Source organism: Streptomyces sp. NPDC014870 (assembly GCF_043081505.1).
Classification (GTDB): Bacteria; Actinomycetota; Actinomycetes; order Streptomycetales; family Streptomycetaceae; genus Streptomyces.
This window is the reverse complement of the sequence record NZ_JBIBWQ010000010.1, coordinates 225,218-279,662: the sequence shown is the minus strand read 5'-3', so window position 1 is coordinate 279,662 and position 54,445 is coordinate 225,218. Positions and strand designations below refer to the sequence as shown.

Genomic DNA, 54,445 nt, shown 5'->3' with positions numbered 1-54,445 from the left:
AAGCCGTTGTTGGCGGTGGTGCCGGTGCAGCGGCTGTCGGACGGGCAGGCCAGGTCGGTGGCCTGGACGCCGAGCTTCGTACGGATGTCGGCCGGGGTGTCGCCCGGGTTCGCGCTCGCGAGGAGCGCCGCGACGCCCGCGACGTGCGGGGCGGCCATGGAGGTGCCGCTCAGCGAGGAGTACTTGCCGCCGGGGACGGTGCTGTAGACCGACTCACCGGGCGCGGAGACCTCGATGACGTTCCGTCCGAAGTTGGAGAAGGACGCCTTCGACGAGCCGTTGGTGCCGTTCGCCGCGACCGTGACGACACCCGGCAGCTCGGCCGGGATGTCCAGGCAGTCGTTGGTGATGGTCCGGGTCACCGGGGTGGAGTCGTTGGGCGAGGAGCTGTCCGTGGTCTTGTTCGCCAGGTCCACGTTGGAGTTGCCGGCCGCCGCGACCTGCAGCGAGCCCTTGCCCTCGGCGTACTTCTGGGCCCGGCCCACACCCTCCAGGATGGCCGCCTGGTCCAGGTTGTTCGGGCAGTTGAACTGCCACGGGTCCGTGTAGTAGCTGTTGTTGGTGACCTTGAAGCCGTGGTCACCGGACCAGACGAGCCCGCAGATGGTGTTCTCGGGGAAGAAGAGCGTGGAGCCCGGTTCGGCGATGCGGACCGAGGAGATCTTCACGGTCGGCGCGACGCCGATGGCGCCCTTGCCGTTCTTCGCGGCGGCGACCGTGCCGGCCACGTGGGTGCCGTGCTGGTCCACGTCGCGCCAGGCTCCGGACCGGGTGTCCGCCTTGCCGTAGGCGCAGGAGACCGAGTCGGCGGCGTTGAAGTTCGGCGCCAGGTCCTGGTGCTGGTCGTCCACGCCGGTGTCGAGGATGCCGACCTTGACGGTGGGCGAGCCGGTGGAGACGGCCCAGGCCTGGTCGGCCTTGATCTGCGTCATGTCCGAGCGGACCGGCTCGGTGGCCGGGGGCGCCGACTGCGCCGGGTTGCTCGGCAGCGCCGGGTTGTAGGCGTCGGCCGGGACGTCGGAGGTGCGGGTGGCGCCGACCTGCTGGACACCGGAGACGGTACGCATCGTCGCGGCGAAGGTGCCCGAGGTGGAGTGCGCCACGACGACGCCGATGGCGTCGAAGTACGAGAAGACCGAGCCGCCGTTGTTGGCGACCGCCGTGCGGACGGCGGTGGTGTCACCGGGGGCGGTGATGACCAGGTAGGCCCGGGTGCCGGCGGCCCAGGCCGCCGGGGCGGCCGGACCTGCGGCCTGACGGGTCGCCGCGGCTGCTGCCGACGCGGCGGAGGCTGCGGTGGTCAGGGGCGCAGCCGAGGCGGACCTGGGCTCCGGGACACCCGCCGGAGCGGCCGGGGCGGCTCCGACGGGCGCGGCGAGCGCGACGACCGCCCCGAGGGCGGTGGCCGCGGTGGCCGGGAGTCTCAGCCTGCTGGATATGTGGGAAAACAATGCGTCCTCCGATGGCCCGGTGACGCTGGTGGCGCCGGCCGGGCCCTGTGATGTGTGGGGTGGACGCAAGATCCCAGAGGCCGGGAGCGGAAGGAAGTCTTCTGTCCGACAAGCCTGTTGGCGTTACACAGTGTTGACCTGACGACACATCAGGTGAGGTGGATTTCAGCGCCGTTGGGCGGTTCGTTAGGGTGGGCGCCGTGCGGGTGCTGCTGGTCGAGGACGACGAGGATCTGCGTTTCGGGGTGGCCGCCGCGCTGCGCGCCGCCGGGTTCGCGGTCGACGAGGCCGCGGACCTTCCGCGGGCGGACGAGGCGCTCTTCGTCACGCCCTACGACTGCGCGGTCTTCGACCGGATGCTGCCCTCGGGGGACGCGGCGGAGTACGTCGCGGAGCTGCGTCGCCGGGGCGGTGCCGTGCCCGTGCTCTTCCTCACCGCCCGTGACACCGTCGCCGACCGGGTCGGGGGCTTCGCCAGCGGCGGCGACGACTATCTGGTCAAGCCGTTCGCCGCGCCCGAACTCGTCGCCCGGGTGGGCAGTCTGTGCCGCCGGGCGGCCGTCGTCCGCCCACCGGTCCACCACGTCGGGGACCTGGAGATCGACACCGCGCGCCGCCAGGTCCGGCGCGGCGGGGTCCTGCTGACCCTGACCGGGCGGGAGTTCGCGGTCCTGGAGGTCCTGGCGGCCCGGACGGACCAGGCCGTCTCCCGGGGCGAGCTGATCGAGAGCTGCTGGGACGAGATGGCGGAGCCCCGCTCGAACGTCCTGGAGGTGCTCGTCTCCCAGCTGCGCCGCAAACTCGGCGAGCCGCCCCTCATCCACACCGTACGGGGCGTCGGCTACCGGCTCGCGCCGGGCGAGGAACGGGAGTGAGCCGACGCTCGGCCGGGGGCCGGGCGCTCACGCCCACGGCACGGGTACGGCGACTGCGCAGGCGGATCACCGCCCTCTTCGCGCTCACCAGCGCCGCCGGGCTCGTCACCATGGCCGTCCTGGCCGTGCGCAGCGACGACGCGCGGTGGCGGGAGCAGCTCGACCAGGCGATGAACCTGGACACCACGCAGGCGATCGGCCTGCTCGCGTACGACGGGGACGACCGGCTGGACACCACCGACCTCGTCGGGACGATGGACACCGGCTGCCCGCAGCTGACCGTGCTGTCCGTGCCGAGGGACGGCTCGACCGGGCCGGTGGTCGACCACGCGGGGAAGGACCCGTGTCTTGTCGGGCGCCCCGCCGACGTCCGGGCGGTGGCCGAGGCGGCGCTGCGCCACGAGGACGTCGTCGCCGTCGACGGGCGGTCGGTGGACGGGCGGCCGGTCCGGCTGTTCGCGGAGCCCTTCTTCGCCCCCGACGCCGAGGGCCCCACGGGCCGGGACGGCGCCGTCGTCACGCTGTACGAGAGCACGGAGGCCATGGCCGAGCACCGCCGTACGACCTGGCTGCTGTCGGCCGGGTGCGCGGTCCTGGTGGTGCTGTCGGCCGCGGTCGGGCACATGTTGTCCGGGCGGGCGATCCGCCCGGCACTGACAGTGCTGGGGCAGCAGGAGGCGTTCCTCGCCGACGCGGCCCACGATCTGCGGACCCCGGTGGCCTCGCTGCGGATGCTCGCGGAGACCGCCCTGCGCGGCGACACGGACAGCACGGAGGCGCTGCGCCGCACGATGCGGCTCGCCGACGGCATGGGCGGACTCGTCGACGGGCTGCTCACCCGGGCCCGGCTGATGACCGGCGTACAGACCCTGGCGCGGGAGCCGCTGCGGCTCGACCAGCTGGTGGAGGCGGTGGTGGCGGACGCTCCGTCGGAGGGGCACCGGGTGACGGTACGGGCAGAGGAGACGGTCGTCGTCGCCGACCCCGACCTGGTGCGCCGGGCGGTGGCGAACCTGCTGGGCAACGCCCTCACCCACGGCCACGCGCCGGGCGCGCCCGCGGAGGTGCGGATCGAGATCGCACGGGAAGGGCGCGAGGGGGTCGTGACGGTGACGGACGCCGGTCCTGGCCTGCCGCCGGGCGTGGCGGACGCCCTCTTCGAGCGGTTCCGCAGCGGCTCGGGGTCGACCGGTCTCGGTCTCTCCATCGCGTCCTGGGTCGCCCACGCCCACGGCGGCAGCCTGACGGCCGCGAGCGGCGGTCCCGGCGGACCGGCCGGGCGCGGCGGTCCCGGCGGCGCCCGGTTCGTCCTGCGGCTGCCGGCGGCGGCGTCCTGAGGGCACGCACGGAGAGCCGCGGGTTGCCGACCGCGGGCCAGGGGGTTGTAGCCGCGGGTCGCCGACCGCGGGCCGGGGGCAACGGGCCGCCTCACGAAATCCTCAGCATCGTCAGGCGACGCTGTGCGCACGAATACCCGGTCTGCCAGGAGCTCGTCCGTGAAGCGCGTCCACCGTTCCCGTTCTGCCCTCGCCCTCTCCCTCGCCGTCCTCGCGGCCACCGCCCTCTCGGGCTGCACGGCCACGGCACCGGGCGACCGCGGGCGTCCCGTCGCCGGGGCCGTCGACCCGGCCACCCGGCCGGAGCTGCGGGCGTTCTACACCCAGAAGCTGACGTGGACCGACTGCGGCGAACTCCGCTGCGCGCGCCTCACGGTGCCGATGGACTACGCCGATCCGGCCGACGGCCGCACCTTCGTGCTGCCGGTCGCCAAGGCCGTCACCGCCGACCCGGCGCGTCGCATCGGGTCGCTCGTCTACAACCCCGGTGGTCCCGGTGGCTCCGGTGTGGACAGCCTCACGGACGGCGGCGCGGACTCCTTCGGCGCCGAGGTCCGGGCGCGCTTCGACATCGTCTCCTTCGACCCGCGGGGTGTGGGCGCCAGCGCCCCAGCCCTGACCTGCGACGACGGCAAGGGGGAGGGCGAGGCGGCGGCCGAGGCGGCCGACGAGAACCCCCTGAGCCCGCGCACCGAAGCCGACCGGAAGGGCGTCCTGGCCATGGTCGAGGCCGAGGCCGGCGCGTGCGTCGCGGGGAGCGGGGACATCCTGCGGCACGTCGGGACGCGGGACGCGGCCCGCGACGTGGACGTACTGCGCGCGGCGCTCGGCGAGACCCGGCTCACGTACGTCGGCTGGTCGTACGGGACGAGCCTGGGCACCGAGTACGCCGAGCAGTTCCCGCGCCGGGTCCGCGCCCTGGTCCTCGACGGAGCGATCGATCCGTCGCTCGACTGGCGCGCCCGCGCGCAGAGCCAGGCCGCCGGTTTCCGCCGGGCGGTCGACGACTACGCCACGCACTGCGCGGACATCGCCGGGGCCGGTGTCTGCCCCGGCGCGACGCCGGAGGAGATACGGCAGGTGATCCACGGGCTCTTCGCCCGGACGGCCCGGGCACCGCTCCCGGTCGACGGCTCCGCGTCCGGGGTCGACGAGCGGATGCTGCTGGACGCCCTGTCGATGGCGATGTACACGCCCGAGGACCAGTGGAAGGGGCTGTCCGAGGCGCTGACCGCCGCCGACTCCGGCGACGGCACGAAGCTCGCCGCGCTCGCGCACGACGAGGAGACCGGTGAGGACGAGGACGGCGGCAGCGGGAGCGGCGGCGCCGGGACCGCGCCGGCCGACGAGCCGAACCCCACGCCCGCCCACAACGAGGGCGCCGCGCTCCTGGCCGTGAACTGCGCCGACACCCCGCATCCCCGGGGCGCCGAGCCGTACTGGGACGCCCTCGCGCCCGCGCAGCACGCCGCGGGCCCCTACGGCACCGCCGCCGTGCTGGACGCCATGGTCTGCAAGGGCCTCCCGGCCGGCCCCGGGCAGCCGCACCTGGTCCGTGCGGAGGGTGTGCCGCCGGTCCTCGTGGTGGGCACCACCGGCGACCCGGCGACGCCGTACGAGGAGGCGGAGAGCCTCGCGGCGCAGTTCCCGGGTGGCATGCTGCTGACGTACGAGGGGGTGGGCCACACCGCCTACGGCCGGGGCGGATCCTGTGTGGGCGACGCCGTCGACGCGTACCTCGTCGGCCTGAAGCCGGTCCGCGCCGGTGCGCGCTGTCAGTAGAGCCTAGGGGACATGACCTGCGGTTCGGCGCCCGGCACTTCCAGGACGCAGCGGGGGATGCCGGGGCCCGCGGTGGCCCGGACCGAGGCCGGCGTCGGCGGGTCGGTCGGCAGTTCGACGTGCACGGTCACCGGGCGGTCGCCGCTCGTCGTGGCGTAGCCGGTGGGCTTGCCGTCGACGAGGACCTCGACCTCGGCCTTGTGGCCGGTCTGGACCGTGACGCTGACCGAGTGCCCCGCGTGGTCGATGTGGAAGTGGTGGCGTCGTCTCATGGGGTCGCCTCCGACCGGGCCGCCGTCGCGCCCCTCGCTCCAGGGTAGCCATCGGGCCCCCGCGCGGCCTCATGGGCCGCATCACCCGAACAGCCGCCCTCCGGGCGTGCAACCCGCCCTCGGTCGGGTGCACTGGAAGGGCAAGAGCGTCCGCCGAGCATGGAGACGACCATGTACGAAATGCACGTCGGCATAGCACCCCGGGACGGGGTCTTCGTCTGGCACGTGGCCGCCATCGGAACGGCGACCGCCCTCTGCGGGCAGTCGCTGCACGAGGAGCCGCTGGAGGAGCGCGAGAGGACCGACCGTCACTGCACCCCCTGTATGAGTTCTTTTCAGGAGCTGATGAACGACCGGCGGTGACTGCCGGAATTTCCCGAGTCCCGATCCACCACCACCCCTCACACGCCCAGTCGGTCGTAGAACGCCGACAGCCTCGGCCGCCGCTCCGCGCGTTCGCGCGAGTGGCGGTCGAGTTCTTCCATGAGGCGGCGCCCCCGGTGGTCGAGGTCGAGTTCGTCGAGGATCCGGTCGATCTCGGCGAGCAGCGCTCCGTACAGCTGCCACTGGCGGGGGTCACGCTGGACGTGCAGGAGCAGCAGCTCGGCCGCGTGGTCGCGGACGGCGCGGGCGGCGCGCAGTTCGCCGGCGAGCCGTTCCTCAGCGGCGTCGGCGTCCGCGCTGACGTGGGTGGAGACGAGGAAGGCGAAGCTCACGAGGGTGTCGGCGATCCGGGCCAGGAGGTCTTCGAGGGCCAGCGCGAGGTCCTCGGGGAAGAGCACGTCCCCCTTGCGCTCCTTGGCGAGGTCCGTGAGCGTCCTGGCCAGGACGCGCAGGACGACGGCGCAGATCTCCAGGGTGTCCAGCCCGGTGCGGAGCACGATGCGGTGCAGGACGCCTTCCTTCTCCTTGACCCGGGGGTTGAAGCGGAGGCTGTCCTCGGCCTGGCGCAGCGCCGCGTCGACGTCGGCCACGTCGTTGTCGAGGCGGCGGGCCTCGTGCAGCCGGGCGGCGGCGCGGGCGACGGGCGTGGGCGTGGTGAGTTCCTCGCCGAGTCCGAGGAGGAGTCTGCGCATCCGCCGCGCGAGGTCCTCGATGGACTCGCCCGCCGTGCCGACCCAGACCGGCGGGACGAGGACGGTGTTGAACAGCAGGCCCACGACGGCGCCGATGAGGGTCTCCAGGACCCGGTCCCAGGCGGTGTTGGTGACCTGGGTGACGCCGAGGACGAGCATCGCGCTGATCGCGACCTCGGGGACGAACTCGTCGACGCGCACGAAGCGGCCCACCACCAGCGACGCCAGGATGATCAGTCCGAGGCTCCACCAGGTGAGGCCGACCAGGGCGCTGAACGCGATCGCGATGATGACGCCGACGACCACCGCGTTGACCCGTCGGATGCCGGTGGTGAGCGTGGAGTACAGGGTGACCTGGACGACGAGCAGCGCGGTGAGCGGGGCGGTCAGTGGGGCGGGTTCGCTGCTCAGCTGGAGGGCGACGACATAGGCGATGGTGGCCGCGGCGGTCGACCGGACGGTCTGGACGACCGCCGGTTCCCGGCGCCGCGCCCACAGCTCGGACCCGGCTCGTCGTAGCGCCGCGCGCACGTCCCTCACCTTGTCAGGTTTTCGCAGCGGTCGCCTCTTCGCACGCCGGACACGGACGGTGAGGGGAGGACGTGTGCCGGAACCGGCTCGGGACGGGCGTGCCGGAATGGCGATCTCGCCGGGGTTACGGTGGGATGAGAGCGATCACGCGTCCACGACGGATGGATGAAGGTTGTGTCGACCTCGAGCCATGCGGTGTCCGGCGCCCCTTGTTGGGTCTCTCTCATGGCCCGCGACCTCCGCGCCGCCGAGACCTTCTACGGGGGTGTCTTCGGCTGGGAGTTCCGGCCCACCCGACTGGGTGAGGAGTTCTCCGTGGCGCTGCGTGACGGCGCCCCGGTCGCCGGGATCGGCGCTCTGGCCCCGCGCCTGGCGGTGGCCGTCGCCTGGACGCCGTACTTCGCCGTCGACGACGCCGATGTGACGGCGGCGCGCATCCGGGAGCGCAGCGCGACGGTGGCGGTGGGGCCGCTGCGCTTCGGGACGGGTCGGGCGGCGCTCGCCTCGGACCGCGAGGGGGCCGTCTTCGGCATCTGGGAGGGTGAGCTCATCCCGGACTGGAGCGTCGGCAAGGGCGGCGCTCCGGCCTGGCTGGAGCTGCGGACGAGGAACGCGTTCGACGCGGCGATCTTCTATGCCGAGGTCCTCGACTGGGCCGGTGAGCGGCCCGGGTGCTGTCAGGTGAGCTACGAGGACGACCATGTCGTCCTGAGCCACGGGGGCACCACGGTCGCGCGGCTCTACGGCGGCGCGGTGGAGGCGGCCCCCGACCCGCAGGTGAGGCCCCGCTGGCACGTGCACTTCCGGGTCCCCGACGTGGACGTGGCGGTCGAGGACGCCGTCGGTCTCGGCGGGACGGTCATGTCGCCGGTCCGGCCCTCGGGCAACGGCCGCTGCGTCACGCTGCGCGATCCCGACGGCGCTCTCTTCACGGTGGCCGACAGCGTGGAGTGACGCCGGGGGCGTCACTCCCCCGCGTGGGCGGCGCGCCGGATCGTCGCGTCGACGAGGGCGAGGGCCTGCTCGGCGGTCCGCCCGGGGGCGCGGTTCCAGGGGCCGATGAGTCCGGACCAGCCCTGGGCGCGCAGTTCGGTGACGATCCAGGCGGCGGAGCGGTTCATGGTGTCGGCGCTGCCGTGCCCGAGGCGGTGCGCGGTGAGCAGGGCGCCACAGAGGCAGCGTGCGCCGCGGGCGTCGCGGAGCCGGTACGGCTTGTTCTGCCAGCCCCACTCGACCAGGACGCGGCGGGCGTGCGCGAGGTGGACGGAGGGGCGCACGTCGGGCTGTCCGAGGCGGCGCCACGCGTGCAGCCGGTCGGGCAGGATCGCGCCGAGCCGCCCGGGGAGCGGCCGCTCGGCCGGCGGGGTCGCGGGGATCGAGTCGAGCGCGGCGGCGACGAGCTGGTCGACGGGGACGGAGAGCAGCCGGCGCCACTCCTCCGGCGCCGGCTTCTTCACGCCAGGTTCGGGCGCCGGCGGCAGATCCCAGTGGCGGACGATTTCCTGCCACGCGGCGGTGTCGTGGAGCGCGGCGGCGGCGCGGTCGAGGTCGTCGGGGGCGAGGGTCGACGGCGTCATGGGGGCTCCGGGATCGGCGTATCTCAGACGGGGCACGGCTCATCAATATGTCGGCTTTGCCCCGAACATTCTTGAGCGATCCAGCCAAAAGTTACCCATAGGTATGCCGTGACTTCCCATGCGGGCGGCAGTAGAACTCGTTCCCATTCCACCGACAGTGAGGACTCCTCATGGCTGTTACACGCCGTGGATTCATCACGGGAACAGGTTCTATTCTCTCCGCTCTGACACTCCCCGCCCACGCCTACGCCTCGGCCACCCAGTCCCGGATCCCCGCCCTGGTGATCGGTACCGGTTACGGCGGCTCCGTCGCCGCGCTGCGGCTGGCCCAGGCGGGCGTCGACGTGCGCATGGTCGAGATGGGCATGGCCTGGGACACCCCCGGAGCCGACGGAAAGATCTTCGCCAACACCACCACCCCGGACTACCGGTCCTTCTGGCTGCGCACCCGCACGAAGCAGCCACTCAGCCAGTTCCTGGGCTTCCCGCTCGACAAGGACGTCCCGCGCCACACCGGGATCCTGGACGCCGAGGAGTTCGCCGGCATCACCGTCTACCAGGGCCGGGGGGTCGGCGGCGGCTCCCTGGTCAACGGCGGCATGGCGGTCACCCCGCGCCGGGAGAACTTCGCCGCGATCCTCCCGACCGTCGACGCCGCCGAGATGTACGACGTCTACTACCCGCGCGCCAACGCCGGGCTCGGCGTCAACCAGGTCGACGTGTCCTGGTGGGAGAGCGCGGCCTGCTACCAGTACGCCCGGGTCGGTCGTAAGCACGCCGAGCGCTCGGGGTTCCCGTTCGTCTTCGTGCCCAACGTCTACGACTGGGAGTACATGAAGCAGGAGGCGGCGGGCGCGGTCCCCAGGTCGGCGCTCGCGGGCGAGGTCCTGTACGGCAACAACCACGGCAAGAAGTCGCTCCAGAAGACCTATCTGGCGCAGGCCCGGGCCACCGGGCGGGTCACCATCTCACCGCTGCACCGGGTCACGTCCGTGACTCCCGCGTCCGGTGGCGGCTACACCGTCGACATCGAGCGTCTGGACACCGGCGGGAACGCCACGTCCACCGAGACCGTCGTCGCGGACCGCGTCTTCTTCGCGTGCGGCAGCGTCGGCACCAGCAAGCTGCTGACCAAGCTGCGGGCCACCGGTGCGCTGCCGGGCCTCAACGGCGAGATCGGCAAGGGCTGGGGCGACAACGGCAACGTCATGTGCGGCCGGGCCAACCACATGTGGGACGCGACCGGCAAGCTCCAGTCGTCCATGCCCACCGCCGGCATCGACAACTGGGCGGCGGGCGGCGCGTTCGCCGAGGTGGCGCCGCTGCCCACCGGCATCGAGACGTACGCCTCGTTCTACCTGTCCATCACGAAGAACCCGAACCGCGCCGAGTTCTCCTGGAACCCCGCGGCGGGCCGGGTCGAGCTGAACTGGCAGACGGCCTGGAAACAGCCGTCGATCAACGCCGCCAAGACCATCTTCGACAAGATCAACGCGAAGGAGGGGACGATCTACCGCACCGACCTGTTCGGCGCGTACAAGATCTGGGGCGACCATCTCACGTACCACCCGCTCGGCGGCGCGGTGCTCGGCCGGGCCACCGACAACTACGGTCGCCTGCACGGACATCCGGGCCTCTATGTGATCGACGGCGCGCTGATCCCGGGCAACACCAGCGTCAACCCGTTCGTCACGATCACCGCGCTCGCCGAACGCAACATCGAGAAGATCATCGCCACCGACCTCTGAGTCGGTCTCGGCGCAAGGGGGTCACGCGCTCAGGACGTCGGCAGCACGCAGGCCGCGTCGAGTCCGAGGACCCGGTTGAGCCGCCCGAACGACAACCAGGAACCGATGCTCATCGTCAGCTCCACGATCTCGGGCTGGCTGTACTGCGCGGTCATACGAGTCCAGAAGTCCTCGTCCTCGTCGAGACCGTGGTGATCCAGGGCGTACCGCTCGGCGTACTCCGCGGCCAGCCGCGTCCGGTCGTCGAAGGCATCGGTGGTACGCCACTGGGTGACGGCGTCCGCGAACGACTCCTCGACCTTCTCCCCGTCCCGGTCGGTCCGCCAGTCGAGGCAGAACAGACAGCCGTTGATCTGCGCGACGCGCAGCCGGGCGGCCTCGAACTCGCGCAGGCCCAGGGTCGTGTGGGCGTAGACGGAGAGCGAGAAGTGCGCGGCGGCCGTGCCGATCTCGGGGACGATCTCGCCCCATACGTACTCGATCGGGTGTTTGCCCTCGGGGACGTCGATCCTCATGGTCGCTTCCTTCCCAGTCTGCCCACTGCGGGGCGCAGCGGGACGTCGAGCGCGTCGTAGAGGCCGGGCTCGGCGTCCACGAGCCAGTCGATCGCGTTCACCAGCCGGCCGACGGCCGTGGCGTTCCCGCCCGCGGAACGGTTCGCGTCCTCGTCGGTGGCCTCGACCGTGACCTCGATGCGCGGGCGGCCCTCGATGACCACCCGGTGGGCGCCCACGCCGTCGGGCGGGGTGGGCCAGTCGGGGGCGCAGGAGGGGTGGATCCGGGTGACGTGCTCGATGACGATGCGGGGTTCGCCGCCGACGATGCCCTGCACCTCGAACCGTACGGCGCCCTGGGTGCCGGCCTCGAAGACGCCCATCGTGCGAGTGGTCACGGTGGTGTCGAGGGCGCGCCGCGCCATGGTCTCGCGGATCTCGTCGAGTTCGACGCCGAGGGCCCGGGCCATCAGCCGGACCTGGCCGCCCCACACCATGGTGGGTATGGACTCGGCGAGCATCAGCGGTTCGTACTCCATGGGATGCCCCATGCCGATGAGATGGCGGACCGACTCCTCCTGCTCGTACGTCGAGTAGTCGAAGATCTCCTGGCAGCGGACGACGTCGACGGTGGAGCCGAGGCCACTGATCAGCAGCGGCAGCACGTCGTTGCCCCAGCCCGGGTCGACACCCGAGACGAAGAGCGAGCCGCCGCCCTCGGCGACGGCGGCGAGCACCGGGTCGCGGAACTCGGGCGGGGCGCCGCGCTGGTCGTAGAGGGGGTAGAGCGCGGGGGTGACGACGACGGCGCCGCCGCCGACGGCCCGGACGACGTCGGCGAGGGCCTCGTCGGGCCGGATGTCCCCGGAGGCGGCGTACACCACCGCGCGGGGGCGGGCGGCGAGCACGGCGTCGATGTCGCCGGTCGCCGCCACCCCGAGGGAGTGGTCGAGTCCGGCGAGGGCGCCCGCGTCACGGCCGACCTTGGCGGGGTCGTGGACGAGGACGGCGGCGAGGGCGAGCCCCGGGTGGGCGTCGACGGCCCTGATGGCCGCGCGGCCGACATTTCCGGTACCCCAGACAACGGTCGGAATCATGCGGGGAGGGTAACCTGACGCACCGTCAGTTCCTAGAGCCGGGAACGACTTCGGCGGCCGGATTCGACGGCTGCAACCCGGACGCAACCTCCGGCCGTGTTCCCTGGACGCTTCGAGAGCGTCGCGAAGGGAGCGGGAGATGGATCAGCCCGGCGCACGTGTGGAGTTGACGCCCGTGGCGGCCGAGCTGCTGCGCGGCCTGCGGGAGGCGCACGGCCCTCTGATGTTCCACCAGTCGGGCGGCTGCTGCGACGGCAGCGCCCCGATGTGCTACCCCGCGGGCGAGTTCCGCACCGGGGCGTCCGACGTACTGCTCGCCTCCCTGGAGGTCGAGGGCGTCGCGGAGCCGATCGCCTTCTGGATGTCGAAGGCGCAGTTCGAGGTGTGGAGCCACACCCGGCTCATCGTCGATGTCGTCCCGGGGCGCGGCAGCGGCTTCTCCCTGGAGGCCCCGGAAGGCGTCCGTTTCCTCATCCGATCCCGACTGGTCGGCTGCTGATCCCGTCACGGCCATGCGCGTCCGCCGAACTTCTCCGCACACCCAGCGGATTGACAGCGTGTCAGGGGAGCGATCGTTTGGGTTGCGCGTCCCCGCGTGCCGGCGATCGTCCTGCCGGCATGGTGCGCCCTCCTCGCGGCGGCCACCCCGGGCACGGCCGACGCCGTCCGGACCGAGGTCGCCCGGGGCGTCGCGTACCGCACGGTCGATGTGACCGGCGTCGGCGGTCCGGCCCGGGTCCATCTGGTCTCGGTGGATCTGCGGGGCATCACCGAGACCCAGCACCCGGGTGTCGAGGCGACCGGCGCGTCGGTCGGCCCCGACGTCGCCGGCCGGCGCGCACTGAAGTCGGCCGTTCCCACCGGTCAGCGGTTCGGGCCCGTGCTGCCGCCGGGCATCGACACCCGTGGAGGTGACGGTGCGCGACGGCCGTGTCGTCGACGTGGCCGACACGCCCGGGCGGGGGCCGATCGCGCCGGGCTCCGAGGTCCTGGTGGGCCGGGAGGACGGCCCACGGCGACTGCGGGCCCTGGAGGTGGGCGACCGGGTCGGCGTACGCCACCGGGACCAGGTGGGCGCCGCCGACGGCTTCAGCCTCGACGGCGGCGGCTCCTCGACACTCGTCACCCGCGAGCCGGACGCTCCGTCCGTCACCGTGCGCAACCACCCCGCAGGGGCACCGAGCGTCCCGTACCGAACGGCATCGGCGTCTTCGCGCGTCGCTGACGCCCCACCGCCCGCCCATGGGCACGGGCCGGACCCGCTCCGTCACGGCCAGTCACCGCGCGGAGCGCGCGGGCGCTGGCTAGCGTGGGGTGCGACAACCTCATCGACACCGTTTCGCACCACCCATCGATCGGAAGAGAGAGATCCGTCATGGCCGCACGACCTGAAGGCACCCCGGTCTGGACCGACGCGATGTTCACCGACGTCGAAGGCGCCAAGACCTTCTACGGCGACGTGCTGGGCTGGACCTTCGGTGAAGCCTCCTCGGAATTCGGCAACTACACGCAGGCGTACCGCGACGGCAAGGCGGTGGCGGCCGTCGTCCCGCCCATGCCCGGCCAGGACGGCTCCCCGCAGTCGGCCTGGTGTCTGTACTTCGCCTCGCCCGATGCCGCCGCCACGGCCGAGAGGATCAAGAGCAGTGGCGGCAACGTCCTGATGGAGCCGATGGCCGTGGGCGACTTCGGCTCCATGTGCCTGGCCCAGGACCCGGCCGGGGTCACGTTCGGCGTCTGGCAGCCCGGTACGCACAAGGGGTTCGAGCTGGAGGGGGAGCCCGGCTCCTACACCTGGGCCGAGGTCTTCACCCGGGAGCCCGACAAGTCCGACGCCTTCTTCACCGCGGTGTTCGGCTACAACGCCCAGAAGATGGTCGACGAGACCATGGACTTCAAGGTCTTCGACCTGGGCGGCGAGATGCCGGTCCTGGGGCGGATGAAGATGTCGCCGGACGACTTCCCGGCCGAGATCCCCTCGTACATCCAGGTCTATTTCGTCGTCGACAACTGCGACCAGGCGGTCGACAAGGCCCTCAGCCTCGGCGGGCAGAAGGTCTTCGGGCCGATGGACAGCCCCTTCGGTCGGTTCGCGGCGATCGTGGACCCGCAGGGCGCGGCGTTCGCGGTGATCGACACGAAGACCACCGTGGGCGAGATGCCCGAGATGAAGTGAGGGTTACGCGCGAGGGTGCCCGGGGCTGCGCGGCCCCGGGCACCGTCATCTCACCGCTCCGTCAGCCGCTGTCGCGGACGGCGACGATCCCGTTGAAGACGCCGACGTACGCGGTGCCGTCGGGCCCGAGGGTGATCGGGGCCCAGTTGTTGTCGTAGGCGGGGCCGGTACCGGTGAGCCGGCTCCAGGCGCGCTGTCCGGTGCGGAAGTCGACGGCCGTGAGGTACCAGGCGTCCACGCCGAGCGGGTTGGGCTGCTTCTCGTAGAAGTAGAGCAGTCCGTTGGCGGTGGAGAGCTTGGGGACGGTGGAGGGCGAGCGGACGTCGCTCTCCCAGACGGTGTCGCAGCCGCTGCCGTCGGGCCGTACGTCGATCCGGGTGGCGCCGCCGACCACGCTGCGGCCGAAGGTGAGTGTCGTGGGGTTCTCGTAGCCGTAGTTGTTCTCGACGACGAGGCTGTTGCCCCAGCTGATCAGGGAGTTGTCGGTGGTGGAGGCGCCGGAGCGGAAGACCGGCACCTTGCAGACCAGGCGTTCGGCGTCGGGGACGTCCACGCCTCGCCGGTAGACGAGGACGTTCATCCGGTCGTCGGCGTTGTCGGTGATCGCGACGTAGGCGTCACCGGTGCCGAAGAGGTCGGGGGTCGTGCCCGAACCCTGGTTCACGGAACCGGGTTTGGTGCCGGTCCCCCGGTCGTAGGTCTGCCGCCACTGGACGCGCGGGGTGCCGTCGGGGTCGGCGCGGAAGCTGTAGAGCGCGTGGTCGGAGACGATGGAGACGCCGTCCCGCGCGACGGAGAAGGAGTTCTGGATCTCCTCGCCTTCCAGCCGGACCGAGCGGAGCGTGCCGGTGGCGGGGTCGATCGTGCCGACCCGGCCGAGCCGCGTCACCCACCACACCCTGCCGTCGTAGTCCGGCATGACGGAGGTGATGGGGTCGCAGACACCGCTCGGGAAGAGGTTGGTCCAGCTCACGCAGTCGTGCGGGACGAGCGGGGTGAGGTCCCAGTCGTTCTCGACGACGAACTCCCATCCCCCGTCCTGCTTCTGACGGTGTGCGATGCGCAGGACGTGCTGGCGGGAGTCGGCGAGGACGACCCGGTCCTGATGGTCGAGGTAGAAGTAGGCGCCGCCGGAGGTGTCCTTGAAGATCTTCTCGAAGTCGAGCCGGGTGATGGCCTCGACGGTCGACGAGCGCTGCGGCAGCTTGTACTCGGCGAGGGTCTCCAGGGTGCGCGGGTCGAGCAGTTTGAGCAGGAACCCCGAGAACGTTCCGCAGACGGTGACGAGCCGGCCGCCCGCGTCGAAGGTGGCGGTGGCGCACTCGCCGCCGACGGCGGCCATCTTCTCGCTGGAGACCTTGGGGTCGCGCCCGAGCGGCCCGGAGAAGGGGTGGGTGCCGCTGCCGGCGCCGTCGGCGTGCATCCCGCTGCGCCCGTTCGGCGCGAGGTGGGGATGCTGGTCGGGCGCGTCGCCCGGCACGGGCCGGGCGGGCGCGGGAGCTCCCTCGTAGGCGTCGACGAGCCGGTGTCCTGGGGCTCGCGGTATGTCGTCGGCGAGGGCGGCGGGGGTCGCGAACGCGAGGGCGAGTGTGCTCGCCACGGCGATCAGGGCGAGCACACGGGCTCGCCCGGCGGGGGTGGTCAATACGGCTCCTCGGGTGCGTACGTCGGTCGCGCCGGCGGCCGACGTTAGGCCCGAGTGCGTGAGATGTACATGGAACTGCCGTTGGTTTCATGGGCAGTTGACGCACACGAAACGTTACGGCTTGAGGCTGCTGACCACGTTGGCGGTGGCGGCCACCCCGTTCTGGATGGTCGGCGCCATGCTCGTGCCCGCGAGGAAGAAGCCGAGCAGGGCGCAGACCAGCGCGTGGGAGAACTTGAGGCCACCGCTGCGGAGGAAGATCACCGCAAGCACGAGCAAGAGAAGTACGACAGAAACGGACACGGCCATCGCCCACACCCTCCTTGCGCCGCGCCGGAATCGCGGCGTTCGGCGGCCAGTGTGGCCCAGCGGGAGCGCCGTCCGGCCGAACGGCGTGTCGGCCGAACGGGTGGGATTCCGTGTCAGCGGTTCAGGAAGGCGCGGAGCCCGGCGAGGTCGTCGGTGTTGATGTGGTCGACCCGGGCGGCGCGCAGTTCGCTCCAGACGGCGTCGCGGGCGGGTCCGGGCGCGTCGGGGGTGGCCCAGAAACGGACCCGCTGGCCGCGTGCGTGGGCGGTCCTGACGATCGAGCGGAGCCGGTCGCGTTCCTCGGCCGGGAAGGCCCCTGTGCCGGTCCAGCCGAAGGAGTGGGTCCAGTTGGAGCTGATGAGCGGGATGAAGGAGGCGGGCGCGGGGGCCGCGGCGGCGAGGTCGTCGAGCCGGCCGTCGTAGAAGGCGTGGCGGAAGGCCTGCGCCTCCATCGGGGCACGGGCGGCGCGGTCCCCGGAGACGACCGGGGTCACGGCCCCGAGCCGGACGTGACCGGCGGCGTAGGTCGACAGCATGCGTCGGTAGGGCCGGAGTTGGCGGTGCAGCTCCTGGTACGCGGCGACGCCGTCGGTCTTGATGTCGATGAGCAGCTGCACCGGATGGCGGTAACCCGGGTGCACGGCACCGTGGTTGGCGCGCACGCGGGCGAACAGCGGGTCGAGGTAGAGCGAGCGGAGGGTCCGGCTCGGGTCGAGCTCGGCGGGCTCGTGCGCGACGAGCAACTCCCCGTCGACGAGGAAGATGTCGGCCTCGACGCTGGTGAACCCGTGGGCGAGGGCGTCGCGCAGGGGGCGCGGGTGCAGGTAGTCGTTGTGCGCGTGCGCCTGCGGCAGGGGCCTGACGCGCTGGGCGGCGACGGCGGTACCGGGCAGCGCGAGGCCGGCGGCCCCGGCGGCTCCGGCAGCGAGGGCGGCGACGGCGGTACGCCGGGACAGGGGCGCCATGGGGAGCCTCCAAGGGGTACGGGTGGGCACGGACCCGACCGAGTATGGCCGCTACAGAGCACCAACTTGCCTGATCCGTAGAGGAGTTGGTCGACCGGACGCCGTCCGTCCGCCGATGGTTCGCCTTACCCTCGAAAGGTGGTTTCCTACGATGAGTTGACGCCACCGGAACGCGCTCTCTGGGACGCCTTCCCGGACGGCCGCCGCCTGGACCTGCGTACGGGAACACCCGAGGCCGACGACGTGCGCGGTGGCGGGCGGTGGGGCGCGGAACGCACGGTGCGGGCCGTGGTGATCGCCGCGCTGCTCCTGGGCGCGAACACCACGCCGTCGGGCGTGGTCGCGTCACTGCGGCTCGCGGGGGCGCGCATCACCGGCCCCCTCAACCTGTCCGGCGCGCAGATCGGCCACTCCCTCTGGCTGGAGGAGTGCTGGTTCGAGGAGAGCGTGGACCTGTTCGCCGCGTCCACCCAGACGCTCTCGGTCATCGGCAGCCGGTTGCCCGGCCTGAACGCCGGGTCGTCCCGCGTCGAGGGGCGCCTCGATCTGCGCCGGTGCGTCATGGACCGTGGTCCCGTCTCGCAGTTCCACGGCAAGGTGACCGTCGTCCTGCTCATCCACGCCCATGTGGCCGGCGAAGTGCTCCTCAGCGGGGCCGAGATCACCGCGCCCGGCGGGTGGGCGGTGTCCGCGGGCGGGATGGTGTCCGAAGGCGGGGTGTTCTTCCGGGACGGATTCGTCGCCCACGGCGGCGTCCGGATGAGGGGGGCGCAACTGCCGGGCGGTCTTTTCATGCGGGGCGCGCGCCTGGAGAGCCCGGGTCCCGACGGGGTGGCCCTCGCCGTGGACAACGTGGTGGCCTCCTCGCTCAACTTCTCCGGAGGGTTCACCGCGAACGGGACCGTGCGGCTGCGCGGCGCCCAGATCTCGGACAGCCTGTCGTTCGAGGGGGCCGTCCTCAACGGGGCGCCCGACGGCGACGGCCCGGCGCTGCTCGGCATGCTGCTGCAGGCGGTCGACTTCGACTTCACGCTCGCCCGGCCGCCGGCCGGCGCCGTGGACCTGCGCGGAGCGCGGGTGTCCTACCTCCACGACAGCCGGCAGAGCTGGCCGGACGTCGTGGAGCTGGACGGATTCGTCTACGGCACGATCAAGGTGGACGAGGCGGGAGAACGGCGGGAGGCCGCGGTGCGGCGCGAGCCCGTGGCCGATCGGGTGGAGTGGATCCGGCGCAGCTCGGGCTACAGCCCACAGCCGTACGAGCAGTTGGCGAGCTGGTACCGGAGCATCGGCCATGACGACGACGCCCGTCGGGTGCTCCTGGCCAAGCAGCGCCACCGGCGCCGCACGCTGCCCCCGGCCAACCGCGCCTGGGGACTTCTGCTCGACCTGACGGTCGGCTACGGCTACCGCCCCTGGCTGGCCGGCCTCTGGCTGGTCGTCCTGACCCTCCTCGGCACGCTGGCCTTCGACGCGCACACACCGTCGCCGATGAAGCCGGGCGAGGGCGGTCCGTTCCAGCCGCTCGTCTACACCCTCGATCTCCTGATCCCCATCGGCGGTCTCGGCCAGCGCACCGCGTGGTACTGGACGCAGGACAGCCTCCAGTGGCTGGCCTATCTGCTGATCGGCTGCGGCTGGGTCCTGACGACGACCTTCATCGCGGGCATGACCCGGACGCTCCAGAAGAACTGACGGTGGCGCGACGGGTCACGCCGGTCGGCCGAGGTCGATGTCCAGGCGCTCCGCGACGGCGGAGAGCGCCGCTCCGAGCGGCAGCGCGACCCGGGCGGCGGCCAGCGTGTCGCCGCGCGTCGGATCCCGGTTGACGATCACCACGGGCGTACCGGCGCCCGCGGCCTGCCGGACGAACCGGAGGCCCGACATCACCGTCAGCGACGACCCGAGGACCAGTACCGACGCGGCCCCGCGCACCAGCTCCCGGCAGTGCTCCACCCGCGTCACCGGGACGGTCTCGCCGAAGAAGACGACGTCCGGCTTGAGCACCCCGCCGCACACCACGCACGGCACCACGTGGAACCCCGCGACCTGCTCGTCGGTGAGGTCGGCGTCGCCGTCCGGGTTGATCGCGGCGGGAACCGGGTCGAATCCCGGGTTGGCCTCTTCGAGGCGCCGGGCCAGCTCACGGCGCGCGCTGACATCGCCGCAGTCGAGGCAGACCACCCGGTCGAGACTGCCGTGCAGCTCCACGACGCCGTCGCTGCCGGCGGCCTGATGCAGCCCGTCGACGTTCTGGGTGATCACCCCGGCCAGTGCTCCCTCGCGCGCGAAGGCGGCCACCGCCCGGTGTCCGTCGTTCGGCCGCGCCCGCGCGAACGTGCGCCGGCCGAGGTGGCTGCGGGCCCAGTACCGCCGTCGCGCCCGCGCGCCCGCGGTGAAGTCCTGGTAGGTCATCGGCGTGTGCCGGCTCAGGCTCCCGCCCTCTCCCCGGTAGTCCGGAATCCCCGACTCGGTCGAGATCCCGGCTCCGGTGAGCACCAGCACACGCCCCGCCCGCACCAGGTCGACGACGGGCTCCAGGTCCGTCGTCCCCGGCGGCAGGTCCTCGTTCGGTGTCCAGCTCAGGGTGGGCCGCATGCGCATAGGGCAAGCGTACGAAAGGACGGGCCGATCGCGGGCACGGCCGGTCCGCCCCGGGGGCCTAGGGCTTCTCTGCCGCCACGCAGTCCGACCACTCGACCGTGCGGTCGCACCAGCGGGTCAGCAGGACGCGGTCGTGGGCGACGGCGAGGAGGCCCGCGCCGGTCTCCGTGCGGTAGGTCTCCACCGCCGCGACCAGCGCCGCCGTCGTCGAGGCGTCGAGCATGGCGGTCATCTCGTCGCAGATGAGCCAGCGCGGGCGGAGCACCAACGCCCGTGCCAGACAGGCGCGTTGCAGCTGTCCGTCGCTGACCTCGTGCGGGCGACGGGCCAGCAGGTCCTCGGTGAGGCCGACCGTCGGGGCGAGCTCGGCGAGGCGGGCCCCGACCTCCGCGCGGCGGCCGGTGGCGCGCAGGGGTTCGGCGATGAGGTCGCGCAGCGGCAGCCGTGGGTCGGCGGACATCCGGGGCTGTTGGAACACCACGCCCACCGCCGTGCGCAGCGACCGCGGTGCCCGGTGGCGCCAGCCCCGTACGGACTCGCCGTCGACGCGGACGCGACCCGCCTCCGGGCGGTGGAGCAGCGCGGCGACCCGGGCGAGCGTGGACTTGCCGCAGCCGCTCGGGCCGAGGAGGCCCACCGACTCGCCGGGGGCGACCGTCAGCGAGGCGCCCCGGACGACCGGGGTGCGGCGGTCGTAGCCGGCGGTGATGGAGTCGAGTTCAAGCACGGGGCACTCCGGGTGCGTCGGTCGGCCGGGCCTCCGGGTGGTGACAGGCCACGCCCGCGAGCAAGGGCGGCTGGGTGGCACACGCCTCCGTCGCCCGGGGGCAGCGGGGCGCGAAGGCGCAGCCGGGCGGCAGGGCCGTCAGCTCCGGGGGCATGCCGGGGATCGGGGTGAACGCGCGGTCGGGCAGGGCGTTGAGGAGGCCACGTGCGTAGGGGTGGCTCGGGCCGGGCTCGCCGAAGAAGCGGTGCGCGGGGGTCGACTCGACGATCCGGCCCGCGTACATCACGGCGACCCGGTCGGCGATCCGCTCCGCGGCCGCCAGGTCGTGGGTGATGAGCAACAGCGCCCGGCCCTCGTCGGCGTGGCGGCGCAGCTCGTCGACGGTCCGGTCGACCAGGTCGCGGTCGAGGCCGGTGGTCGGCTCGTCGGCGAGCAGGAGCGGGGCGTCGCCGATCAGGGCGAGCGCGGTGGCCGCGCGCTGGGCGAGGCCGCCGGAGAGTTCGTGCGGGTACCGGTCGAGGTGGCCGACCGGGAACGCGGCCCGTTCCGCCGCCTTCTCGGCGGCCGCGCGCCGGTCCCGCCGCGCGGTGCCGGTCAGCTCGCGGACGGTCTCCTCCAGCTGGGCGCGGACGGTCCGCACGGGCGTGAGGTGGGCGGCGGGGCTCTGCGGTACGAGACCGACGCGCCGTCCTCGAACCGTACGGGCCAGGGTCTTCTCGTCGGCGGCGAGCAGGTCGACGCCGTCGAGCAGCGCGCTGCCGGAGGTCTCGGCGTTGCCCGGCAGGAGGCCGAGGAGCGCGGAGGCGAGGACGGACTTGCCGCAGCCGCTCTCGCCGACGAGGGCCAGGCACTCCCCCGCAGCCAGGTCGAAGTCGGCGTCGGTGACGGCGGCGACCTGGCGTCCGCCGCGCATCCGGAAGCGGACGGAGAGCCCGCGCACGCTGAGGACGGCGCCATCGGCCCTCTCGGCGGTCACCGCCTCCAGGGCGCGTACGACCCGCGAGTCCGGGGCGGTCACAGCATCAGCTCCGATCGGCGGCGGGGGTTGAGCCGGTCCCGCCACGCGCCGGCGAGCCCGGCGATGGCCAGGGTCGGCACGATGAGGAGCAGTCCGGGGAAGAGCGTCGGCCACCAGTCGCCGGCGAGGAGCGAGGAGCGGGCGGACTGCACCAGGTTGCCGAGGCTGGCCTGGTGGCTGGGCAGGCCGAGGCCGAGGAAGGAGAGCGCGGACTCGTGCCACATGGCGTGCGGCACCATCAGGACCGCGGCGAGTCCGGCCTGCGGCAGGACGGCGGGCAGCAGATGGGCCACGGTCACCCGCCACCGCGAGGCACCGCCGGAGATCGCCGCGTCCACGAAGGGGCGGGAGCGCAGCGAGAGGACCTCGGAGCGGACGATCCGGGCCGTCGACAGCCAGTGGGTCAGGGCGACGGAGACGACGACCGGCCAGACGCCCGGGCGGAACATGGCGACGATGAAGATGCCGAGCAGCAGGTGCGGTACGGAGGCGAAGGCGTCGACGAGCCGCATGACGACCCGGTCGGTCCAGCCGCCCAGGGAGGCGGCGGCCGCGCCGACGGCGGTGCCGATGACGGTCGCGACGAGCGCGGCGGCCAGGCCGACCAGCAGCGAGATCCGCAGCCCGTAGACGCACCGCAGGAGCAGGTCGCGGCCGACGTCGTCGGTGCCGAAGGGGTGCTCCCAGGACGGCGGCAGCAGCTTCAGGGAGAGGTCGACGGCCTGTTCGTCGAGTTGCACGATCGGCGGGACGAGGAGGACGGCCAGGAGGACGGCGCCGGTGATCACGGCCGAGGACCACAGGCGCAGGCGCCGGGTGCGGGGGTCAGCCATCGAAGCCCACCCTCGGGTCGGCGAGCCCGTACAGCAGGTCGGAGAGGAGGTTCCCGAGGAGGACGGCGGCGGTCGCGAGCACGGTGAGCGCGGCGAGCAGCGGGAAGTCCACGGAGGTGGCGGCCTGGACGGTCGCGGCGGCGATGCCGGGCCAGCTGAAGACGGTCTCCACGAGCAGCGCCCCGGTGATGAGTTCGGGGACGCGGGAGCCGACGAGGGTGAGCATCGGGAGCATGCCCGAACGCAGGGCGTGGCCGAGCAGCACGGTCCGGTCGCGCAGTCCACGCGCGCGTGCCCCGCGCACGGGGTCCTCTTCGAGGGCGTCGCCGACGCCCTGGCGGACGTACAGGAAGAACCAGGGCAGCTGGGAGACGCCGAGGACGAGGGCGGGCAGCACGAGGTGGGTGGCGACCTGGTCGAAGGTGACCGTGTCGCTGGCGGTGTCGGTGAGTCCGCCGGCCGGAAGGGCGCCGAGCTGGAGGGCGAAGAACCAGATGGCGAGCAGTCCGAGCCAGAAGGCGGGGGCGGCTTCCAGGGTGTACGCGGCGGAGCTGACGGTCCGGTCGAGCAGGCCGCCCCTGCGCCGCCCGGCGAGGACGCCGAGGCCGGTGCCCAGCGCGATGGCGACGAGGAAGGCGGTGGTGGCGAGCAGCGCCGACCAGCCGATCCGTTCGGCGATGACGTCGGCGACGGGCTGGCGCATGACGCTGGAGTCGCCGAGGTCGCCGTGGAGCGCCGAGGTGAGCCACTCCCACCAGCGGGTGGTGAGCGGCTGGTCGACGCCGAGGTTGGCGCGGAGCTGGTCGAGGTTCTCCTGTGAGGAGGTGAGCCCGGCGGTGCCCGCGTAGGCCTTCACGGGGTCGAAGGGGGAGGCTTCGGCGACGGCGAAGACCGCGAAGGTGACGCCGAGGAGGACGGGGACGGCGAACAGGGCCCGCCGTCCCGTCATCCGGGCCATGGCCCCCCAGGGGAGGCGTCGGCTCACTTCGCGGCGCCCTTGGGCTTCCAGGTCTCGACGTTCCACCAGGGGCCGGACGCGAGGCCGTGGTCGTGCGGCTCGGTCTGGGTGGACAGGCCGGCCCAGTTGTCGTTCACCACGTAGAGGTGGTCGATGTGGGTGAGGAAGGTGTAGCCGGGGTTCTTGACCAGTTCGCGCTGGACGGTGTCGTACGCGGCGCGGCGCTTGACCGGGTCGTTCGTCGTCCGGCCGTCGACCAGGGCCTTGTCGACGGTCTTGTTGTCGTACCAGGCCATGTTGTTGAAGCCGTCGCCGCCGAGGCTGGAGGTGAGCAGCAGGTACTGGTCGAAGTCGGGGTCGCCGGGCGAGCCGCCGCCTGCGAGGACCGCGTCGGTCTTCATCCGGGGCTCGATGACCTCCCAGGTGCCGGCCTGGGTCTTGATGTCGATGCCGGCCTTCTTGGCGTCGGAGGCGTAGGCGAGGGCGTGGTCCTGGCGGAGCTTGTCGCCGGAGAGGTACCAGAGCGGGAACTCGGCCCGTACGCCGTCCTTGACGCGGACCCCGTCGGCGCCGGGCTTCCAGCCGGCCTCGTCGAGGATCTTCTTGGCGGCGTCGAGGTCGTGGCGGCGCTCGGTGCCCTTGGCGAACCACTCACTGTCGGTGGGGACGGGCCCGTAGGCGGGCTTGCCGGCGCCTTCGAGGATCTTGTCGACCATGGCCTGCCGGTCGACGGCGACATCGAGGGCGCGGCGGACGGCGACGTCGCCGCTGACCTTGTGGTGCGTGGGGAGCGTGACGGTGCGGTAGTCGTACGTCTTGGCGGCGTACGTCTTCTTCGCCTTGTCGCTCTTGAATCCGGCGGCCAGGTTCGGCGGCAGGATGGCGCCGTCGAGGTCGCCGGAGCGCAGCCGGGTGGCGCGGACGTCGTCGTCCTTGACGATCGCCATGGTGAACTTCTTCACCTCGGGCGCGCCGTCCCAGTAGGTGGGGTTGGCCTCGAAGCTGAGCTTCTCGCCCTTGGACCAACCGGTCAGGACGTACGGTCCGGTGCCGATCGGCTTCGTGGTGAAGGCCCCGGTGTTGACGTCCTGCTTGCCCGCGACGTGCTCGGGGGCGATGCCGAGGACGGTGCGCTCGGCGAAGGGCGCGTAGGGGTACTTGAGGCGGAAGACGACGGTGTCGTCACCGACCGACTCGACGCTCTTGAGGGCGTCGAGCTCGGTGCGGGAGGGGTTGTTCGTCTTGGGGTCGAGGATCGTCCGGTACGTGAAGACGACGTCCTTCGCCGTGAACCGGGCGCCGTCGCTGAAGGCCACGTCCTTGCGGAGGGTGTACGTGTACGTGAGGCCGCCGTCGCTGATGTGCGGCAGCTCGACCGCGAGAGCCGGCTTCAGCTTCATGTCCTCGTCGAAGGCGAGGAGCCCGTCGAAGATCTTGGAGTTGCCGTCCTTGCCGTAACCGAGGAGCGGGCTGAGCGTCTCGGGCTCGTAGGCGATGCCGACGACCGCGGAGTACTTCGCGCCGCCGGAGCCCGCGGCGGAGCCGCCCGGGTTCGAACAGGCCACCGCGGTGAGGGCCAGGGCCCCGGCCAGGGCGACGGCGGCCGTGCCGCGTATGGATCGGGCGGTCATCGTGCCCACACCCCTCTTAAAGATCAACTGTTGTTGCGAACAACTCGCAATTAAACAGCATGTAAAGGGGTGCGGGCGCGGTGGGACCCTTACTTTGGCCTCATGGGACCCGGGCCGCCGTCAGACCGGCGCCGGGAGGTCGACCAGGGCCGCGATGGTGTCCTGGTGCCGCCCCGCCGAACCGAGGGCGATCTGGTCGGACTTGGCCCGCTTCAGCGCGAGGTGGGCGGGGTGCTCCCAGGTCATGCCGATGCCGCCGTGGAGTTGCACACACTCCTCGGCCGCGTGGACGGCGACCTTCGAGCAGTACGCCTGGGCGACGGCGACGGTCAGTGGCGCCTCGGGGCTGCCGGTGGCGAGCGCGTCGGCGGCGGCGCGGGCCGCGGCGCGGGCGTTCACGACCTCCAGCCAGAGCTGCGCCATCCGGTGCTTCAGCGCCTGGAAGGAGCCGACCGGACGGTTGAACTGGAAGCGGGTACGGGTGTGCCGGACGGTCTCCTCCAGGCACCACTCGGCGAGCCCGAGCTGCTCGGAGGCGAGCAGGCCGGCGCCGGCGAGCAGACCGCGCTCGACGGCCGCCGTCGACATCGCCGCGTCGGCGAGGCGGGTGCCCGTGCCCGGGCCCGTGGTCACCGTCGCGAGCGGACGGGTCAGGTCCAGCGGGTTCTGCGGGGCGATGCCGGCCTCGTCGGCCGGGACCGCGTACAGACCGTCCGCGCGCGGGACGAGCAGGACGTCGGCGGCGGCCGCGTCGGCGACGCCGGTCACCGGGCCGGACGCCGGGGCCCAGGCGCCCGGTGCCGAGGACAGCGGCAGCGCGAGCACCGCGACCGTGCGCCCCGCGGCGAGAGCGGCCAGCAGCTCGGCGACCGAGGCGCTGCCGGTGTCCAGGGCGAGCAGCGTCTCGGTCGCGACCACGGCGCTGGTCAGGTACGGCGCCGGGATGACCGCGCGCCCCAGCTCCTCCAGGACCACGGCCGCCTCGCGGTGGCTCGCGCCCTGGCCGCCCAGCTCCTCGGGGACGAGGAGCCCGGCCGCGCCGATCTCGCCCGCGAGGGACTTCCAGAGGCCCGGGACGTACGGGTCGCCGGTCTCGATCCGGCCGAGCAACACGCCCGGTTCGGCCCGGTCGGCGAGCAGGGAGCGGACGGCCGCCCGCAGGTCGTCCTCGGTCTCGGTATAGAGCAGGGCACTTGTCATCGCGCGAGGTCCTTCCAGGCGACGTCCTTGTCGTTGCGGGGCTCGGGGGGCAGGCCGAGGACGCGTTCGGCGACGATGTTGAGCAGGACCTCGGTCGTGCCGCCCTCGATCGAGTTGCCCTTGGAGCGCAGATAGCGGTATCCGGCGTCGCGGCCGGTGAAGTCGACCAGCTCGGGGCGGCGCATGGTCCAGTCGTCGTACAGCAGCCCCTCCTCGCCGAGGAGTTCGACCTCCAGGCCGCTGATGGCCTGGTTGAGCCGGGCGAAGCCGAGCTTCATCGCGCTGCCCTCGGGGCCCGGTTGCCCGGCGACGAGCTGCTGGCGCAGCCGCTCGCCGGTGAGACGGGCGACCTCGGAGTCCACCCAGAGGTCGAGAAGCCGCCGGTGGAGGTCGTGGGTGCGCAGTTCGGGGCGTTCGCGCCAGGTCGTGGAGACCGGGCCGATCATGCCGCCCTCGCGGGGGATGCGGGCGCCGCCGATGGAGACCCGCTCGTTCATGAGGGTGGTCTGGGCGACCCGCCAGCCGTCGCCGACCGCGCCGAGCCGGTGGGCGTCGGGGATGCGGACATCGGTCAGGAAGACCTCGTTGAACTCGGCCTCGCCGGTGATCTGACGCAGCGGCCGCACCTCGACGCCGGGGTCGGTCATGTCGCAGACGAAGTACGTGATGCCCTGGTGCTTGGGCAGGTCGGGGTCGGTGCGGGCGATGAGGATGGCCCAGCGGGCCACGTGGGCGCTGGAGGTCCACACCTTCTGGCCGTTGACGACCCAGCCGTCCCCGTCCCGTACGGCGCGCGTGCCGAGCGCGGCGAGGTCGGAGCCCGCGCCGGGCTCGCTGAAGAGCTGGCACCAGACCTCCTCCCCCACCCAGAGCGGCCTGAGGAAGCGCTCCTTGACCTCGGCGGAGCCGTAGGCGAGGAGGGTCGGTGCGGCCATGCCGAGGCCGATGCCGATCCGGCGCGGGTCGTTGTCGGGGGCGCCGGCGGCGGCGAGTTCGGTGTCCACGACGGCCTGCAGGGCGCGCGGGGCGTCGAGGCCGCCGAGGCCCTCGGGGTAGTGGACCCAGGCGAGTCCGGCGTCGAAGCGGGCGCGCAGGAAGTCGGTGCGGTCCGTCTCGGCGGGCGGGTGCTCGGCGAGCAACCGGCGGGTACGGGTGCGCAGTTCGTCGGCGTCGATCGCGGTGGCCATCAGGCGGCTCCTTCCGGGATGACGACGAGCCGGCCGGTGGTGACGCCCTCGCTGACGCGCTGCACGGCGTCGGCCGCGGCCTCGAACGGGACGCGCTCGCTGACCAGGGGCTTGATCAGGCCCTTGGCGGCGTACTCGGTGAGCGTCTCGTGGCAGCGCAGGATCGCCGCGGGGTCCTTGAGGTTGTACAGGCCCCAATGGAGGCCGACGATCGAGTAGTTCTTCACCAGGGCGTGGTTGAGGGCGGGCGAGGGGATCGCGCCGCTCGCGAAGCCGACCACGACGATCCGGCCCTCGAAGGCCACGACCTTCGCCGACTGGGCGTATGCCTCACCGCCGACGGGGTCGTAGATCACGTCGGCGCCCCGGCCTCCGGTGGCCTCCTTGACGGCGGCGATGACGTCCTCGGAGCGCCGGTCGACGACGACGTCGCAGCCGAGCGCCCGGGCCACCTCGGCCTTGTCGGCTCCGCCGACGACCCCGATGACGGTGGCGCCGGCCGCCTTGCCGAGCTGGACGGCGGCGCTGCCGACGCCGCCCGCGGCGGCGTGCACGAGCAGCGTCTCGCCCTCCTTCAGGGCGGCCCGGCGGTGCAGACCGAACCAGCCGGTCTGGTAGCCGATGTGCAGCGCGGCCGCCTCGGCGTCGTCGAGGGCATCGGGGGCGGGCAGCACGGCCGCCGCGTCCGCAAGGGCGTAGTCGGCGAAGCCGCCGTGGGGCAGGGCGGGGGTGGCGATGACCCGGCGGCCGTCCTCGGTCTCGCCGCAGATCTCCACCCCGGGGGTGAAGGGCAGCGGGGGCCGCACCTGGTACTGGCCCCGGCAGAGCAGGGCGTCGGGGAAGTTGACGTTGGCGGCGCGCACCCGGAGCAGCAGCTGCCCCTCACCGGGCGTGGGCGGCTCCACCTCGTCGCGCTGCATCACCTCGCCCGGCTCGCCGTTCTCGTGCACTCGCCATGCCTGCATCGCGGTCCTCCACCAGCCGTCGTCCGTACTGCGCGGTCGGTCGCATACTAAGCGGTCGCTTGTGCCCGGTGGAACCATGCGCGGCGGACTTCTTGCCCGGGTCGCGCCAGGGCGCCCGCCCCGGGCTTCAGGACTGCTTCGGGCGGGCCCGTACGTGCATCCGTTCGCCCTGCGGCCCGAAGAGGCTCAGGAACTCCACGGGCCCCTCGGGCGTGGGCCCGAACCAGTGCGGCACGCGCGTGTCGAACTCGGCCGCCTCCCCTGCCCCGAGGACCACGTCGTGCTCCCCGAGGACGAGCCGGAGCCTCCCGGAGAGCACGTAGAGCCATTCGTACCCCTCGTGGACCCGGGGGTCGGGCTGCTCGTACGGCTTCTCCTGGACCACCTTGTACGCCTGGAGGCCGCCCGGCTGGCGGGTGAGCGGGAACATCGTGCGGCCGTGGCGCACGATCGGCTTGGCCCGGACCCGGGGGTCGCCGACCGGGGGCGCGCCGACCAGTTCGTCCAGCGGCACCTGGTGGGCGCGGGCGATGGGGAGCAGCAGCTCCAGGCTGGGCCTGCGGCGGCCGGACTCGAGACGGGAGAGCGTGCTCACGGAGATGCCCGTGGAGGCGGAGAGGTCGCCCAGGGTCGCGCCGCGCTCGCGGCGGATCCGGCGCAGCCGTGGGCCGACCTCGTTCAGGACGGCGTCGATGCGCTCGTCGCCGGTGTCGGTCGCCGGTTCGGTCACGGGTTCGGTCGCTGAGTCGGTCGCCGGTTCGGTCGCTGGGTCGGTCACGGGATCGGTCATGCCTCCATCATGCCTCCGGTTGCCGAAACGGCAAGAATGTTTGTCGGGATCACCACCTCGGGGCGACGCTCCCCTCATGAGCGCACACATGGACACACAGGAACCCGAGCAGTACGACGTCGTGGTGGTCGGCGGCGGCGCGGCCGGGTTGAGCGCGGCCCTGATCCTCGGCCGCTCGCGACGCAGGACCCTGGTCGTCGACGCGGGCGAGCCGCGCAACGCCCCGGCCGCCCACATGCACGGTTTCCTCTCCCGGGACGGGATGAGCCCGGCCGAGTTCCTGGAGGCGGGACGGCGCGAGATCGCCGCGTACGGGGTGGAGCTGACGGCGGGCCGTGTGACGGCGGCGGTACGGGAGGGCGCCGACGGGTTCGTCGTCACCGTGGACGACGGCCGTCGGTTCCGGGCGCGCCGACTCGTCGTCACCACCGGGCTCGTCGACGAACTGCCCGCGATCGACGGGATCGCCGAGCGGTGGGGGCAGGAGGTGCTGCACTGCCCGTACTGCCACGGCTGGGAGGTCCGCGACCGGGCCTTCGGGGTGCTCGCGCACCCCGTCTTCGGCGCCCACCAGGCACTGATCGTCTCGCACTGGTCCCCGGACGTGACCCTCTTCCTGCACACGGCCGGGCCGCTCGACGAGGAGCAGGCCGCGCGGGTGGCGGCCGCCGGGATCGAGGTGGTCGAGGGCGAGGTGGCCGGCCTCGCCGTCGAGGGCGACCGGTTCGCCGGCGTACGGATGGCGGACGGCCGGGTCGTGGAGCGTGACGTGCTCTTCGTCGGCACGCGGATGACGCCCAGGGACGGTCTGCTGACCGCGCTGGGCGCCGAGACCCGCGAGACACCGCTCGGCGCCTTCGTGGCCGTGGACGAGACAGGCCGGACGAGCGTGCCGGGCGTGTGGGCGGCCGGCAACGCGATCGGCGCCCAGGAACAGGTGATCAACGCGGCGAGCGGTGGCTACCGGGCCGGTGTCGCGATCAACATGGAGCTGATCGCGGAGGAGCTGGACCGCAAGGTCGCGGCCGCCGGCCATCGGGCACCGAAGGCGAGTTGACGGATCTTCAGTTCTTGGCTCCGGCGCGCTATCGATGCGGCATGACCGACGAAGCGACGGACCCGCCGGGACTGCCCGCCCCTCCCCCGCTCGGCGCGAGCGCGCTGCCGCCGGGGACGTACGGGGGGCGGGTCGTCCTGGTGACGGGTGGCGGGACGGGGCTCGGGAAGGCGATCGGTGCCGAGTTCGCGCGCCTCGGGGCGGAGTTGATGATCGTCGGCCGGACGGCCGCCCGCCTGGAGGCCGCCCGGCGGGAGCTTGCGGCGATCGCCGGGACCCGGGTGGCGACGGCGGTCTGCGACATCCGCGAACCCGGCTCGGTCGCCGGGGCCTTCGACGCCTGCGAGAGCTCCCTCGGCACCCGGCCGGACGTGCTCGTGAACAACGCGGCGGCCAACTTCCCCGTACCGGCGGAGGAGTTGTCACCGAACGGCTGGCGGGCGGTGGTCGACATCACGCTGACCGGGACCTGGTTCATGACCCGGGAGTTCGCCCGCCGCCACCTCGCGGCGCGCACCCCCGGCTCCGTCGTCAACGTCGGTGCCTCCTACGCCTGGACCGGAGGCCCCGGGTTCGCCCATTCGGCGGCGGCGAAGGCCGGGGTGAAGAACCTGGTGGAGACCCTGGCGGTGGAGTGGGGGCCGTACGGGATCCAGGTGAACGGTCTTGTTCCGGGGCTGATGCCGCACGAGGACATGACGGGCGACATCCGGGGCGCGCTGGCGCGGGCGCCGCTCCAGGACGCCCGGCAGCCGGCGCTCCGCGTCGGGTACCCGCGCGAGCTGGGCTGGGCGGCGACCTTCCTGGCCTCTCCGTACGCCCGGTTCGTCTCCGGGCACACCCTGGTCGTGGACGGCGCGAACTGGCAGCGGCGCGTTCTGGTGAACGATCCCGTGGTGCCGGTCCGCGAGCAACTGGGCCGGGGGCCGTTCGGGGAGTGACGAGGGTGGGTTGGTCCACGCGGATGAACCCGCGCGACTGCGGCTGCGGGGGCGGTGGCGAGGGGCGAGGATCGGCGAGGGTGGCCGGAAGGACCTCCTGGGACACCGAAAGGCAGGCACACCACATGCTCGGTACGGACTTCACCAAGGGCTCGCCCAACTGGGTCGACCTCGGCAGCCCGGACACGGCGGGCGCGGCGGCGTTCTACACCGCCGTCTTCGGCTGGGAGTTCGCCTCGGCCGGTCCGGACGCCGGCGGCTACGGGTTCTTCCAGCAGGACGGGCAGACGGTCGCCGCCCTCGGTCCGCTGACCGAGGAGGGGGCGAGCAGCGCGTGGACGCTGTACTTCCAGACCCCCGACGCCGACGCCACCGCGAAGGCCGCCGAGAGCGCGGGCGGCTCGGTGCGCGCCGAGCCCATGGACGTCATGGACGCCGGGCGGATGGCGCAGCTGTCGGACCCGGCGGGCGCGCAGTTCGCGCTGTGGCAGCCGGGGACGACGAAGGGGCTTCAGCGGACCTCCGAGAACAACACGCTGTGCTGGGCCGAGCTGCACGTGCCCGACCCCGGCGCCGCGCTCGACTTCTACGGGAAGCTGTTCGGCTGGCGCTCGCAGGAGATGGATGCGCCGGGCATGACGTACCGGGTGCTGTCCACGGCCGAGGGGGACCTGGAGGACACCTCCTTCGGCGGTGTCGCCGAGCTCCAGGAGGGCGGGAACCACGCCCGCTGGATTCCGTACTTCGCCGTCGCCGACGCGGACGACATCGTCGCCCGGGCCCAGGGCAACGGCGGCTCGGTCCTCATGCCGGCGGCGGACATCCCCGACGTGGGCCGCATCGCGTGGCTGGCCGACCCGTTCGGCGCCCCGTTCGCGGTGCTGAAGCCCGCGCCGCAGCAGTAGTACCGGGCGTGGCTCAACCGCCCTCGAACCGCGGGGTCCGGCGGGCCGCCTTGGCGGCGTAGCCCTCCCGTGCGTCGGCGGAGGAGAGGGTCAGGGCGGCGGCGGACGCCGTGCGGTCGAGGGCGGCGGCCAGGCCCTGGTCGGCGTAGGCGTCGATGTCGCGTTTGATCGCCCGGACCGCGAGGGGCGCGGCGGCCGCGATGGCGGCAGCCGTCTCGCGGGCGGTGGCCGCCAGCTCGTCGCGGCCGGTGACGAGCTGGACGAGCCCGAGCCGTTCGGCGGTCGCCGCGTCGATCCGGCGGCCGGTGAGGGCCAGGTACTTGGCCCAGCCCGCGCCCGCCTCCCGGGCGATCCGCAGATCGCCGCCCGCGTCGACGGCGACGCCGATCCCGGCCTCGGGGAGGGCGAAGACGGCGTCGTCGGCGGCGATCCGGATGTCGGCCATGAGGGCCAGCTCGAAGCCGAAGCCCAGGCAGTAGCCCTGGACGGCGGCCACGACCGGTTGCGGCAGCCGGGCGAGCAGGGCGAACCGCTCGTGCGCCCAGCGGATGCCCTCCTCGTACCGCTGGGCCTTCTCGGCCGTGGTCCGCCCGGTGATGCCGCCGCCGGGCGCGGTGACATCGATCCCCGCGCAGAACGCGCGCCCCTCGGCCCGCAGCAGCACGACGCGCACGCGCTCGTCGAAGCGGATCCGGTCGGCCATGATCCCGAGCTGCCGACTGGCCTCCCAGCTCCACCCGTTGAGCTTCTCGGGACGGCAGAGCGTCAGCACGCCGACCCCGTCCTCGACGACGAGCGTGAGCCGCTCCTCACCCTCCGGGATCTCCCTGTCCAGCGTGTCGATCACCGCGCACCCCTTCCCCTGACGGCTCGTCAGGCGAAGGGTCAGGCTAGGGGGTCGGCGCCATGGGAGGAAGACCGCGGCGCCTCCGCCTCAGCGGGAGAACAGCTCGAAGGCGACGGCGGGCCGGCCGCCGTACCGGGCGGCGTAGCGCTCGTTGTTCTGGGCCAGGAAGCCGCGGACGTACTCCTCGGGGTCCTGGTCCGTGAGTCCCTCGATGTAGGCGCGGTGGGCGAGCAGCGAGTGCACGGCGCGTTCGGCGCCCGGGGTGGCGTCGACGGCGTGGGTCGGGGTGCTCGATCCGGCGACGGCCACCCAGCGGACGCCGTTCCAGGGCTCCAGGCCCCGCTCGGTCAGTTCGGGGAAGATCCAGCGGTTGCCCGCGTCGCCCGCCGCGTCGAGCGTGGCGCGGCCGACGGCCACGTGGTCGGGGGTGTTCCAGAAGCCGCCCGCCCCCGGGCCCCAGGTGTCACGGTGGTTGAGCGTGACGACCAGCTCCGGGCGGTGGCGCCGGATCGCCGCCGCGATGTCGCGGCGCAGGTCGAGCCCGTACGCGATCACGCCGTCCCGGTGGTCGAGGAAGTCCACCGCCGACACGCCGACCACCTGCGCGCTCGCCCGCTGCTCCTGCTCGCGCAGGGGCCCGCAGGTGGCCGGGGCGAGGGTGTCGATGCCGGCCTCGCCGCGGGTGGCGAGGACGTAGACGACCTCCTTGCCGGCGTCGGTCCAGCCCGCGACGGCGGCGGCGCACCCGTACTCCAGGTCGTCCGGGTGGGCGACCACGGCGAGCGCGCGCTGCCAGTCGTCGGGCATGTCGGCCAGGTCGGTGGTGCTCGTCTCGTCGATCATGGGCGCAGGATACGGCGCCGGGTCTGCGCCCGACCCGGCGGCCGGGGAGATCTAGGTCCGAGCAGGGGGAACGCGGGTGGGTAGCAGAGTGCTGCTGAGCACCCGAAGGCTCCACGCCCCTCGGGCCGCGTCGATGAGTGGCCGCGCGCTGTGCGGAGAGACCGTCAACTCGAGCCTGGCCTCGGCCAGGTACTGAAACTGCCCCGCCGGTGTCGCACTCGCGCGGACGCGTCGGTCCTCGAAGTCGTCGGGGCGGAAGATCTGCAGCAGGGTGAGCGCGTAGTACGTGTATGCCGATGCCTCGGTGATCAGTTGCCGAGCAGCTTCCGGCGGCTCGGTCGGAGCACTCGTCGGTGGAACCGCTCCCGAAGCGGCGAGGTATTCCAGAGCTCCCATGAGTTCGTTCGTGGTGCCCAGGAGCGAATGACGCAGGTGGTCTATCACGATGCGGTAGCTGGACAGCCAGCCCGCGTTCTCGTGCGTCCACTGCTGCTTGGCGAGAAGGGTGCGGAAGCCGGCCAGCGTGTCGTACAGCTCTTCCACGATCAGCCGCCCGGAGATCTCCTTGAGTTCCACGGCTGGTGATTGCTGGGCCGAGGAGATCTCCGCGTGCATCTCCAGCATGCGGCGTCCGTATCGGATCAGATCCCGGGGGAGGCCTCCGGCGAGGGCGTGAGCGAGGAGGACGTACGGCTCGGGGAGGTCGCTCGCACGTTTGCCCATGATGGCGATCGACTGCGCGAGGTCACCGGGCTGCACGTGCAGGATGTCGTCGAGCGAGCTGTCCGTGGAATCGCGGTGCGGCAGCCCTCGGCGAACGAAGGCGGCACCGACATCCTCGGCGACCGAAATGAGGTAGTACACCCGGGGAACACCCAGGATCGCTTTGACCTCGCCGAGGAATTGCAGGGCCTGCTGCTCCGACCCCAGACGGTCGAGTTCATCGATGCAGATGATGGTGCGCCCCTGCTGCAGGTGCACGTACTCCGCGACCTCGGCCAGGCGCGCCCGCAGATCCTCGACGAGCTGGGGGAAGTTCGGGGGAACACTGGCCAGCGAGGAGGCGTGGGCACTGCCGAGAACCGCGGCCCCCGCGAGGCCCATGTTCAACGTGGCCGAGGTCGACTGCGTCGTCTTCAGCTGATACAGGTGGTTGCGACACTTGGCGACGAGTCCGGGTTCCTCCGGTCTGACTCTCCAGCCGCTGACGTGGTACAGCAGCAGTCCGGCCACGAAGCAGGCCACGCGGACAGGGTTCTCCGAGTCGAGGAAGAGCGCCTGGAACGTGTCGCTCTGGAGGACGGTCAGGGCGGCCAGGAGGAGGAGCGCGAGGCCGGCTGTCTGCCACAGGCGTTGTTTCATAGAGCCGGCGCTTCGGATGGCGATGAAGAACGCGACAAGAGACATGAGCAGCATCGGCACGATCGACAGCGCCTGGACCTCGCCGAAGGTCGTCAGGTTCTCCAGGTTCGAGAGGTGACGATTGAGTTCGGGGTCGAACGGGAGGCTCACGACCGGGCCGATCATGAGGCACGTCGCCGCGATGCGCACCAGCGCGACAGGTCCTCGAACGAGCCTTCGCCGCCACGTGGCGGATTTCCGCAGTTGCCAGATGAACAGGCCGGCCAGCGTCACGGTGAGACCCGCTCCGATGTTTCGACCGTGCCAGATGTCTTGGGCGTGGTTCGTGCCCCAGTCGGCCACCCTGACCGCCCACGAGCGCACACCGACGTTGTACTTGTCCCAGGAGGCCCGCATCGCAGCGAAAGTTCCGAGTGCCACCAGTGCCGCAGCCGGCACTCCGAAGAAGAGTCCGCGTCTCAGGCTCCGGAACGCGCGGCGCACGCGCTTCCGGGTACGCACAAAGCCGGACAGCCGATCCAACTGAGGTGCTTCGAAGCCTTCACGCGCGAGGAATCGCTCACACAGCTTGACGAACGCCAGGAAGACCAGATCGTAGGGCTGGTATGCGGCCGGCACGCGGATCGTGACGGCGAAGTCCTTCTCGCCTGCGGCTTCCTGGAGCAACGTGGTCTTGCCGGCCCCACGAGGGCCGGATACGGCAATCGTTCCGCCTTCGAGTGCGGAGAGTTTCCCCTCCAGTTGGCGAGACGCCTCGCCGGCGACCACCCAATCGTGACCGGTGCCGGTGCGCAGTCCGTCATAGCGTCCGGGCAGCAGCACCGAGTGCGGATCCGCTCCCATGAGCTCGTCGATCACCGCGAGCGCTGCTCGGGGAATTCCGTTGTCCCGCAGATCGCCTTCCCACCGCTTCGCCGCTGCGCGGAGGTTCAGGACGGCGCGAAACAGCGCTTTGATGCCCCTGATCAGGGCCACCTGATCCTTCAGGTTCTGCCTGGACCCAGCCTTGGCGAAGGCGACGAGCGAGGGCAGAAGCGGCGCGGCCAGCACGCCGACGAGCACCGCCGGTTCGGGCCGGAACGCGGCGGAACTCGGCTGCATCAGATAGAGGAAGGCGGCGACGCAGAGGAGCCAGGACACCCACGTGAGAGCCGACCACACATCACCATCCAGCCCGTCACGCATGCGCCTGAGCGCCCAGCGCGTTCGGGCGAGTTCCCGGACAGCCCCGCGATAGTCGGCCAGCGACAGCTCGGCATGCGCCAGGGCTCGGCCGACCGCGTCGGGTGACTCCATCGCGGCCAGCACCGCGGCGGCGGTCACGCCGGGGCGGGCGTCGAAGCGTCGTCGGACCTGGAGGGAGTCGAGACCTGCCGTGACAGCCCGTGCGTATGCCGCACGCTCGGCAGGAGTGCCGCAACCGAGTAATGGACCTGTCGCTGTTGCCGCCTGTGACCCCGTCTGCATGGAGCGATTCCTTCCCCCAGGAGAGGTGCGCGAGTGTACTGCTCGCATCGGCTCCCGGGGGCTTCACCCGTGAAACAGCAGGTCAAGCGAGACTTCAGGCGGAAAGGATCACCGACCGGGTGGCGTGCCGGGGGCGGTCCGGGTTCAGGCCGCGGCGTGCGGCGAGCGTGACGGCGAGCCGCTGGGCGCGTACCAGGGCGGCCACCGGGTCGATGGCGTCGGCGGCGAACAGCGCCCCGGTGGACTCCACTTCGTCCCGGAGCCCGGCGGGCTCGGGCCCCAGGCAGAAGACCAGGCTGGAGCGGTCGCTGATGACGATGGGTCCGTGCCGGTACTCCATCGCCGCGTACGACTCCGCCCAGGCGCGGGCCACCCCGCGCAGCTTGTGCGCGGCCTCGTCGGCGAGTCCGGCCGTCCAGCCCGCGCCGAGGAAGGTGAACTGGGCGCGCCGTTCCCAGACCGCCGGCAGCGGTTCGTACAGGGCGAGTTCGGCGTCCGCGATCGAGCTGCCGAGGTCCACGCCCAGGCCCGCGCGCAGCAGTTGGAGGGCGGTGGTGGCGAACCGGGTCTGGGCGACGGACCGTTCGTCGGCGTAGTCGAGGCCGATGACCCGGTCCGCGTGCCGGGCGGCCGGGCTGTCGGGGACGGCGGTCAGGACGAGCGTCGGGACCCGGCCGGAGGCCCGGGCGAGCAGGGTCACCACCTCGGTGGTCGAGCCGGAGCGGGTGAGGGCGACGATCCGGTCGTAGGCGCGGCCGAGCGGGGTCTCGTCGGAGGCCGGGAAGGCGTCGGTCTCGCCCGCGCCGAGGGACTCGCGCAGGGCGGCGTACGCGCGGGCCATGAAGTACGAGGTCCCGCAGCCGACGACGGCGACCCGCTCGCCCGCGCGGGGCAGCAGCGGGGCGTGGTCGGCGGCCGTGTCCGCGGCGCGCCGCCAGCAGTCGGGCTGGGCGGCGATCTCGGCACTGACGTGGGTGGTCATGGTCCGGTCCTCTCCTCGGTGCTCCGAGGAGTTCTACCGGCCGCGCCGCGGCAGCACCATGAGCAATCAGGCCGCACTGCTTGGACTTTTCGGCACGGGCACGGCCGGCGACGTCAGCACTCGCCCCGGGCGAGCACCAGCAGCCGGTCCAGGACGCGCGGGCCGCCGGCCCGTACGCCGTCGTGCTCGAACTCGTCCGTCACCCAGGTCCGCAGGCCCCGGATCGCGCGCGCGGTCTCCAGCGAATGGGCGGTGTCGACGTACATGTCGTCGTGGTAGACGGCGGCGGCGACGGGCACCTCGTTGGCCGCGAGCCGTGCGGGGTCGTAGAGGGGAGCCCAGTCCGTCCGCTCGGCGAGCAGGCGGGCGGTCTCGCGCAGCGGGCGCAGCGCCGGGTCGGTCTCGAAGTGCCAGGGATGCACGGTCTCGCCGGTGAACAGCAGCGGCCCGTCCCCGGCCAGGGTCTTCTCCGCGTCGAACTCGGGGAACTCGGCGCGGACCCGTTCCGCGGCCCACGCGGTCGGCCCCTGCCCCTGGGCGTAGATCGCCTCGTGGAGCACGGCGTAGAGCGGGTGCCCGGCGTACGAGAGCTGGGTCTGGACGTCCTCCAGGAAGGCGTCGGAGAGCGCGGGGCCCGCGGCGGTGGGGACGAAGGCCTCCTCCAGGAGCAGGTGGAGCTGGTGGGTGCCCTCGCCGCCGCCGAGCAGGATGCCGAGGGACTGGAAGGCCCGGGCGGTGAGGAGCCCGCCGTTGGGCAGGGCCGCCGGGCGCTCCAGGAGGTGGGCGGCGATCCGGCGGGCGCGGGCGACGTCCTGCGGGTAGCGGGCGTAGTGCGCCTCGACCTTGCGCCGGATCCGGGGGTAGGCGGCCCGGTAGACGTCCTCGGCGCCCGCGTGCAGGGAGGGCAGCCCGCCGGTGACGAGTGCGGTGGTCAGCCCCTCGGGGGCGGCGGAGAGGTAGTGGGTGACGCAGAAGCCGCCGAAGCTCTGGCCGAGGACGGTCCAGGGGGCGCCGCCGGTGAGGCGCTTCCGGATGGTCTCGCAGTCCTGGACGATCGCGTCGGCCCGGAAGTGCGCGAGGTAGTCGGCCTGCTGCCGGGGTGTGCCGCGCAGCGGGAGGGTCTGGCGGTTGGCGGGGGTGGAGTGGCCGGTGCCGCGCTGGTCGAGGAGGAGGACGCGGTACTCCTGGACGGCCCGGCCGAGCCAGGCCTGCGGGCCGATGAAGCGGCGGGCCCCGAAACCGGGCCCGCCCTCCAGGTACACCAGCCACGGCAGGTCCTCGCCCGCCCGGCCGCCCGCGACGACCTCGCGGCCGTACACCTCGATCCGCTCGCCGTCGGGGACGGCGTGGTCGAGCGGGACGGTGAAGCGGTGGTCGGTGAGGACGAGGCCGGGCTGGCGGTAGCTGGTCAACGCTGCTCCTGTTCGATGCGCCCCCGCCCGTCCAGTCCATCACAGGGACCGGGGCGGGGGGCTCATCGAGGGCCGGGCGGCCCTCCAGGGGTCGGTCAGGAGGTCGGGAAGTCGTCCGCGGACCTGATCCGGTCCCGGATCCAGACGCCGGCCTCCTTCAGGGACGACGTGCCGGTCCAGGGACCGTTGCTGTTGCAGGTGCCGGTCTTGAAGACGGCACCCGAGCGGTGGTCGTCGGAGAAGTTCCAGTTGGTCCAGCTGATCTTCTTGCTCGCCATCAGGTCGATGTACTTCTGCGTCATCGCGAAGTCGTCGGTGCCCTCACCCGCGTAGTTCTGGGTTCCGAACTCGGTGACGAACATCGGGATGCGGTCGGCGGCCCGGGACAGGGTCGCGAGGTACTCGTCGCGGTGCGAGAACGCGTAGAAGTGGAAGGTGTACATGATGTTGGAGGCGTTGACCTGGTTGTTCACGACCTCGGTCTCGCTGCCGCCCTCCGAGACGCCGAGGGAGGACCAGGCGCGGGTGCCGACCAGGACCGGGGCGTTGCCGTCGATGTTCCGGATGACCGGGATGATCTGCTCGGCGTAGCTCTTGATCGCGGACCAGCTCACGCCGCTGGGCTCGTTGGCGATCTCGTAGAGGACGTTGCTCTTGTCCTTGTGCCGGTTCGCGATGTCGGTGAAGAACCTCTTGGCGTTGGCGAGGTTGGCGTTCGGGTCGCCCGGGTCGAGCATGTGCCAGTCGACGATCACGTACATGCCGCGCGCGGTGGCCTGGTCGATCAGGGTGCTGGCGAGGTTGGTGAACTTGGTCGGGTCGGTCTCCCAGCCGTCCTCCTGGACGTAGGTGGAGACGCGCAGGATGTCGGCCTTCCAGTCCGTGGCCAGGGCGTCGAGCGAGCCGCTGGTCAGGCACTGCGGGTACCACTGGGTGCCGTGGCTGGACATGCCGCGCAGCTGGATCGGCTTGCCGTACTGGTTGCAGAGCTTGGTACCGCAGACCGCGAGCTGCCCGTTGATCTCGACCGGGGTGCCGGTGACGGGCGGGGTGGTGGCGGTGTCGACCTTGATGTGGTCGACGTTGGGGCCGCCGTTGGCGGTGGTGGCGGTGGCCCGGACGGTGTTGGCCCCGGCCCTGAGGTTCACCGTGACGGTCCTGGTGGCCCAGGTGGTCCAGGCGCCGGTGCCGGCGAAGGACGTGCCGGCGGCGGCGACGGTGCCGTTGACGGCGACGTCCATCGGCCGGTTGGTGGTGGTGCCGTTGGCGTAGCGGAAGGTCACGGTGGCGGAGCCCGCCTGGGCGGCGTTGACGTTCCACTGGACGGAGCTGCCGGCGACGTTGTCGTAGTTGACGAAGCCGGTGCCGGTGAAGCCGGTGTGGTTGGACTCGACGACGCCCTGGGAGACGGTGGCGCTCTCCGCCTCGTGGGTGACGGGGGCCGCGACCGCGGCGGGGGGCGCGGTGGCCAGGCCGATGAGGAGCGCGGCCGCGGCGGTGCCGGCGGCACCCAGGGATCGCAGCCGGAGACGTGCCGATCGTGCCGATGTCATGGGGGGCTCCCGGACGGGGGTATTGGAAGGAAACTTTCCTAACGAAAGACAAATAGCAGCCGCGCCGACCGTCTCGCAAGGGTCATGACAAGTCCCTCCCCGAGTGGCCCCGTCCCCGTGCGTCGGGCCGCAGCGCCTCCTAGCGTGGGTCCATGATCCGGTTCGAGCAGGTCGGCAAGGTGTACCCGGACGGCACGACGGCGGTCGACGGACTGAGCTTCGAGGTCGCCGAGGGCGAACTGGTCACCCTGGTCGGGCCGTCCGGCTGCGGCAAGACGACCACGATGATGATGGTCAACCGGCTCATCGAGCCGACCTCGGGCCGGATCCTGGTCGACGGGAAGGACATCGCCTCGGTCGACCCGGTGAAGCTCCGCCGGGGCATCGGCTACGTCATCCAGCAGGTCGGGCTCTTCCCGCACCGGACGATCCTCGACAACACCGCGACCGTGCCCGCCCTGCTCGGCTGGAGGAAGGCCAAGGCGCGGGCCCGCGCCGCCGAACTGCTCGACCTGGTCGGCCTCGACCCGAAGACCTACGGTTCCCGCTACCCCTCCCAGCTCTCCGGCGGCCAGCGCCAGCGGGTCGGCGTGGCCCGCGCGCTCGCCGCGGACCCGCCCGTCCTGCTGATGGACGAGCCCTTCGGCGCGGTCGACCCCGTGGTGCGCGAGCGGCTGCAGAACGAGTTTCTGAACCTCCAGGCCACCGTGCGCAAGACCGTCCTGCTGGTGACCCACGACATCGAGGAGGCCGTCCGGATGGGCGACCGCATCGCCGTGTACGGACAGGGCCGCATCGAGCAGTTCGACACGCCGGCGGCCGTGCTCGGCGCGCCCGCCACGCCGTACGTCGCCCAGTTCATCGGCGCCGACCGGGGGCTGAAGCGGCTCTCGGTGACCACGATCGAACCGGACGACCTGGAGCAGCCGCCGGTCGCCCGCCTCGACGAGCCGGCGCCCGACGCGGCCGCCCGGCTGCGCGCGGACGACGCGCGCTGGGCCGTCGTGCTCGGCGCCGACGGCGACCTGCACGGCTGGGTGGCGGCCGAGGCGCTCGCGCTCGCGGGCCAGGAGGGCACGGTCGGCGACCTGGCCCGCCGTATGGAGGCCTGGGTTCCGGTGGGAGCCCCGCTGAAGCACGCGTTCAGCGAGATGCTCCAGCACGCCGCGGGCTGGGTCGCCGTCCTCGACGGGACGCGCTTCCTCGGCGTCCTCACCCCGGCCAAGCTCCACGAGGCGCTGCGCCGTTCGGTGGACGCGGACGCGCAGGGCGTGGCGCGCGACGAGGTGGAGTTCGACTCGGTCGCGGACGCGTGAGGCCGGACGCTCCGGACACGGCCTACCGCGCCGGGATCAGCCCCTTCTCCTGGAGGTAGGTCCGCGCGACGTCCTCGGGGAGCCGGCGCCAGCTGTCCACCTGTTCGTTCAGGGCGGCCAGGTCCGGCGTGGTCAGGACCGTGTTGAGGCGGTCGAGGGCTTTCGTCACGCGCTCGCTCCCGGCGCGGGAGCGGTTGACGACCGGGACGATGAAGTCGGCGTTCTGGAGGTCCTTGTCGTCGGCGAGCAGCACCAGGCCGAACTCGTCGAGGGTGCCGTCGGTGCTCGTGGTGAGGACCATCTGATCCTGGCCGCTCTGCACCGCCTGCTTGGCCGGCGTGGTGCCGACGCCCTTCGGGTCGACGTGGGTGATGTCGATCCCGTACGTCTCGCGCAGCCCCGGGGCGCAGTACGGCCGCTGGACGCACTCGTCGCCCGCGGCGAGCCGTACCGGCAGTTTCGCCGCGCCGAGGTCGCTCAGCGTCGTGAGCCCGTGCTTGTCGGCGTACCCGCGCGTGACGGCGAACGCGTTCTGGTCGACGGCCCGGCCCGGGTCGAGGACGGTGAGGCCCCGGGGCGTGGCCAGCCCGCGCAGCGCGGTCATCGTGGTGGTCAGGTCGGGCGAGCCGACGGTCGGCGCGTCCGGCCCGTTGGCCTTGGCGTTCAGCCAGTCCGCGAAGGTGGCCGCGTACTCCGGTACCACGTCGATCCGACCGTTCTCCAGGGCCGGTTCGTAGATCTCCCGGTTGGTGACCGAGAGGATCTTCGTGCTGTATCCGGCCTCTTCGAGGAGCAGCGCGTACATCTGGGCGAGCAGGTCGCTCTCGGTGAACCCGGCCGAGCCGATGGTGAGATGGCGGCTGTCGCCGGGTGAGCCGGTGACCTCGCCCTGGTTCTCCAGGGAGGGTCCCGTGGCGCAGCCCGCGAGGGCGAGCAGGGACAGCGCGGCCGTCACCGCCGCCCGCCGCGCCCTCATCCCGTACTCCCCCGCGCCCACGCCGGCGCGAGCCGCTGGGCGCCCTCGAAGAGGCCCTCGACGATCAGCGCGAGGACCGCGACGAGCACCGCGCCCGCGACGACCTGCGGGGTGGAGGCGAGGTTGAACCCGGCGGTGATGATCCGGCCGAGGCCCCCGCCTCCGGCGAGCGCCGCGACGGTCGCGGTGGCCACGAGCTGCACGGTGGCGATCCGGACCCCGGTGAGGATCAGCGGCAGCGCGAGCGGCAGCTCCACGCCGAGGAGCAGCTGCCGGCCGGTCATCCCCATGCCGCGCGCGGCACGGACGACATCGGCGTCGACCTCGCGCATCCCCACGTACGCGTTGGTGAGCAGCGGCGGGATCGCGAAGAGGACGAGCGCGATGATCGTCGGCCAGTCCCCGTACGTGCCGATCGGGCTGAGCAGCAGCAGGACGAGGACGGCGAAGGTGGGCACGGCTCGGCCGACGTTGGAGAGGTTGACGGCGAGCGCCCCGCCCTTGCCGAGGTGGCCGAGGACGAGCGCCAATGGGAGCGCGACCGCGCAGCTCAGCACCAGGCAGACGACCGTCAGGTAGAGGTGCTGGGCGAGGCGGTGCCAGACCCCGTTGTCGCCGGACCAGTTGGCGCCGGTGGCGAGCCAGTCCCAGGTCGCGGAGAGGGTGTTCACGCGGTCTGCCGCCGGGTCCACGGGGTGAGCAGCCGCTGCAGGCCGAGCAGGAGCAGATCGGCGGCGACGGCGATGATCACGCAGAGGACGGAGGCCGTGAGGACCTGTGCCTTGAAGTAGGTGTTCATCCCGGAGTAGATGAGGTTGCCGAGGCCGCCGTATCCGACGATCGCACCGATGGTGACGAGGGAGACGGCGGAGACGGTGGCGATGCGCAGCCCGGCCATCGCGGCGGGGAGCGCGAGCGGCAGTTCGACGGTCAGCAGCATCCGCACGGGCCCGTAGCCGAGGCCGCGCGCGGCCTGGCGGGTCTCCTCGGGGACGGCGCGGAGACCGGCCAGGATGTTCCGTACGAGCAGGGTGAGCGAGTAGAGCACGAGCCCCGCGATCACGATCGACGCGCTGAGTCCGTAGACCGGCAGGAGCAGCGAGAACATCGCGAGGGACGGGATCGTGTAGAGGATCGTGGTGATCCCGAGGACCGGTCCAGCGGCCCAGCGCCAACGACGGGCGGCGACGGCGAGCGGGACGGCGAGCAGCAGCCCGAGGACGACCGAGACGACGGTCAGTTCCAGGTGCTGGAGGACGGAGTCGCCGAGGATCTCGCCCCGCGAGGAGAGGTAGTCGCCGCAGATCCACTCGTTGCGCGCGAGACAGTCGTCGGGAGGCGCGGTCATCCCCCCATTGCAGGTCACGGCCCCGCGCGGCGCACTCCGGGCCGGTCCGTTCGGGGGCCGCACCCGCAGCAGCATGGCGCCACGCCACCCTTGCAATGGCGCCACAGTGATGCCACCATGGCGCCATGGACTTGATGCCGTACGTCGAGAACCTCCGCCACGAGCTCGCCGTCGCCGCCGCCACCGGCGGGGAGGAGACCGGCGCGCTCGCCGAGCGGCTCGCCGCGCCTCTGGAGTCGGCGGCCCGGCTCACCCTCCTCGACGCGCTCTGCGCCGCCATGGACGAGGTCACCGGCGAGCTGGCGCCCGGCTCCGTCGACGTACGGCTGCGGGGGAACGACCCGGAGTTCGTCGTGACCGCGCCGCCCTTCGCCCCCTCCGCCGCACGGAAGCCCGCGCCGGCACCGGTGTCGGCACCGGTGTCGGCACCGGCACCGCTCCCGGCCGACGGGGAGGACACGGCCACCGCACGCATCAACTTCAGGCTCCCCGCCCATCTGAAGTCCCGGGCCGAGGAGGCCGCCGGGCAGGAGGGCCTCTCGGTCAACGCCTGGCTGGTACGGGCCGTCGCCACAGCGCTCTGAGAACGCCCGCGCGCTACTCCTGGAGGACGGAGAGCACGTTGCCCGCCGGGTCGGTGAACCAGGCGATGGCCGGCCCGCCCTGCGGGGTCCGCACGATGCCCTTGGCGTCGTGCTCGAAGTCCGGGTACCGCTCGAAGGACACGCCCCGCTTCGCCAGCGCGTCGACGGCGGCCTCGATGTCGTCCACGGGGAAGTTCAGGATCGTGAAGGACGCGGGCGTGTGGTTGTCCTTCGGGTAGACGAAGACGTTCGCTCCGCTGCCGAGCTTGATCGTCAGCATCCGCATGTCCGCGTCCCCGGTGTCCTCCACCGAGAGCCCGAGGGTGTCGCCGTAGAACTGCCGGGCCCGGTCGAGATCGTCGACCGAGAAGCCACTGAACGCCTTCGACTGTCCGAACATGCCGTTGTCTCCTTCGGGTGTGCCGCTCGGGACTTCCGAGGACACACCCAGCGGACCACCGTCCGGACGCGTGGCACGCGGGCTCGCGTCCGGATGGTCTCCGCCCGTCACCCTCAGGGAGCGATCGGCAGCCGGCGCTTGTGGTCGGTCAGCTCGTAGCGGCGCACGATCGAGGCGTACGCGGCCTCCCCGACCGGCTTGCCCTCCAGGAAGTCGTCGATCTCGTCGTACGTGACACCCAGCGCGTCCTCGTCGGGCTTGCCCGGGTCGAGGGTCTCCAGGTCGGCCGTCGGGGTCTTCCAGACCAGCTCGGCGGGGGCGCCGAGCGCGTCGGCGCAGGCCCGCACGCGGCGCTTGGTCAGGCCGGTCAGCGGGACGACGTCGGCGGCGCCGTCGCCGTACTTGGTGAAGAAGCCGGAGACCGCCTCCGCCGCGTGGTCCGTGCCGACGACCAGGCCGTCATGGGCGCCCGCGACCGCGTACTGCGCGATCATGCGCTGCCGGGCCTTGACGTTGCCCTGGACGAAGTCCTGGTGGTGGGCGTCCCGGAAGGTCACCCCGCCGGCCAGGGAGGCCTCCAGGGCGGCGTCGCTCGACGCCTTGACGTCCACGGTCAGGACCCGGTCGGCGGCGATGAACCCCAGGGCGAGCTGGGCGTCCTTCTCGTCGGCCTGGACGCCGTAGGGCAGCCGCATGGCGTAGAAGGTGGCGTCGTGGCCGGCCGCCCTGGCCCGCTCCACGGCGAGCTGGCAGAGCCGGCCCGCGGTGGTGGAGTCCACGCCGCCGCTGATCCCGAGGACCAGGCTGCGCAGCCCCGTGGAGGTGAGGCGCTCGGTGAGGAAGGCGACCCGGCGTTCGATCTCGGCAAGCGGGTCGAAGCTCGGGGACACCTCGAGTTCCTCGGCGATCTGCTGCTGCAGGGCGGTGGACGCCGCGTCGGTCACGTCAAGCTCCTCGGGGATGGTCGGCGGTACGGAAAGGCCGGTCGGAAGGCCAGGTCGACTCTATGCGGCCGGTCCCCGGAGACCGAAACGCGGATGCCGTGCGGGCGGAGACGGCAGCGCGTCACTTCTCCGGGCCGGTCGGCCCCAGGTGCTCGCCGGGGCGGTTCAGCTCCTCCACGGCGTCGACGCCGACGACGGCGCCCGTCGACTTCCTGGCCCGCCGCAGCCTGCGCTCCAGCCAGGACGCGAAGGTGGTGAGCGCGAAGTTGAGGATGACGAAGATGACGGCGACCACGGTGAAGCTCGCGATGGTGTTGGCCCCGTAGTTCGCGCTCATCGGGCGGACCGAGGCGAGGAGCTCGGAGAAGCCGAGCATCGCGCCGCCGAGCGCGGTGTCCTTGACGATCACGACGAGCTGGCTGACCAGCGCGGGGAGCATCGCGGTGACCGCCTGCGGCAGCAGGACGGACGTCATGATCTGGCCCTTGCGCATGCCGATCGCCTTGGCGGCGTCGGTCTGGCCGCTGGGCAGCGAGAGGATCCCGGCCCTGACCACCTCGGCGAGGACCGAGGCGTTGTAGAGGACGAGTCCGGTCACCACCGCGTACAGCGGCCGGTTCTCCGGGCTGACGTCGGTGAACTCGGCGTACGCGGCGTTGGCGAAGAGCATCAGGATGAGGACGGGGATCGCGCGGAAGAACTCCACCACCGTCCCGGCGAAGCCCCGCGTCCAGCGGTGCTCGGAGAGCCGGGCGATGCCGAGGAGCGCGCCGAGGGGCAGGGCGATGGCCATGGAGAGCGCCGCCGCGATCAGGGTGTTCTCCAGGGCCGGGAGGAGGTACGTCGTCCAGACCCGGGAGTCCGTGACGAAGGGCTCCCACTTGTCCGCCTCCAGCTGGTCCTTGTCGGCGAGGCTCGCGAGGACCCACCAGATCAGCGCGGCGACGGCGAGCAGGAAGAGCAGCGTGTAGAGCAGGTTCCGGCGCTTCGCGCGCGGTCCCGGGACGTCGTAGAGGACGGTGGGCCGCTCCTTCATCGCTTCACCGCCACCTTCTTGGCCAGCCAGCCGAGGAAGAGGCCGGTGGGGAGCGTGAGACAGATGAAGCCGACCGCGAAGATCACCGAGATGAGGATCAGCTGGGCCTCGTTCTCGATCATCTCCCGCATCAGCAGGGCCGCCTCGGCGACGCCGATGGCAGCGGCGACGGTGGTGTTCTTGGTGAGCGCGATCAGGACGTTGGCCAGCGGGCCCACCACGGAGCGGAAGGCCTGCGGGAGCACGATGAGGCGCAGCACCTGGGGGAAGTTGAGCCCGATCGCGCGGGCGGCCTCGACCTGGCCGAGCGGGACGGTGTTGATGCCCGAGCGCAGCGCCTCGCAGACGAAGGCGGAGGTGTAGGCGATCAGTCCGAGGACGGCGAGCCGAAAGTTGATCGTGGTGAAGTCCTGGGCGCCCATGTTCACGCCGAGGGTCTGGAACAGGCCGAGCGAGGTGAAGACGATGATGACGGTCAGCGGGATGTTGCGGACGATGTTGACGTAGACGGTGCCGAAGCCCCGCATCAGGGGGACGGGGCTGACGCGCATGGCGGCCAGCAGCGTCCCCCAGATCAGGGAGCCGATCGCGGAGTAGACGGTGAGCTGCACCGTCACCCAGAACGCTCCCAGCAGGTCGTAGCCTTCGAGGAAGTCGAACACGGCGGCCCACTCACTTCACGACGACGCCGATCTCCGGTGCGGGTTCGTTCTGGTACTCGGCCGGGCCGAAGTTCTTCTTGACGGCCGCGTCCCAGGATCCGTCGGCGACCATCTGCTCCAGGGCGTCGTTGATCTGCTGCTTCAGTTCGCTGCCCTTCTGTACGCCGATGCCGTAGTTCTCGTTGCTCATCTCGAAGCCGCCGAGCTTGAACTTGCCCTCGAACTCGGGTTGCGAGGCATAGCCGGCGAGGATCGAGTCGTCGGTGGTCAGGGCGTCGATGACGCCGTTCTCCAGACCGGTCAGGCACTCCGAGTAGCCGCCGTACTCCTGGAGCTGGGCCTGCGGAGCGATCTTGGTCTTGACGTTCTGCGCGGACGTGGAACCGGTGACCGAGCAGAGCTTCTTGTTGTTGAGGTCCTCGGGCTTGGTGATCGAGTTGTCGTCCGCGCGGATCAGCACGTCCTGGTGGGCCAGGAGGTACGGTCCGGCGAAGTCGACCTTCTCCGCCCGCTCGTCGTTGATCGAGTACGAGGCGGCGATGAAGTCCACGTCACCGCGCTGCAGCAGGGTCTCCCGGTCGGCGCTCTTGGCCTCCTTCCACTCGATGTTCGCGGGGTCGTAGCCGAGCTTGTCGGCCACATAGGTCGCCACGTCGACGTCGAATCCGGTGTACGTGCCGTCCGGCGTCTTCAGGCCGACACCGGGCTGGTCGAACTTGATACCGACGGTGATCTTGTCGTCACCGCCGCCGGAGCTGCTGCCTCCGTCGTCGCCGCAGGCGGCCAGGGAGAACGAGAGGGCGAGCGCGGCGGCCGCGGCGACGCCGGCCTTGGTGAGCTTGCGAGGGTTCATGGGGTCACCCCTGGGGCTGCTGGGCGGTCGTGGGGGCCGCCGCGGTCAGTGGTGCAGGATCTTCGAGAGGAAGTCCTTGGCGCGGTCGCTGCTGGGGTTGCTGAAGAACTGCTCGGGGGTCGTCTCCTCGACGATCCGGCCGTCCGCCATGAAGACCACGCGGTTGGCGGCGGAGCGGGCGAATCCCATCTCGTGGGTCACGACGACCATGGTCATGCCGTCGCGGGCGAGCTGCTGCATGACCTCCAGGACCTCGTTGATCATCTCGGGGTCGAGGGCGGAGGTCGGCTCGTCGAAGAGCATCACCTTCGGGTCCATGGCCAGCGCCCGGGCGATGGCCACGCGCTGCTGCTGGCCGCCGGAGAGCTGGGCGGGGTACTTGTCCGCCTGGGTCGCCACCCCGACCCGGTCGAGCAGCTGCCGGGCCCGCTGCTCGGCGGTCTTCTTGTCCTTCTTGCGGACCTTGATCTGGCCGAGGGTGACGTTCTCGAGCACCGTCTTGTGCGCGAAGAGGTTGAAGGACTGGAACACCATGCCGACGTCGGCGCGGAGCGCGGCCAGCTCGCGGCCCTCGGCGGGCAGCGGCTTGCCGTCGATGACGATCTCGCCGGAGTCGATGGTCTCCAGCCGGTTGATCGCGCGGCAGAGCGTCGACTTGCCGCCGCCGGACGGGCCGATGACGACGACGACCTCGCCCCGGCCGACGGTCAGGTCGATGGACTGGAGCACATGGAGCGCACCGAAGTGCTTGTCGACGTTCTTCAGCACGACGAGCGCGTCGGGCATGGCAGCCTCCTGTCGCCGCCCCGCGGCACCCTCCTCACGTTCATGCTCCGCCCTCGGCGGATCCCCCGCACGCCGGACGCTCGGCGAGCGGGCGCCGGGCGGGTCGTTCCGTCACGGGCGTTCCGTGATGACCAGCCGGGCGAGATGGGTCAGGGCGAGGGCGTAGCCGTGTGCGCCCGCGCCGCAGATCACCGTGTCGGCGACGCCGGAGACGTAGCTGTGGTGCCGGAACTCCTCGCGCTTGTGGATGTTCGACAGGTGCACCTCGACGACGGGCAGCCCGACGGCGGCGAGGGCGTCACGCAGCGCCACGGAGGTGTGGCTGTAGCCGGCCGGGTTGATGACGATGCCCCGGTGGGCGGTACGGGCCTCCTGCACGGCGTCGATGAGGACGCCCTCGTGGTTGGACTGGCGGAAGTCGACACGGAGGCCGAGCGGCTCGCCGGTCGCGAGGCAGAGCCGCTCGATGGTGTCCAGCGTGTCCGTGCCGTAGATCGCGGGCTCGCGCAGGCCCAGGAGGTTCAGGTTGGGCCCGTTGAGGACGAGGACGGGGGTGGGCGTTTCCATGGCACGGCTCCTCTTGTACGAAGTGGAGCGCTCAGTCAATCGGATCCGCGAGGACGCACTGCGCAACGGCGAAGGCCGCGTTGGCCGCGGGGACGCCGCAGTAGACGGCGGTCTGGAGCAGGACGGCTCCGATCTCCTCGGGTGTGAGGCCGTTGCGGCGGGCCGCGCGGACGTGGATCGCCAGCTCGTCGAGGTGGCCGTGGGCGACCAGGGCGGTGAGGGTGATCATGCTCCGCTCGCGCCGGGACAGGGTGGGGTCGGTCCAGATCTCGCCCCAGGCGTAGCGGGAGATGAAGTCCTGGAACGGGGCCGTGAAGGCCGACTGGCCGGCCTGCGCGCGGTCCACATGGGCGTCGCCGAGGACCTGGCGGCGGACCGCCGTGCCCCGCTTCCCCGCGGCGTCGGCCGTGAGGTGGCCGCGGAGCGCGGCGAGCACGGCCTCGGGGCGTTCGGCCGGTGCCAGGTGGGAGGCGCCGGGGATCTCGATGAGCGCCGCGCCGGGGACGGCGTCCGCGATCTCCCTGGCGTGGGCGGGCGGGGTCGCCGGATCCTCGCGGCCGGCGAGGACGAGCGTGGGCGCGGTGATCGTCGCCAGCCGGTCCCGCAGGTCGAAGTCGGCGAGCGCGTCGCAGCAGGCGGCGTACGCCTCGGGGTCGGTCCGGCGGTGGTCGGCCACGAGCTCCGGCACGGTGAAGCCGGGGGTGAACCAGCGGGCGTCGGCCCCCGCTACCAGGGCGTCGAGCCCCTCGCGGCGCACGGTGGCCGCCCGCTCCCGCCACGGCGCGGAGCCGCCGAAGTGGGCGGAGGAGCAGACGACGGCGAGTGATTCCACCCGGTCGGGGTGGTGGGCGGCCAGGTGGAGACCGACGGCGCCGCCGAGCGAGACGCCGGCGTAGGAGAAGCGGTGGGCCCCGAGCGCGTCGGCCAGGCCGAGGACGAGCCGCGCCAGGTCATCGACGGTCGCCCCGGGGCCGATGAGGGAGGCCGGGGAGGAGCCGTGGCCGGGCAGGTCCCAGCGGACGACGCGGTGCGTGGCCGAGAGTTCGGGCGCGACCGCGTCCCAGAGGGCCGTGGACGTGCCGAGCGAGGGGCCGAGGACGAGAACGGGCGCGCTGGCCGGCCCTTCGACGCGGTGGTGCAGCCCTTCGTACGGCGGTGGCGGGGTGGTGGCGGTCACGGTCGCTCCAGGGCGCGGTCGGTCAGGGCTCCGGCGGAGCCGGTGCAGCGGGTGGGGTCGGTCAGTTCGGGGAGGTCGAGGCCCTTCAACCCGTCCACCTCTCGTAGTAGTTCTTCCAACGGGCGCGCCTCTGCGCGGGTGCGGTGGGCGAGTTGGGTGAGGAGTTCCTTCGCGCGGGCGCGGCCGAGGAGGGGCGCGAGGGCGATGGACAGCCGTTCGGAGACGATCGACCCGCCGGTCAGGTCGAGGTGGTGGCGCATCACGTCGGCGTGCACCTGGAGCCCCTCGGCCAGTTCGGCGGTGTCGCGGGCGGCGCCGCCGACGAGCCGGAGCAGCTCGCGCAGCGGCTCCCACTCGGCGTGCCAGGCCCCGGCGGGCCGCTCGTCCTCGGCGACCAGCGAGCCGTACAGCGTGGCGGCGAGGTGCGGGGCGCGGCGGGCGGCCGCGGCGACGAGTGTGGCGCGCACCGGGTTCGCCTTGTGCGGCATGGCGGAGGAGCCGCCGCCGGCGCCTTCGGCGACCTCGCCGATCTCGGTGCGGGAGAGGGTGAGGACGTCCGCCGCGGTCTTGCCGAGCGCCCCGGCCGTGAAGGCGAGGGCGCCGGCCAGGTCGGCGATCGGCGTGCGCAGGCTGTGCCAGGGCAGCACGGGCACAGCGAGGCCGGTCTCCCGGGCGTAGGCGGCGACGAGCCGTTCGGCGCTCCCGTCCGCGCCGTCGCCGTACGCCTCGAAGGCCGCCAGGGTGCCGGCCGCGCCGCCGAGTTGGGCGGGAAGGGAGTCCCGCACCGCACGGATCCGGTCGCGGGCGTCGAGGGCGAGCGCGCGCCAGCCGGCCGCCTTGAGGCCGAAGGTTGTGGGCACCGCGTGCTGGGTGAGGGTGCGGCCGGGCATGGCCGTGTCCCGGTGGGCGGCGGCCAGCGCGGCCAGGGCCCGCCCGGTGCGGTCGAGGTCGCCGAGGATCAGGTCGAGGGCGCGGCGCGCGACCAGCATCGCCGCGGTGTCCAGGATGTCCTGGCTCGTCGCGCCCCGGTGGACGTAGGCCCGCCACTCCCCCGGCACGGCGGCCGTCAGGTCGGCGACCAGCGGGATCACGGGGTTGCCCCCTGACCGGGCGCGCAGGGCGATGTCCCGCGCGTCGAAGCGGGCGGGGTCGGCCGCGCCCGTCACGGCGTCGGCGGCCGGGGCGGGCGCCTGCCCGAGGGCGGCCTGGGCGCGGGTGAGGGCCGCCTCGGCGTCGAGCAGCGCCCGCAGGAACGCGGTGTCGCCGGTGGCGGCCTCGGTCGGTGAGCCCGCCCGGCCGGGGGCGAGGAGACCGACGTCGGTGGGGTCGGGGGTCACGCGATCGGGGTTCATGCGAACTCCAGGAAGACCGTCTCGCCCTCGCCCTGGAGCCGTATGTCGAAGCGGTACGTCCGGGGGGCGACCGGCCGCTCGTCGGGTCGGGCGAGCAGGGTGGCCCGGCGTGCGGCGGGCAGCGCGTCGAGCAGCGGGTCGACGCCGTCCCGGAGGTAGGCGCGGGTGAAGAGGTGGTGGAGCAGCCCACGGGCGAAAACGCAGACGCTGATGTACGGAAGCCCCGCGTTGCCGGGCGGCAGGGTGGCGAGCGCGTAGTGGCCGTCGGCGTCGGTGGGAACGCGCCCGAAACCGGTGAAGCCGGTGGTGGAGCGGCCGAGATGGCCGCCCGTGACGGGGTCGCGGCGCAGCGATCCGGGCGCGCCGGTGAGGGAGCCGTCGGGGGCGGCCTGCCAGAAGTCGAGAAGCGCGTCGGGGACCGGGGTCCCCTCGCCGTCGTACACGTATCCGTGCAGGACGATCCGGTCCGGGTGGCCTTCGGGGGCCATCCGGTCGCCGTCGGGGAAGGGCAGGGCGTAGCCGTAGAAGGGGCCGACGGTGTGGGAGGGGGTCGGGAGCGGTGCCATGGCGGTCAGCGTCCTTCCTCGATCCAGGTGGCGGACGGTCCGTCGAGGACGATGTCCCAGGCGTAGCCGAGGGAGCGTTCGGGCCGGGACAGGGCGTGGTCGTAGCGGGCGACGAGCCGTTCGCGGGCCGCCGGGTCGGTGACCGAGCGGAGGATCGGGTCGTGGGCGAAGAGCGGGTCGCCCGGGAAGTACATCTGGGTCACGAGCCGTTGGGCGAACGCGGTGCCGAAGACGGAGAAGTGGATGTGGGCCGGGCGCCAGGCGTTGGTGTGGTTGCGCCACGGATAGGCGCCCGGTCTGACGGTGGTGAAGGTGTAGCGGCCCTCGTCGTCGGTGAGGGTGCGGCCGACGCCGGTGAAGTTCGGGTCGAGCGGCGCCGGGTGCTGGTCGCGCAGATGGGCGTACCGCCCGGAGGCGTTGGCCTGCCACACCTCGATGAGCTGGCCGCGCACCGGGCGGCCGGCCCGGTCGAGGAGGCGGCCGGAGACGGTGATGCGCTCGCCGAGTGGCTCGCCCGCGTGCTGCCGGGTGAGGTCGTGGTCGGTCTCGGTGACGTCGGTGGGTCCGAAGACGGGTCCGGAGAGTTCCACCGTCTCCGGGTCGCCGCCGTTCACGGCGACGAGCGGCTGGTGGGGGTGGCGGAGCAGGGAGCTGCGGTACGGGGCGTAGTCACGGGCCGGGTGGCTGCGCGGCGCCGCCCCGGCGGCCAGGTCCTTGTCGTACGCGGCCTGGTGCCGGCCGATCTCGGTGTCGATGTCCGACTGGGTGAGGGCCATGGGGGCTCCCGGGATGGAGGTCAGTGGGCGGGGTCTTCGAGGGGCCGGGCACCGGGGGCGAGCCGGAGCGGGGCCGCGGTCCGGGCGAGGACGTCGGCGGGGGTGACGCCGGGGGCGGCCTCGGTGAGGACGAGGCCGTCGTCGGTGACGTCGAGGACGCCGAGGTCGGTGACGATCCGGTCCACGCAGCCCTTGCCGGTCAGCGGCAGGGTGCACTCCTCGACGATCTTCGGGGTGCCGTCCTTGGCGGTGTGGGTCATGACGACGATGACGGTGCGGGCGCCGTGGACGAGGTCCATGGCTCCGCCGATGCCGGTGACGAGCTTGCCGGGCACGGCCCAGTTGGCGAGGTCTCCGCGGGCGGAGACCTGCATGGCCCCGAGCACGGCGACGTCGATGTGGCCGCCGCGGATCATCCCGAAGGAGAGCGCGGAGTCGAAGAAGGAGGCGCCGGGCAGGACGGTGACGGTCTCCTTGCCGGCGTT

The 54,445-nt window shown here is 72.5% G+C and carries 54 protein-coding genes and 1 pseudogene (2 of these 55 cut by a window edge); 15 read left to right on the top strand and 40 right to left on the bottom strand.

The features are described 5' to 3' along the window. Positions 1-1,427, bottom strand: the 5' portion of a protein-coding gene (locus tag ACF09C_RS28085) for a S8 family serine peptidase (protein WP_392095572.1). The gene continues 400 nt to the left of window position 1, outside the view; 1,427 of the gene's 1,827 nt are visible here — the first part of the coding sequence; it begins with the start codon at positions 1,425-1,427; the stop codon falls past the left edge of the window. A 230-nt stretch (positions 1,428-1,657) separates the two neighbouring features. Between ACF09C_RS28085 and ACF09C_RS28080 the strand changes: the two genes are divergently transcribed. From ACF09C_RS28080 to ACF09C_RS28070, 3 genes are all read left to right on the top strand, one after another. Further along, positions 1,658-2,326: a response regulator transcription factor gene (locus ACF09C_RS28080; protein ID WP_392095570.1), complete on the top strand. Its 669-nt coding sequence runs from the start codon at positions 1,658-1,660 to the stop codon at positions 2,324-2,326. Further along, entirely contained in the window at positions 2,323-3,663 is a 1,341-nt protein-coding gene (locus ACF09C_RS28075; protein WP_392095412.1) for a sensor histidine kinase, read from the top strand. Before ACF09C_RS28080 ends, ACF09C_RS28075 begins: the two co-directional genes overlap by 4 nt. Positions 3,664-3,822: 159 nt before the next feature. After that, positions 3,823-5,445 (top strand): alpha/beta hydrolase, encoded by a 1,623-nt coding sequence (locus tag ACF09C_RS28070; RefSeq protein ID WP_392095411.1) that lies wholly within the window; start codon positions 3,823-3,825, stop codon positions 5,443-5,445. Here ACF09C_RS28070 and ACF09C_RS28065 read toward each other — a convergent pair. After that, positions 5,439-5,717, bottom strand: coding sequence for a hypothetical protein (locus ACF09C_RS28065; protein ID WP_392095410.1), 279 nt, complete (start codon positions 5,715-5,717; stop codon positions 5,439-5,441). The two genes, ACF09C_RS28070 and ACF09C_RS28065, sit on opposite strands and share 7 nt — an antisense overlap. A gap of 171 nt (positions 5,718-5,888) precedes the next feature. On the opposite strand from ACF09C_RS28065, the gene ACF09C_RS28060 reads away from it, so the two are divergent. Further along, positions 5,889-6,080 carry a hypothetical protein gene (locus ACF09C_RS28060; protein WP_362420788.1) on the top strand — a complete coding sequence of 64 codons (192 nt, stop codon included), beginning with the start codon at positions 5,889-5,891 and terminating at the stop codon, positions 6,078-6,080. A 38-nt stretch (positions 6,081-6,118) separates the two neighbouring features. Here ACF09C_RS28060 and ACF09C_RS28055 read toward each other — a convergent pair whose 3' ends face one another. After that, complete coding sequence (locus tag ACF09C_RS28055; protein WP_392095409.1) at positions 6,119-7,333, bottom strand: aromatic acid exporter family protein; 1,215 nt, start codon at positions 7,331-7,333, stop codon at positions 6,119-6,121. Positions 7,334-7,549: 216 nt separating this feature from the next. Here ACF09C_RS28055 and ACF09C_RS28050 point away from each other — a divergent pair, with 216 nt between their 5' ends. After that, positions 7,550-8,278: a VOC family protein gene (locus ACF09C_RS28050; RefSeq protein ID WP_392095408.1), complete on the top strand. Its 729-nt coding sequence runs from the start codon at positions 7,550-7,552 to the stop codon at positions 8,276-8,278. Between the two features lie 11 nt (positions 8,279-8,289). Here the strand turns inward: ACF09C_RS28050 and ACF09C_RS28045 are convergent, their stop codons facing one another. Next, positions 8,290-8,901, bottom strand: coding sequence for a hypothetical protein (locus ACF09C_RS28045; protein ID WP_392095406.1), 612 nt, complete (start codon positions 8,899-8,901; stop codon positions 8,290-8,292). A 170-nt stretch (positions 8,902-9,071) separates the two neighbouring features. On the opposite strand from ACF09C_RS28045, the gene ACF09C_RS28040 reads away from it, so the two are divergent. Next, positions 9,072-10,649: a GMC oxidoreductase gene (locus ACF09C_RS28040; protein ID WP_392095404.1), complete on the top strand. Its 1,578-nt coding sequence runs from the start codon at positions 9,072-9,074 to the stop codon at positions 10,647-10,649. A gap of 29 nt (positions 10,650-10,678) precedes the next feature. On the opposite strand, the gene ACF09C_RS28035 is transcribed toward ACF09C_RS28040, so the two are convergent. Both ACF09C_RS28035 and ACF09C_RS28030 read right to left on the bottom strand, forming a co-directional pair. Further along, entirely contained in the window at positions 10,679-11,164 is a 486-nt protein-coding gene (locus tag ACF09C_RS28035) for a carboxymuconolactone decarboxylase family protein (protein WP_392095403.1), read from the bottom strand. Then, on the bottom strand, positions 11,161-12,240 hold the full coding sequence (locus ACF09C_RS28030) for a dihydrodipicolinate reductase (protein WP_392095401.1): 1,080 nt from the start codon (positions 12,238-12,240) through the stop codon (positions 11,161-11,163). The genes ACF09C_RS28035 and ACF09C_RS28030 overlap by 4 nt, the downstream gene beginning before the upstream one ends. A gap of 139 nt (positions 12,241-12,379) precedes the next feature. Here ACF09C_RS28030 and ACF09C_RS28025 point away from each other — a divergent pair, with 139 nt between their 5' ends. The 3 genes and pseudogenes from ACF09C_RS28025 to ACF09C_RS28015 all read left to right on the top strand — a co-directional run bounded on the left by ACF09C_RS28025 (position 12,380) and on the right by ACF09C_RS28015 (position 14,416). Next, a complete protein-coding gene (locus tag ACF09C_RS28025; protein ID WP_392095400.1) occupies positions 12,380-12,739 on the top strand; it encodes a DUF779 domain-containing protein in 360 nt (119 codons plus the stop codon). A 111-nt stretch (positions 12,740-12,850) separates the two neighbouring features. Next, positions 12,851-13,465: pseudogene (locus tag ACF09C_RS28020) on the top strand (phosphodiester glycosidase family protein). A gap of 150 nt (positions 13,466-13,615) precedes the next feature. Continuing rightward, positions 13,616-14,416 carry a VOC family protein gene (locus ACF09C_RS28015; RefSeq protein ID WP_392095398.1) on the top strand — a complete coding sequence of 267 codons (801 nt, stop codon included), beginning with the start codon at positions 13,616-13,618 and terminating at the stop codon, positions 14,414-14,416. Between the two features lie 61 nt (positions 14,417-14,477). On the opposite strand, the gene ACF09C_RS28010 is transcribed toward ACF09C_RS28015, so the two are convergent. The 3 genes from ACF09C_RS28010 to ACF09C_RS28000 form a co-directional block, all read right to left on the bottom strand. After that, positions 14,478-16,061 (bottom strand): hypothetical protein, encoded by a 1,584-nt coding sequence (locus tag ACF09C_RS28010; protein WP_392095396.1) that lies wholly within the window; start codon positions 16,059-16,061, stop codon positions 14,478-14,480. Positions 16,062-16,175: 114 nt separating this feature from the next. Further along, positions 16,176-16,370 (bottom strand): hypothetical protein, encoded by a 195-nt coding sequence (locus tag ACF09C_RS28005; RefSeq protein WP_137991798.1) that lies wholly within the window; start codon positions 16,368-16,370, stop codon positions 16,176-16,178. A gap of 113 nt (positions 16,371-16,483) precedes the next feature. Beyond that, positions 16,484-17,335, bottom strand: a complete 852-nt coding sequence (locus ACF09C_RS28000) for a phosphatidylinositol-specific phospholipase C/glycerophosphodiester phosphodiesterase family protein (protein ID WP_392095394.1) — start codon at positions 17,333-17,335, stop codon at positions 16,484-16,486. 138 nt (positions 17,336-17,473) lie between these two features. Between ACF09C_RS28000 and ACF09C_RS27995 the strand changes: the two genes are divergently transcribed. Continuing rightward, positions 17,474-19,030, top strand: a complete 1,557-nt coding sequence (locus tag ACF09C_RS27995) for an oxidoreductase (protein ID WP_392095392.1) — start codon at positions 17,474-17,476, stop codon at positions 19,028-19,030. Between the two features lie 15 nt (positions 19,031-19,045). Here the strand turns inward: ACF09C_RS27995 and ACF09C_RS27990 are convergent, their stop codons facing one another. From ACF09C_RS27990 to ACF09C_RS27945, 10 genes are all read right to left on the bottom strand, one after another. Continuing rightward, entirely contained in the window at positions 19,046-19,939 is an 894-nt protein-coding gene (locus tag ACF09C_RS27990; protein ID WP_392095390.1) for an NAD-dependent protein deacetylase, read from the bottom strand. 58 nt (positions 19,940-19,997) lie between these two features. After that, on the bottom strand, positions 19,998-20,666 hold the full coding sequence (locus tag ACF09C_RS27985) for an ABC transporter ATP-binding protein (RefSeq protein ID WP_392095389.1): 669 nt from the start codon (positions 20,664-20,666) through the stop codon (positions 19,998-20,000). Beyond that, complete coding sequence (locus ACF09C_RS27980) at positions 20,659-21,579, bottom strand: ABC transporter ATP-binding protein (RefSeq protein ID WP_392095569.1); 921 nt, start codon at positions 21,577-21,579, stop codon at positions 20,659-20,661. Before ACF09C_RS27980 ends, ACF09C_RS27985 begins: the two co-directional genes overlap by 8 nt. Positions 21,580-21,680: 101 nt before the next feature. After that, positions 21,681-22,517, bottom strand: a complete 837-nt coding sequence (locus tag ACF09C_RS27975) for an ABC transporter permease (protein WP_392095387.1) — start codon at positions 22,515-22,517, stop codon at positions 21,681-21,683. Continuing rightward, positions 22,510-23,475, bottom strand: coding sequence for an ABC transporter permease (locus tag ACF09C_RS27970; protein WP_392095386.1), 966 nt, complete (start codon positions 23,473-23,475; stop codon positions 22,510-22,512). The genes ACF09C_RS27975 and ACF09C_RS27970 overlap by 8 nt, the downstream gene beginning before the upstream one ends. Before the next feature lie 23 nt (positions 23,476-23,498). Further along, positions 23,499-25,106, bottom strand: coding sequence for an ABC transporter substrate-binding protein (locus tag ACF09C_RS27965; RefSeq protein WP_392095384.1), 1,608 nt, complete (start codon positions 25,104-25,106; stop codon positions 23,499-23,501). A 120-nt stretch (positions 25,107-25,226) separates the two neighbouring features. Then, the gene (locus ACF09C_RS27960; RefSeq protein WP_392095382.1) at positions 25,227-26,306 is read right to left on the bottom strand and encodes an acyl-CoA dehydrogenase family protein; all 1,080 of its coding nucleotides are present in this window, start codon (positions 26,304-26,306) and stop codon (positions 25,227-25,229) included. Beyond that, a complete protein-coding gene (locus ACF09C_RS27955; protein ID WP_392095380.1) occupies positions 26,303-27,493 on the bottom strand; it encodes an acyl-CoA dehydrogenase family protein in 1,191 nt (396 codons plus the stop codon). Before ACF09C_RS27955 ends, ACF09C_RS27960 begins: the two co-directional genes overlap by 4 nt. Beyond that, positions 27,493-28,458, bottom strand: a complete 966-nt coding sequence (locus ACF09C_RS27950; protein WP_392095378.1) for an NADPH:quinone oxidoreductase family protein — start codon at positions 28,456-28,458, stop codon at positions 27,493-27,495. Before ACF09C_RS27950 ends, ACF09C_RS27955 begins: the two co-directional genes overlap by 1 nt. A 127-nt stretch (positions 28,459-28,585) precedes the next feature. Beyond that, a complete protein-coding gene (locus ACF09C_RS27945) occupies positions 28,586-29,248 on the bottom strand; it encodes a helix-turn-helix domain-containing protein (RefSeq protein WP_392095377.1) in 663 nt (220 codons plus the stop codon). Positions 29,249-29,324: 76 nt separating this feature from the next. On the opposite strand from ACF09C_RS27945, the gene ACF09C_RS27940 reads away from it, so the two are divergent. The 3 genes from ACF09C_RS27940 (at position 29,325) to ACF09C_RS27930 (ending at position 32,151) form a co-directional block, all read left to right on the top strand. After that, positions 29,325-30,305: an NAD(P)/FAD-dependent oxidoreductase gene (locus tag ACF09C_RS27940; RefSeq protein ID WP_392095375.1), complete on the top strand. Its 981-nt coding sequence runs from the start codon at positions 29,325-29,327 to the stop codon at positions 30,303-30,305. Between the two features lie 41 nt (positions 30,306-30,346). Next, positions 30,347-31,246 (top strand): SDR family oxidoreductase, encoded by a 900-nt coding sequence (locus ACF09C_RS27935; protein ID WP_392095373.1) that lies wholly within the window; start codon positions 30,347-30,349, stop codon positions 31,244-31,246. Between the two features lie 125 nt (positions 31,247-31,371). Further along, the gene (locus tag ACF09C_RS27930; RefSeq protein ID WP_392095567.1) at positions 31,372-32,151 is read left to right on the top strand and encodes a VOC family protein; all 780 of its coding nucleotides are present in this window, start codon (positions 31,372-31,374) and stop codon (positions 32,149-32,151) included. A gap of 13 nt (positions 32,152-32,164) precedes the next feature. Here ACF09C_RS27930 and ACF09C_RS27925 read toward each other — a convergent pair whose 3' ends face one another. From ACF09C_RS27925 to ACF09C_RS27900, 6 genes are all read right to left on the bottom strand, one after another. Further along, positions 32,165-32,998 (bottom strand): enoyl-CoA hydratase/isomerase family protein, encoded by an 834-nt coding sequence (locus ACF09C_RS27925; protein WP_392095371.1) that lies wholly within the window; start codon positions 32,996-32,998, stop codon positions 32,165-32,167. Positions 32,999-33,085: 87 nt separating this feature from the next. Next, on the bottom strand, positions 33,086-33,841 hold the full coding sequence (locus ACF09C_RS27920; protein ID WP_392095370.1) for a PIG-L deacetylase family protein: 756 nt from the start codon (positions 33,839-33,841) through the stop codon (positions 33,086-33,088). 51 nt (positions 33,842-33,892) lie between these two features. After that, entirely contained in the window at positions 33,893-36,526 is a 2,634-nt protein-coding gene (locus ACF09C_RS27915; protein WP_392095368.1) for a P-loop NTPase fold protein, read from the bottom strand. A 238-nt stretch (positions 36,527-36,764) separates the two neighbouring features. Next, positions 36,765-37,652 carry an SIS domain-containing protein gene (locus ACF09C_RS27910; protein ID WP_392095366.1) on the bottom strand — a complete coding sequence of 296 codons (888 nt, stop codon included), beginning with the start codon at positions 37,650-37,652 and terminating at the stop codon, positions 36,765-36,767. A 113-nt stretch (positions 37,653-37,765) separates the two neighbouring features. Further along, positions 37,766-39,064, bottom strand: a complete 1,299-nt coding sequence (locus ACF09C_RS27905) for an alpha/beta fold hydrolase (protein WP_392095364.1) — start codon at positions 39,062-39,064, stop codon at positions 37,766-37,768. A 95-nt stretch (positions 39,065-39,159) separates the two neighbouring features. Continuing rightward, complete coding sequence (locus ACF09C_RS27900; protein WP_392095362.1) at positions 39,160-40,617, bottom strand: cellulase family glycosylhydrolase; 1,458 nt, start codon at positions 40,615-40,617, stop codon at positions 39,160-39,162. 152 nt (positions 40,618-40,769) lie between these two features. Here ACF09C_RS27900 and ACF09C_RS27895 point away from each other — a divergent pair, with 152 nt between their 5' ends. Further along, on the top strand, positions 40,770-41,933 hold the full coding sequence (locus ACF09C_RS27895; protein ID WP_392095360.1) for an ABC transporter ATP-binding protein: 1,164 nt from the start codon (positions 40,770-40,772) through the stop codon (positions 41,931-41,933). A gap of 22 nt (positions 41,934-41,955) precedes the next feature. Here the strand turns inward: ACF09C_RS27895 and ACF09C_RS27890 are convergent, their stop codons facing one another. From ACF09C_RS27890 to ACF09C_RS27880, 3 genes are read right to left on the bottom strand one after another with little or no spacing between them, the layout of a single operon-like run. Beyond that, complete coding sequence (locus ACF09C_RS27890) at positions 41,956-42,909, bottom strand: ABC transporter substrate-binding protein (protein ID WP_392095358.1); 954 nt, start codon at positions 42,907-42,909, stop codon at positions 41,956-41,958. Continuing rightward, complete coding sequence (locus ACF09C_RS27885) at positions 42,906-43,580, bottom strand: ABC transporter permease (protein WP_392095566.1); 675 nt, start codon at positions 43,578-43,580, stop codon at positions 42,906-42,908. The genes ACF09C_RS27890 and ACF09C_RS27885 overlap by 4 nt, the downstream gene beginning before the upstream one ends. Beyond that, a complete protein-coding gene (locus tag ACF09C_RS27880; RefSeq protein ID WP_392095357.1) occupies positions 43,577-44,257 on the bottom strand; it encodes an ABC transporter permease in 681 nt (226 codons plus the stop codon). The genes ACF09C_RS27885 and ACF09C_RS27880 overlap by 4 nt, the downstream gene beginning before the upstream one ends. 125 nt (positions 44,258-44,382) lie before the next feature. On the opposite strand from ACF09C_RS27880, the gene ACF09C_RS27875 reads away from it, so the two are divergent. Then, positions 44,383-44,841 (top strand): hypothetical protein, encoded by a 459-nt coding sequence (locus ACF09C_RS27875; protein ID WP_392095355.1) that lies wholly within the window; start codon positions 44,383-44,385, stop codon positions 44,839-44,841. Between the two features lie 13 nt (positions 44,842-44,854). Here ACF09C_RS27875 and ACF09C_RS27870 read toward each other — a convergent pair whose 3' ends face one another. The 12 genes from ACF09C_RS27870 to ACF09C_RS27815 all read right to left on the bottom strand — a co-directional run. Further along, positions 44,855-45,241 (bottom strand): VOC family protein, encoded by a 387-nt coding sequence (locus tag ACF09C_RS27870; protein WP_392095353.1) that lies wholly within the window; start codon positions 45,239-45,241, stop codon positions 44,855-44,857. 113 nt (positions 45,242-45,354) lie between these two features. Then, positions 45,355-46,185, bottom strand: a complete 831-nt coding sequence (gene nadE, locus ACF09C_RS27865) for an ammonia-dependent NAD(+) synthetase (protein WP_392095351.1) — start codon at positions 46,183-46,185, stop codon at positions 45,355-45,357. Between the two features lie 121 nt (positions 46,186-46,306). After that, positions 46,307-47,221, bottom strand: a complete 915-nt coding sequence (locus ACF09C_RS27860) for an amino acid ABC transporter permease (RefSeq protein ID WP_392095349.1) — start codon at positions 47,219-47,221, stop codon at positions 46,307-46,309. After that, a complete protein-coding gene (locus ACF09C_RS27855; protein ID WP_392095348.1) occupies positions 47,218-47,883 on the bottom strand; it encodes an amino acid ABC transporter permease in 666 nt (221 codons plus the stop codon). Before ACF09C_RS27855 ends, ACF09C_RS27860 begins: the two co-directional genes overlap by 4 nt. Before the next feature lie 10 nt (positions 47,884-47,893). Next, positions 47,894-48,736, bottom strand: coding sequence for a glutamate ABC transporter substrate-binding protein (locus ACF09C_RS27850; RefSeq protein ID WP_392095347.1), 843 nt, complete (start codon positions 48,734-48,736; stop codon positions 47,894-47,896). Positions 48,737-48,781: 45 nt separating this feature from the next. Beyond that, complete coding sequence (locus tag ACF09C_RS27845; protein ID WP_392095345.1) at positions 48,782-49,522, bottom strand: amino acid ABC transporter ATP-binding protein; 741 nt, start codon at positions 49,520-49,522, stop codon at positions 48,782-48,784. A gap of 111 nt (positions 49,523-49,633) precedes the next feature. Beyond that, positions 49,634-50,089 carry a type II 3-dehydroquinate dehydratase gene (gene aroQ, locus ACF09C_RS27840; protein WP_392095343.1) on the bottom strand — a complete coding sequence of 152 codons (456 nt, stop codon included), beginning with the start codon at positions 50,087-50,089 and terminating at the stop codon, positions 49,634-49,636. 31 nt (positions 50,090-50,120) lie between these two features. Then, complete coding sequence (pcaD, locus tag ACF09C_RS27835; protein ID WP_392095341.1) at positions 50,121-51,266, bottom strand: 3-oxoadipate enol-lactonase; 1,146 nt, start codon at positions 51,264-51,266, stop codon at positions 50,121-50,123. Continuing rightward, the gene (gene pcaB / locus ACF09C_RS27830; RefSeq protein WP_392095339.1) at positions 51,263-52,618 is read right to left on the bottom strand and encodes a 3-carboxy-cis,cis-muconate cycloisomerase; all 1,356 of its coding nucleotides are present in this window, start codon (positions 52,616-52,618) and stop codon (positions 51,263-51,265) included. Before pcaB ends, pcaD begins: the two co-directional genes overlap by 4 nt. After that, entirely contained in the window at positions 52,615-53,184 is a 570-nt protein-coding gene (pcaG, locus tag ACF09C_RS27825) for a protocatechuate 3,4-dioxygenase subunit alpha (RefSeq protein ID WP_392095338.1), read from the bottom strand. Before pcaG ends, pcaB begins: the two co-directional genes overlap by 4 nt. 5 nt (positions 53,185-53,189) lie before the next feature. Next, a complete protein-coding gene (gene pcaH / locus ACF09C_RS27820; RefSeq protein ID WP_392095337.1) occupies positions 53,190-53,960 on the bottom strand; it encodes a protocatechuate 3,4-dioxygenase subunit beta in 771 nt (256 codons plus the stop codon). Between the two features lie 20 nt (positions 53,961-53,980). After that, positions 53,981-54,445, bottom strand: partial view of a CoA transferase subunit B gene (locus ACF09C_RS27815; protein ID WP_392095335.1) — the 3' portion only. It continues 213 nt past the right edge of the window; the window shows 465 of its 678 coding nt (coding positions 214-678); the start codon falls outside the window, past its right edge; it ends in the stop codon at positions 53,981-53,983.

What these genes read in the sequence shown, in the direction of transcription:
- ACF09C_RS28065 (WP_392095410.1), bottom strand. Translation starts at nt 5,717, where the DNA reads ATGAGACGACGCCACCACTTCCACATCGACCACGCGGGGCACTCGGTC.
- ACF09C_RS28060 (WP_362420788.1), top strand. Translation starts at nt 5,889, where the DNA reads ATGTACGAAATGCACGTCGGCATAGCACCCCGGGACGGGGTCTTCGTC.
- ACF09C_RS28050 (WP_392095408.1), top strand. Translation starts at nt 7,550, where the DNA reads ATGGCCCGCGACCTCCGCGCCGCCGAGACCTTCTACGGGGGTGTCTTC.
- ACF09C_RS28045 (WP_392095406.1), bottom strand. Translation starts at nt 8,901, where the DNA reads ATGACGCCGTCGACCCTCGCCCCCGACGACCTCGACCGCGCCGCCGCC.
- ACF09C_RS28040 (WP_392095404.1), top strand. Translation starts at nt 9,072, where the DNA reads ATGGCTGTTACACGCCGTGGATTCATCACGGGAACAGGTTCTATTCTC.
- ACF09C_RS28035 (WP_392095403.1), bottom strand. Translation starts at nt 11,164, where the DNA reads ATGAGGATCGACGTCCCCGAGGGCAAACACCCGATCGAGTACGTATGG.
- ACF09C_RS28030 (WP_392095401.1), bottom strand. Translation starts at nt 12,240, where the DNA reads ATGATTCCGACCGTTGTCTGGGGTACCGGAAATGTCGGCCGCGCGGCC.
- ACF09C_RS28025 (WP_392095400.1), top strand. Translation starts at nt 12,380, where the DNA reads ATGGATCAGCCCGGCGCACGTGTGGAGTTGACGCCCGTGGCGGCCGAG.
- ACF09C_RS28015 (WP_392095398.1), top strand. Translation starts at nt 13,616, where the DNA reads ATGGCCGCACGACCTGAAGGCACCCCGGTCTGGACCGACGCGATGTTC.
- ACF09C_RS28005 (WP_137991798.1), bottom strand. Translation starts at nt 16,370, where the DNA reads ATGGCCGTGTCCGTTTCTGTCGTACTTCTCTTGCTCGTGCTTGCGGTG.
- ACF09C_RS28000 (WP_392095394.1), bottom strand. Translation starts at nt 17,335, where the DNA reads ATGGCGCCCCTGTCCCGGCGTACCGCCGTCGCCGCCCTCGCTGCCGGA.
- ACF09C_RS27990 (WP_392095390.1), bottom strand. Translation starts at nt 19,939, where the DNA reads ATGCGCATGCGGCCCACCCTGAGCTGGACACCGAACGAGGACCTGCCG.
- ACF09C_RS27980 (WP_392095569.1), bottom strand. Translation starts at nt 21,579, where the DNA reads ATGCGCGGCGGACGCCAGGTCGCCGCCGTCACCGACGCCGACTTCGAC.
- ACF09C_RS27975 (WP_392095387.1), bottom strand. Translation starts at nt 22,517, where the DNA reads ATGGCTGACCCCCGCACCCGGCGCCTGCGCCTGTGGTCCTCGGCCGTG.
- ACF09C_RS27970 (WP_392095386.1), bottom strand. Translation starts at nt 23,475, where the DNA reads ATGGCCCGGATGACGGGACGGCGGGCCCTGTTCGCCGTCCCCGTCCTC.
- ACF09C_RS27965 (WP_392095384.1), bottom strand. Translation starts at nt 25,106, where the DNA reads ATGACCGCCCGATCCATACGCGGCACGGCCGCCGTCGCCCTGGCCGGG.
- ACF09C_RS27960 (WP_392095382.1), bottom strand. Translation starts at nt 26,306, where the DNA reads ATGACAAGTGCCCTGCTCTATACCGAGACCGAGGACGACCTGCGGGCG.
- ACF09C_RS27955 (WP_392095380.1), bottom strand. Translation starts at nt 27,493, where the DNA reads ATGGCCACCGCGATCGACGCCGACGAACTGCGCACCCGTACCCGCCGG.
- ACF09C_RS27950 (WP_392095378.1), bottom strand. Translation starts at nt 28,458, where the DNA reads ATGCAGGCATGGCGAGTGCACGAGAACGGCGAGCCGGGCGAGGTGATG.
- ACF09C_RS27945 (WP_392095377.1), bottom strand. Translation starts at nt 29,248, where the DNA reads ATGACCGATCCCGTGACCGACCCAGCGACCGAACCGGCGACCGACTCA.
- ACF09C_RS27940 (WP_392095375.1), top strand. Translation starts at nt 29,325, where the DNA reads ATGAGCGCACACATGGACACACAGGAACCCGAGCAGTACGACGTCGTG.
- ACF09C_RS27935 (WP_392095373.1), top strand. Translation starts at nt 30,347, where the DNA reads ATGACCGACGAAGCGACGGACCCGCCGGGACTGCCCGCCCCTCCCCCG.
- ACF09C_RS27930 (WP_392095567.1), top strand. Translation starts at nt 31,372, where the DNA reads ATGCTCGGTACGGACTTCACCAAGGGCTCGCCCAACTGGGTCGACCTC.
- ACF09C_RS27920 (WP_392095370.1), bottom strand. Translation starts at nt 33,841, where the DNA reads ATGATCGACGAGACGAGCACCACCGACCTGGCCGACATGCCCGACGAC.
- ACF09C_RS27910 (WP_392095366.1), bottom strand. Translation starts at nt 37,652, where the DNA reads ATGACCACCCACGTCAGTGCCGAGATCGCCGCCCAGCCCGACTGCTGG.
- ACF09C_RS27900 (WP_392095362.1), bottom strand. Translation starts at nt 40,617, where the DNA reads ATGACATCGGCACGATCGGCACGTCTCCGGCTGCGATCCCTGGGTGCC.
- ACF09C_RS27895 (WP_392095360.1), top strand. Translation starts at nt 40,770, where the DNA reads ATGATCCGGTTCGAGCAGGTCGGCAAGGTGTACCCGGACGGCACGACG.
- ACF09C_RS27890 (WP_392095358.1), bottom strand. Translation starts at nt 42,909, where the DNA reads ATGAGGGCGCGGCGGGCGGCGGTGACGGCCGCGCTGTCCCTGCTCGCC.
- ACF09C_RS27880 (WP_392095357.1), bottom strand. Translation starts at nt 44,257, where the DNA reads ATGACCGCGCCTCCCGACGACTGTCTCGCGCGCAACGAGTGGATCTGC.
- ACF09C_RS27875 (WP_392095355.1), top strand. Translation starts at nt 44,383, where the DNA reads ATGGACTTGATGCCGTACGTCGAGAACCTCCGCCACGAGCTCGCCGTC.
- ACF09C_RS27870 (WP_392095353.1), bottom strand. Translation starts at nt 45,241, where the DNA reads ATGTTCGGACAGTCGAAGGCGTTCAGTGGCTTCTCGGTCGACGATCTC.
- ACF09C_RS27860 (WP_392095349.1), bottom strand. Translation starts at nt 47,221, where the DNA reads ATGAAGGAGCGGCCCACCGTCCTCTACGACGTCCCGGGACCGCGCGCG.
- ACF09C_RS27850 (WP_392095347.1), bottom strand. Translation starts at nt 48,736, where the DNA reads ATGAACCCTCGCAAGCTCACCAAGGCCGGCGTCGCCGCGGCCGCCGCG.
- ACF09C_RS27845 (WP_392095345.1), bottom strand. Translation starts at nt 49,522, where the DNA reads ATGCCCGACGCGCTCGTCGTGCTGAAGAACGTCGACAAGCACTTCGGT.
- aroQ (WP_392095343.1), bottom strand. Translation starts at nt 50,089, where the DNA reads ATGGAAACGCCCACCCCCGTCCTCGTCCTCAACGGGCCCAACCTGAAC.
- pcaB (WP_392095339.1), bottom strand. Translation starts at nt 52,618, where the DNA reads ATGAACCCCGATCGCGTGACCCCCGACCCCACCGACGTCGGTCTCCTC.
- pcaG (WP_392095338.1), bottom strand. Translation starts at nt 53,184, where the DNA reads ATGGCACCGCTCCCGACCCCCTCCCACACCGTCGGCCCCTTCTACGGC.
- pcaH (WP_392095337.1), bottom strand. Translation starts at nt 53,960, where the DNA reads ATGGCCCTCACCCAGTCGGACATCGACACCGAGATCGGCCGGCACCAG.